The 57,671-nt window shown below is 60.8% G+C and carries 47 protein-coding genes and 2 pseudogenes (1 of these 49 running past the window's edge); 24 read left to right on the forward strand and 25 right to left on the reverse strand.

The window, feature by feature from the left end; translation table 11 throughout:
* Together LIX93_RS25830 and LIX93_RS25835 are read right to left on the reverse strand one after the other, a co-directional pair.
* On the reverse strand, positions 1–8,405 hold an 8,405-nt coding region (locus tag LIX93_RS25830), incomplete at its 3' end, for a filamentous hemagglutinin N-terminal domain-containing protein (RefSeq protein WP_226506893.1).
* Positions 8,406–8,426: 21 nt separating this feature from the next.
* A complete protein-coding gene (locus LIX93_RS25835; protein WP_226506894.1) occupies positions 8,427–10,139 on the reverse strand; it encodes a ShlB/FhaC/HecB family hemolysin secretion/activation protein in 1,713 nt (570 codons plus the stop codon).
* A 230-nt stretch (positions 10,140–10,369) separates the two neighbouring features.
* On the opposite strand from LIX93_RS25835, the gene LIX93_RS25840 reads away from it, so the two are divergent.
* Positions 10,370–11,326, forward strand: coding sequence for a WD40 repeat domain-containing protein (locus tag LIX93_RS25840; RefSeq protein ID WP_226506895.1), 957 nt, complete (start codon positions 10,370–10,372; stop codon positions 11,324–11,326).
* Between the two features lie 100 nt (positions 11,327–11,426).
* Here LIX93_RS25840 and LIX93_RS25845 read toward each other — a convergent pair whose 3' ends face one another.
* The 3 genes from LIX93_RS25845 to LIX93_RS25855 form a co-directional block, all read right to left on the reverse strand.
* Complete coding sequence (locus tag LIX93_RS25845; protein WP_226506896.1) at positions 11,427–12,836, reverse strand: NAD-dependent succinate-semialdehyde dehydrogenase; 1,410 nt, start codon at positions 12,834–12,836, stop codon at positions 11,427–11,429.
* 96 nt (positions 12,837–12,932) lie between these two features.
* Entirely contained in the window at positions 12,933–13,742 is an 810-nt protein-coding gene (locus LIX93_RS25850; RefSeq protein WP_226506897.1) for a helix-turn-helix transcriptional regulator, read from the reverse strand.
* Positions 13,743–13,833: 91 nt separating this feature from the next.
* Positions 13,834–14,352, reverse strand: a complete 519-nt coding sequence (locus tag LIX93_RS25855; RefSeq protein ID WP_346015243.1) for an Mpo1-like protein — start codon at positions 14,350–14,352, stop codon at positions 13,834–13,836.
* A 57-nt stretch (positions 14,353–14,409) separates the two neighbouring features.
* Here LIX93_RS25855 and LIX93_RS25860 point away from each other — a divergent pair, with 57 nt between their 5' ends.
* Positions 14,410–15,114 carry a Crp/Fnr family transcriptional regulator gene (locus tag LIX93_RS25860; protein ID WP_226506898.1) on the forward strand — a complete coding sequence of 235 codons (705 nt, stop codon included), beginning with the start codon at positions 14,410–14,412 and terminating at the stop codon, positions 15,112–15,114.
* Positions 15,115–15,178: 64 nt separating this feature from the next.
* Here LIX93_RS25860 and LIX93_RS25865 read toward each other — a convergent pair whose 3' ends face one another.
* The 3 genes from LIX93_RS25865 to LIX93_RS25875 all read right to left on the reverse strand — a co-directional run bounded on the left by LIX93_RS25865 (position 15,179) and on the right by LIX93_RS25875 (position 17,254).
* Positions 15,179–15,949 carry a molybdopterin-dependent oxidoreductase gene (locus LIX93_RS25865; protein WP_226506899.1) on the reverse strand — a complete coding sequence of 257 codons (771 nt, stop codon included), beginning with the start codon at positions 15,947–15,949 and terminating at the stop codon, positions 15,179–15,181.
* Complete coding sequence (locus tag LIX93_RS25870) at positions 15,942–16,565, reverse strand: cytochrome b/b6 domain-containing protein (RefSeq protein WP_226506900.1); 624 nt, start codon at positions 16,563–16,565, stop codon at positions 15,942–15,944. The genes LIX93_RS25865 and LIX93_RS25870 overlap by 8 nt, the downstream gene beginning before the upstream one ends.
* 83 nt (positions 16,566–16,648) lie before the next feature.
* Positions 16,649–17,254 carry a hypothetical protein gene (locus LIX93_RS25875; RefSeq protein WP_226507044.1) on the reverse strand — a complete coding sequence of 202 codons (606 nt, stop codon included), beginning with the start codon at positions 17,252–17,254 and terminating at the stop codon, positions 16,649–16,651.
* A gap of 224 nt (positions 17,255–17,478) precedes the next feature.
* On the opposite strand from LIX93_RS25875, the gene LIX93_RS25880 reads away from it, so the two are divergent.
* Together LIX93_RS25880 and LIX93_RS25885 are read left to right on the forward strand one after the other, a co-directional pair.
* Positions 17,479–18,174, forward strand: a complete 696-nt coding sequence (locus LIX93_RS25880) for a heavy metal response regulator transcription factor (RefSeq protein ID WP_226506901.1) — start codon at positions 17,479–17,481, stop codon at positions 18,172–18,174.
* Positions 18,147–19,541, forward strand: coding sequence for a heavy metal sensor histidine kinase (locus LIX93_RS25885; RefSeq protein ID WP_226506902.1), 1,395 nt, complete (start codon positions 18,147–18,149; stop codon positions 19,539–19,541). The genes LIX93_RS25880 and LIX93_RS25885 overlap by 28 nt, the downstream gene beginning before the upstream one ends.
* A 78-nt stretch (positions 19,542–19,619) precedes the next feature.
* Here the strand turns inward: LIX93_RS25885 and LIX93_RS25890 are convergent, their stop codons facing one another.
* The gene (locus LIX93_RS25890; RefSeq protein WP_226506903.1) at positions 19,620–20,933 is read right to left on the reverse strand and encodes a PAS domain-containing methyl-accepting chemotaxis protein; all 1,314 of its coding nucleotides are present in this window, start codon (positions 20,931–20,933) and stop codon (positions 19,620–19,622) included.
* A gap of 256 nt (positions 20,934–21,189) precedes the next feature.
* Here LIX93_RS25890 and LIX93_RS25895 point away from each other — a divergent pair, with 256 nt between their 5' ends.
* The 6 genes from LIX93_RS25895 (at position 21,190) to LIX93_RS25920 (ending at position 27,680) form a co-directional block, all read left to right on the forward strand.
* Entirely contained in the window at positions 21,190–22,833 is a 1,644-nt protein-coding gene (locus LIX93_RS25895; RefSeq protein WP_226506904.1) for a methyl-accepting chemotaxis protein, read from the forward strand.
* Positions 22,834–23,379: 546 nt separating this feature from the next.
* On the forward strand, positions 23,380–24,201 hold the full coding sequence (locus LIX93_RS25900) for an alpha/beta hydrolase (RefSeq protein WP_226506905.1): 822 nt from the start codon (positions 23,380–23,382) through the stop codon (positions 24,199–24,201).
* Positions 24,191–25,708, forward strand: coding sequence for an ATP-binding protein (locus tag LIX93_RS25905; RefSeq protein WP_226506906.1), 1,518 nt, complete (start codon positions 24,191–24,193; stop codon positions 25,706–25,708). Before LIX93_RS25900 ends, LIX93_RS25905 begins: the two co-directional genes overlap by 11 nt.
* 247 nt (positions 25,709–25,955) lie before the next feature.
* Positions 25,956–26,414: an Hsp20 family protein gene (locus LIX93_RS25910; RefSeq protein ID WP_226506907.1), complete on the forward strand. Its 459-nt coding sequence runs from the start codon at positions 25,956–25,958 to the stop codon at positions 26,412–26,414.
* Positions 26,415–26,676: 262 nt separating this feature from the next.
* A complete protein-coding gene (locus tag LIX93_RS25915; protein WP_226506908.1) occupies positions 26,677–27,012 on the forward strand; it encodes a hypothetical protein in 336 nt (111 codons plus the stop codon).
* A 458-nt stretch (positions 27,013–27,470) separates the two neighbouring features.
* Positions 27,471–27,680 (forward strand): DUF2945 domain-containing protein, encoded by a 210-nt coding sequence (locus LIX93_RS25920; protein ID WP_226506909.1) that lies wholly within the window; start codon positions 27,471–27,473, stop codon positions 27,678–27,680.
* A gap of 113 nt (positions 27,681–27,793) precedes the next feature.
* Here LIX93_RS25920 and LIX93_RS25925 read toward each other — a convergent pair whose 3' ends face one another.
* The 8 genes from LIX93_RS25925 to LIX93_RS25960 all read right to left on the reverse strand — a co-directional run bounded on the left by LIX93_RS25925 (position 27,794) and on the right by LIX93_RS25960 (position 35,024).
* A complete protein-coding gene (locus tag LIX93_RS25925) occupies positions 27,794–28,555 on the reverse strand; it encodes a 1,6-dihydroxycyclohexa-2,4-diene-1-carboxylate dehydrogenase (protein ID WP_226506910.1) in 762 nt (253 codons plus the stop codon).
* Positions 28,556–28,565: 10 nt separating this feature from the next.
* Positions 28,566–29,588 (reverse strand): benzoate 1,2-dioxygenase electron transfer component BenC, encoded by a 1,023-nt coding sequence (gene benC, locus LIX93_RS25930; RefSeq protein WP_226506911.1) that lies wholly within the window; start codon positions 29,586–29,588, stop codon positions 28,566–28,568.
* Between the two features lie 10 nt (positions 29,589–29,598).
* Complete coding sequence (benB, locus tag LIX93_RS25935; protein WP_226506912.1) at positions 29,599–30,087, reverse strand: benzoate 1,2-dioxygenase small subunit; 489 nt, start codon at positions 30,085–30,087, stop codon at positions 29,599–29,601.
* Positions 30,084–31,460: a Rieske 2Fe-2S domain-containing protein gene (locus LIX93_RS25940; RefSeq protein WP_226506913.1), complete on the reverse strand. Its 1,377-nt coding sequence runs from the start codon at positions 31,458–31,460 to the stop codon at positions 30,084–30,086. The genes benB and LIX93_RS25940 overlap by 4 nt, the downstream gene beginning before the upstream one ends.
* Before the next feature lie 85 nt (positions 31,461–31,545).
* Positions 31,546–32,514 carry an AraC family transcriptional regulator gene (locus LIX93_RS25945; protein WP_226506914.1) on the reverse strand — a complete coding sequence of 323 codons (969 nt, stop codon included), beginning with the start codon at positions 32,512–32,514 and terminating at the stop codon, positions 31,546–31,548.
* Between the two features lie 99 nt (positions 32,515–32,613).
* Positions 32,614–33,519 (reverse strand): catechol 1,2-dioxygenase, encoded by a 906-nt coding sequence (gene catA / locus LIX93_RS25950; RefSeq protein WP_226506915.1) that lies wholly within the window; start codon positions 33,517–33,519, stop codon positions 32,614–32,616.
* A gap of 64 nt (positions 33,520–33,583) precedes the next feature.
* Positions 33,584–33,874 carry a muconolactone Delta-isomerase gene (gene catC / locus LIX93_RS25955; protein ID WP_226506916.1) on the reverse strand — a complete coding sequence of 97 codons (291 nt, stop codon included), beginning with the start codon at positions 33,872–33,874 and terminating at the stop codon, positions 33,584–33,586.
* Between the two features lie 31 nt (positions 33,875–33,905).
* Positions 33,906–35,024, reverse strand: coding sequence for a muconate cycloisomerase family protein (locus LIX93_RS25960; protein WP_226506917.1), 1,119 nt, complete (start codon positions 35,022–35,024; stop codon positions 33,906–33,908).
* Between the two features lie 100 nt (positions 35,025–35,124).
* On the opposite strand from LIX93_RS25960, the gene LIX93_RS25965 reads away from it, so the two are divergent.
* Complete coding sequence (locus LIX93_RS25965) at positions 35,125–35,994, forward strand: LysR family transcriptional regulator (RefSeq protein WP_161460586.1); 870 nt, start codon at positions 35,125–35,127, stop codon at positions 35,992–35,994.
* Between the two features lie 201 nt (positions 35,995–36,195).
* Here the strand turns inward: LIX93_RS25965 and LIX93_RS25970 are convergent.
* The 7 genes and pseudogenes from LIX93_RS25970 to LIX93_RS26000 all read right to left on the reverse strand — a co-directional run.
* Positions 36,196–36,316 (reverse strand): annotated as a pseudogene (locus LIX93_RS25970) (DUF4113 domain-containing protein); the annotation flags it as partial.
* Positions 36,317–36,570: 254 nt separating this feature from the next.
* The gene (locus LIX93_RS25975) at positions 36,571–37,419 is read right to left on the reverse strand and encodes a LysR family transcriptional regulator (protein ID WP_226506918.1); all 849 of its coding nucleotides are present in this window, start codon (positions 37,417–37,419) and stop codon (positions 36,571–36,573) included.
* 98 nt (positions 37,420–37,517) lie between these two features.
* Positions 37,518–38,414, reverse strand: a complete 897-nt coding sequence (locus LIX93_RS25980; protein ID WP_226506919.1) for a LysR family transcriptional regulator — start codon at positions 38,412–38,414, stop codon at positions 37,518–37,520.
* Positions 38,415–38,554: 140 nt separating this feature from the next.
* Positions 38,555–40,024: an efflux transporter outer membrane subunit gene (locus tag LIX93_RS25985; protein ID WP_226506920.1), complete on the reverse strand. Its 1,470-nt coding sequence runs from the start codon at positions 40,022–40,024 to the stop codon at positions 38,555–38,557.
* Positions 40,021–41,085 carry an HlyD family secretion protein gene (locus tag LIX93_RS25990; protein ID WP_226506921.1) on the reverse strand — a complete coding sequence of 355 codons (1,065 nt, stop codon included), beginning with the start codon at positions 41,083–41,085 and terminating at the stop codon, positions 40,021–40,023. The genes LIX93_RS25985 and LIX93_RS25990 overlap by 4 nt, the downstream gene beginning before the upstream one ends.
* A 19-nt stretch (positions 41,086–41,104) precedes the next feature.
* Positions 41,105–42,619 (reverse strand): MFS transporter, encoded by a 1,515-nt coding sequence (locus LIX93_RS25995; protein ID WP_226507045.1) that lies wholly within the window; start codon positions 42,617–42,619, stop codon positions 41,105–41,107.
* A 262-nt stretch (positions 42,620–42,881) separates the two neighbouring features.
* Entirely contained in the window at positions 42,882–43,334 is a 453-nt protein-coding gene (locus LIX93_RS26000; RefSeq protein ID WP_226506922.1) for a MarR family transcriptional regulator, read from the reverse strand.
* 174 nt (positions 43,335–43,508) lie between these two features.
* Between LIX93_RS26000 and aceE the strand changes: the two are divergent.
* Positions 43,509–46,178 (forward strand): annotated as a pseudogene (aceE, locus tag LIX93_RS26005) (pyruvate dehydrogenase (acetyl-transferring), homodimeric type).
* A 335-nt stretch (positions 46,179–46,513) separates the two neighbouring features.
* Here aceE and LIX93_RS26010 read toward each other — a convergent pair.
* Complete coding sequence (locus tag LIX93_RS26010) at positions 46,514–47,407, reverse strand: LysR family transcriptional regulator (protein WP_226506923.1); 894 nt, start codon at positions 47,405–47,407, stop codon at positions 46,514–46,516.
* Between the two features lie 105 nt (positions 47,408–47,512).
* On the opposite strand from LIX93_RS26010, the gene LIX93_RS26015 reads away from it, so the two are divergent.
* The 12 genes from LIX93_RS26015 to LIX93_RS26070 all read left to right on the forward strand — a co-directional run.
* Positions 47,513–47,818 carry a putative quinol monooxygenase gene (locus LIX93_RS26015; RefSeq protein ID WP_226506924.1) on the forward strand — a complete coding sequence of 102 codons (306 nt, stop codon included), beginning with the start codon at positions 47,513–47,515 and terminating at the stop codon, positions 47,816–47,818.
* A gap of 51 nt (positions 47,819–47,869) precedes the next feature.
* Positions 47,870–48,514: a glutaredoxin 2 gene (gene grxB / locus LIX93_RS26020; protein WP_226506925.1), complete on the forward strand. Its 645-nt coding sequence runs from the start codon at positions 47,870–47,872 to the stop codon at positions 48,512–48,514.
* Positions 48,515–48,802: 288 nt separating this feature from the next.
* Positions 48,803–49,204, forward strand: a complete 402-nt coding sequence (locus tag LIX93_RS26025; protein ID WP_226506926.1) for a DoxX family protein — start codon at positions 48,803–48,805, stop codon at positions 49,202–49,204.
* 296 nt (positions 49,205–49,500) lie between these two features.
* The gene (locus LIX93_RS29765) at positions 49,501–49,698 is read left to right on the forward strand and encodes a heme-binding protein (RefSeq protein ID WP_346015244.1); all 198 of its coding nucleotides are present in this window, start codon (positions 49,501–49,503) and stop codon (positions 49,696–49,698) included.
* 95 nt (positions 49,699–49,793) lie between these two features.
* The gene (gene frmR / locus LIX93_RS26035; RefSeq protein ID WP_226506927.1) at positions 49,794–50,069 is read left to right on the forward strand and encodes a formaldehyde-responsive transcriptional repressor FrmR; all 276 of its coding nucleotides are present in this window, start codon (positions 49,794–49,796) and stop codon (positions 50,067–50,069) included.
* A gap of 65 nt (positions 50,070–50,134) precedes the next feature.
* On the forward strand, positions 50,135–51,244 hold the full coding sequence (locus tag LIX93_RS26040) for an S-(hydroxymethyl)glutathione dehydrogenase/class III alcohol dehydrogenase (RefSeq protein WP_226506928.1): 1,110 nt from the start codon (positions 50,135–50,137) through the stop codon (positions 51,242–51,244).
* A 67-nt stretch (positions 51,245–51,311) separates the two neighbouring features.
* Complete coding sequence (gfa, locus tag LIX93_RS26045) at positions 51,312–51,881, forward strand: S-(hydroxymethyl)glutathione synthase (RefSeq protein ID WP_226506929.1); 570 nt, start codon at positions 51,312–51,314, stop codon at positions 51,879–51,881.
* Positions 51,882–52,066: 185 nt separating this feature from the next.
* Positions 52,067–52,906 carry an S-formylglutathione hydrolase gene (gene fghA, locus LIX93_RS26050; protein WP_226506930.1) on the forward strand — a complete coding sequence of 280 codons (840 nt, stop codon included), beginning with the start codon at positions 52,067–52,069 and terminating at the stop codon, positions 52,904–52,906.
* 144 nt (positions 52,907–53,050) lie between these two features.
* Entirely contained in the window at positions 53,051–53,692 is a 642-nt protein-coding gene (locus LIX93_RS26055; RefSeq protein ID WP_226506931.1) for a TetR/AcrR family transcriptional regulator, read from the forward strand.
* 99 nt (positions 53,693–53,791) lie between these two features.
* Positions 53,792–55,297, forward strand: a complete 1,506-nt coding sequence (locus LIX93_RS26060; protein ID WP_226506932.1) for an efflux transporter outer membrane subunit — start codon at positions 53,792–53,794, stop codon at positions 55,295–55,297.
* A 5-nt stretch (positions 55,298–55,302) separates the two neighbouring features.
* Positions 55,303–56,475 carry an efflux RND transporter periplasmic adaptor subunit gene (locus LIX93_RS26065; RefSeq protein ID WP_226506933.1) on the forward strand — a complete coding sequence of 391 codons (1,173 nt, stop codon included), beginning with the start codon at positions 55,303–55,305 and terminating at the stop codon, positions 56,473–56,475.
* Positions 56,476–56,486: 11 nt separating this feature from the next.
* Positions 56,487–57,671, forward strand: partial view of an MFS transporter gene (locus tag LIX93_RS26070; protein WP_226506934.1) — the 5' portion only. It continues 336 nt past the right edge of the window; 1,185 of the gene's 1,521 nt are visible here — the first part of the coding sequence; its start codon is at positions 56,487–56,489; its stop codon lies off the right edge, out of view.

The following is a 57,671-nucleotide window of genomic DNA, read 5'->3' on the forward strand; positions in this document are numbered from 1 at the left end:
GCACCTGCTGCGCTCACCGTACCCATGCCAAGACCTGCCGGTCCCATGGCCAGAGTCATGGCAATGGCCAGAATGATTTCGGCGCCCGCACCCAAGCCGTGGGAGCTGTACTTGAAGGAGTCATGAACCTCCTTCACCTGCTGCCAGTTCACATCACCCCGCGCCTCGGCATCTTTCAGCCACGCCAGCTTCGGATCCGCCGCCACCATGGTGTCGATCACCTGGCTGACGGTCTGCTTGTCGATCTGCTTGACGTCGATATTCAAGCCGTTGACGGCTGTGATCACCGTCTTGCCACGAGCGACCATCTCGGTTTGTTGCAGGGTCTCGTCGGTGTTGCCTTTGCCTTTGGCACTGGTCCAGGCGAGGTTCGAACTGCTTTTGGTGTGGGTTTCCTGATCCAGGTCCTTGACGCCCTCGAAGGTGATGGCGCCGCCACTGGCAACGGTCAGGTCGTTGCCGCTGTTGAGCTTGGCGGCCTGGTACAGCTGGTCGCCGTTGCTGGCCAGGGTCAGGTTGCCGCCGGTGGTGACGCTGCTGCCGACGTTGGTGGTTTGAGTGACTTCGTCGTGCTGCAGTTTCTTGCTGCCGAAGCTGCCCTTTTTCTTCATGTCGTACAGCGAGTAGCTGCTGTCTTGCGCGGCAAGCATCTGCAGCTTGTCACCGGCGTAGAGATACGCGTCGGTGCCAGCGGTGACGTTGCTTGAGGTGAGGGTCAGGTCCTGGCCGGCGCCGACGGCGACGCTGCCACCCGCAGTGACCGTGCTCGCCACCTGGGTAACGTCATCGTTCTGCCACTTCTTGTGGCTGCTCGCGGTATAGCTGTGCGCCTCATTCGCCGCCGCCGACACACTGACGTTGTCCGTCGCCGACAACGCAACGTTTCCACCCGCCGCCAGTTGGCTCGCTGTCACCGCCAGATCCCGCCCGGCGGTGATACTCAGATCACCACCGGCCGTGACGCTGGCGCTGTCCTGCGTGGTAGTGGAGCGCGTGAACTTGCTGGTCCGTGTACTCGCATCGATCGCTTGTGCGGCGACGATATTGACGTCGCGCCCGGCCGTGATCGTGGTGCCGGTGCCGCTGCTGAGCACGCCGCCGGTGTTGTTGACGTCGCGCCCGGCATTGATGGTCAGGCTACCGGCCGCTTCGACGCGGGCGGCGCTGTCGACCAGGTCGGTGCGCTCGGTGGCCGAGCCCAGGGCGCTTTGGTGGGTGGTGATGCTGCGCTCGTTGCTGACATCGCCGTCGACGGCAGTCAGGCTCACATCGCGCCCGGCGATAATGCCGCCAGCGGTGTTGGTGAGGTTGTTGCCGGCCAGCAGGTCGAGGCGGCTGTCGGCCTGCACCACGCCGCTGTTGACCAGGTTGTTGCCGGCGATCGCCGAGAGGCTGCCGGTGGCTTTGAGGGTGCCGGCGTTGCTCAGGTCGCTGCCGGCAATCAGGTTGACGTCGGTGCCTTGTATCAGCGCGCCGTTGGCGGCCAGGCGGTTGTTGGCGTTGGCCAGGTAGAGCACGGGCACGAGGACGGTCTGGCCGTCGACCACTTCGCTCTGCATCCACACGATGTCATGGGTCAGGGCCGCGACTTGCTCGGAGGACAAGGCGGTGCCGACGCTGAGGTTCAGTTGCTGCTGGGCGGCGATGCCGTTGTCCATCAGGTATTTGAACTGCGCGGTATCGCTGGTCTGGCCGTCGATGAAGCGCGCGCCGGTGCGGGCGACGATGGCCTGGTCGACCAGGGTCTGTTCATAGAGACCGTCGCCCAGGCGCTTGGCGCTGGTGTCGGGATCGTAGCCCAGCGCGGCAAGCATGTAGTCCGAGCTCATGAACTGCTTGAGGTTGGTGAGCGCGGGGTTGGTTTCGATCAGGTATTTCTGCGGTTGCGACTGGGCGCTGGTGTCCGGTACCCCTTGCACGCGAGCGATGCTGGTGGTGCTGGCGCTTGGCGTCTGTGCACCGCTGATGGTGCTGGCGGTAGTGCCACTCACCGGCACCGCAGGCGCCTGGCCGGCGCTGGTGGCGGCCTGGTGTTGGCTGGTGGTCAGTTGGGTACCGCCCAGCGACCAGCTAGCAGTACTGCTGCTCGCGGTACTGCTGCCGGTGCCGCTGAGGCGGAACAGACCGTTCTGGCCGGTGGGCAGGGTGAAGCCTGGGAGCGATACCGGATCGACTGCCTTTTGGGCCAGGTCGGGCGGCAGTTGCTGGTTCAGCGACACGTGGGTCGCGAACGCGGAGCCTGCCGCATCGGTGTTGGTACGTGGTCCGGCGCCGACGTAGTCATAGCCTACGCGGGTGACACTGTTGTTGATCTGGTTGGCAGCGGTGATGTTGACACTGCCACCCGCCTGAATGACCGCCGCGTAGTCCTGGTTGCTCGACGCCAGTTGGGTGGTCTGCGCCAGGTACGTCAATTCCTTTTGGGTATCGTGAGCGATGAAGTCGCTGAGAGCGGCATCCAGGCCGCTCAAGTCGCTCGGGTCATAGCCGGCGCTGTCGATCCAATACTTTTGCGTAAATTGCGTGGCGTCATTGGCCCAGCCGGACCTGTGTTCGGACCGCTCGGTCTCGAAAACCCGGAAGTTTTGCGTATCGCCGGTGACGACGCCCTGGTTGGTCAGGCTATCGGCGCTGGCGTACAGATTCTGGCCAGCGCTGATGGTGCTGCTGGCGTTGTTCACTTGACCGCCAACGATGTTCAGATTGCCGCCTGCCGAAATCGACGAGGCAACGCTGCTGGCGGTGACCTCAAGCTTGTCGCGCTCGGTGATTTCGAACACGGCGTTCTGCTTGGAGCCGTCGCAATCGGCGGTGTTGTTATTCAGGTACTTGTAGCAACTGACTTGCACGATCTCGGCGGTGTATTTCCCTGCATCGTTGACCACCAGCACCGCGCGCTGATTGTCCAAAGCGCTGACATTCAAAGTCATGTCGCCGTCGCTCTGAATCGTGCCCGAGCTGTTCATCAGGCTGTCAGCCAGGCCGCCCTGCCCGTCGCGATCGAGGCTCAGCTTGCCGAGGCTGTAGATGTTGGCGTAGCTGTTGGTGAGTGAGGCGACGCGCAAGCTCATGTCGCCGCCACTGAAGATCAAGCCCTGGTTGTTGACCAGCGCGCCCGTGGTAACGATCAGCCCGGTGCCGCTGCCCAAAGTGCCTTCGTTGTCGACGCCCCCGGCGTTCACGGTCAGCGTCGCGCCCGCGGTCAAGCGACCGGCGGTGCTCAACTGCCCGGAGACATTGACGGTGGTGTTGGCGCCGCCTTCGATGCTGGCGGCGCTGGGCAGGTTGACCTGCGCCGCACTGAGGTGCAGATCGCCAACACTAGTGAGCCGGCCGTTGCCGCCATAGCTACCGTTCAGGGTCAGCCCCAGGCCGCCGTTGCTGGCCAGCAAGCCGTCGTTGCTCCAATTGCCACCTGTGCCGGTGATTTGGCGGCTGCCGAGCAGTTGACCGCTGGCTGTCTGATTGAGGGTGTTGACGTTGACGGTCAGGTCGCCGGCCTGGATGACGCTGCTGTTGGTCCAGTTGTCGGCATTGATGGTCAGGCTGCCGTTGGTAACCAGGCTGCCGCCGATATTGGCGAGGTTGGCGGGGGCGATGGCGAAGGTGCCGGTACCGACGTGCAACAGGCTGCCGTTGAGGTTGTTGAAGCTGCCAAGGTTGAGAGTCAGGTCCTGGTTGGCGGTCTCCAAAGTGCCGTTGCTGTTGTCTAGCAAGCCGCTGACGTTGAACAGGGTGGTGCCGCGGGTGCCCAGCGCGCGCAATTTGCCGTTGGCGTTGTTGATGCTGGCGGCGGCGACGCTCAGGGTGCCGGAACTTTCAATGATGCCGGTCTGGTTGTTCAGCGCACCACTAAGGCTCAGGTCGATCTGCTGGCCGCCGATCTGGCCGTCGGCAGCGCCGCTGTTGTCGAAGTCGTGGGCCGTGACCTGGACCTTGCCGCTGGCATAGAGACCGGCGTTCTGGTTGTTGAAGTCGCCGGTGCTGATGACCGCGTCGCCGCCTTGAGCGGCGATGCGCCCGCCATCGTTGTCGAGGCTGGCGCTGGTGAGGTTGAGGCGTTGCGCCTGGATATTGCCCTTCTTGCTGTTGTTGCTCAGGTCGTAGCCGTTTTTCAGCGCGCCTGTCAGCTGCGCGGTGAAGGCGCCCTGCTGGCTGGCCAAAGTGCCGCCACGGCTGTCGAGATTGGCGGCGTTGACGGTCAGGTCTCCCGCCTGGGCGAGCACGGTGCCGCTCTGGTTGTCGATGTCGCCGCTGACGGTGAGGTTCAAGGCCGTCTGGCTTTGCAAGGTGCCTTGGCTGTTGGCCAGGTTAGCGGCGTGCAGATTGACGTCGGCGGTCTGGCTGTAGATCAGGCCGTTGGCGTTGTTCTGTACGGCACCGGTGGCGGTGACATTCAGCGTGCCGTTGGCCGCCAGGGTACCGGCCTGGCTATTGTCGAAGCCGCCGGTGAGCAGGGTCAGCAAGGTTTGGCTGACCAGTTGGCCGTTGTGGTTGTCGACCTGAGTCGCGCCCTGGATCAGCAGGTCGGCACCGGTGGCGAGCTTGCCGCTGGTGTTGGTGAGCACGCCCAGCAGGTTGAGGGTGCCGCTGCCGTTGGTGGCCACGCTGCCACGGGTGTTGTCGAAGTCGGTACCGGTAAAGCCAAAGGCATTTTGCGCGTTGATGGTGCCCGCGGTGTTGCTCAGGCTCATGGCCTGTAGGGTCAGGCCCGCGCCGCTGTCGATCAGGCCACCTTGGCCGTTGTTCAGCAGGTTGGCGACACTGAGGCTCTGCCCGCCGCCGCTGGAGAGGATCCCGGCGCTGTTGTCGAGATTGGCGGCGTTGACGCTGAGCGCGCCTTGGCTGACCAGCGCACCGTTGGTGCCGTTGAGCAGGTCGCCCTGCACGCTGACTGTCACGTCGCCATAGCGGCTGGACACTGTGCCGCTGTTGCGGTTGTCGAGGCTGGCGGCGGTGACCATCACGCCCTGCCAACCAGAGACCAGGCCGCCGGGGTTGAGCAGGCTGTTGGCGGTCAGCGCCAGCAGGTTGTTGCTGATCAACTGGCCGTTGGTGTTGTCGACATTGCGCGCGCTCAGGGTGACGCTTTCGCTGCTGGAGAGCTCGCCCTTCTGGTTGTTGAGGTCGCGCAGGTGCTGGAGGGTCAGTTGGCCGGTGGTGGTGATCAGGCCGCTGGCGTTGTTCAGGTCGCCCGTCGCGGCACCGAAGTCTAGAGCGATGGCGCTGCCCAGCAGGTTGCCACCCGCGCTGTTGTCGATGGCAGCGGCATTGATGGCGAGGTTGCCAGCGGCATCGATCAGGCCCAGGTTGTGGTTGTCGAGCGCCCCACTGAGGGTGACGGCCAGATCGCCTTGGCTGCTCAGCGTACCGCCAGCGTTGTTGAGGCTGGCGGCTTGCACTTGCAGGGCCGCGGCCGCAATGGTGCCGTTGAGGTTGCTGAGAGCGTGGTTGACCGCGACGGTCAGCGCCTGGTTGGAAAGCAGTTTGCCGTTGTCGTTGACCAGGCTGTCGGCGTTCAGGTTGAACGCCTGGGCGCTGGAGATTTCACCGCCAGTGTTGTCCACCGCGGCAAGGTTCTTCAGCACCAGCACCGGTGCGGTGAGCAGGCCGCTCTGGTTGTTCAGGGTGCCATGGTTGAGGTCCAGGGTCAGGGCGCTGTTGCTGAACAGCTTGCCGCCCGGTTGATCCAGACCGGTGACGCTGGCGGTGAAGGCATTCTGGCTGGCGAGCTTGCCGCCATCACCGTTGCTGACTTGCCCAGCGCTCAGGGCCAGAGTGTCGCCGCCGCTGATGCTGCCGGCGTGATGGTTGTCGAGGGCACCGGTGTGGATCGACATCGCCGCACTGGCACTGACGGTACCGCTGTGGCTGTTGTCAAGGCTGGCGCTGTGCAGGTCGAGGCCGCCATCGGTGACCAGTTGGCCACCCTCGTTATCTATAGCGCCGAGAGTAGTCAGGCTCAGTTGCCCGGCACTGGACAGGCTGCCCAAGCGGTTGGCCAGGCTGCCAGCGCTGGCGGTCAGTAGCCCCTCGCTGCTCAGCAGGCCCTGGGTGTTGGTGAGGTCGCCGTTGAACGCCAGCAGCAGGTCGCCTTGGGTTTTGACCTGACCATTGCTGTTGTCGAGCGCCGTACCGTTCAGGCTGACCGAGGTGTGTCCCGACAACAGGCCCTGAGTGTTATTCAGCAGCCGTTGCACGGTAGACAGCAGCCGCTGCGAGGCCAGGACCTGGCCGCTGTGGGAGTTGTCGAGTTGGTTGCCACTGAGCAGGATGTCACTTTGGCTGGACAGCTCGCCGCCCTGGTTATTCACGCTGGCGACGCTGCTGCTCAGGGTGCCGGCCGAGCCCAGCCAGCCATTCTGGCTGTTGTCCAGGCTGTTGCCGGCCAAGGTCAAGGTGCTTTGTGCGGTGATCTCGCCGTTGTGGTTGGTCAGCGCGTCGACCTGGGTATGGATATCGCGCTGGCTGGCGATCTGACCGTTGCTGTTGTCCAGGCTGGCGCTGGCGATATCCAGCCCGTTGGCGGAAACCACCCCCGTCACGTTGCTCAGCGCCTGGGCGATGTACAGCGTCAATGCCTGATCGCTGATCAGCTTGCCGCCGGTGTTATCCAGGCTGCTGGCATTGAGGGCGAAGGCTTGATGGCTGGAGATTTCGCCATTGCGGTTGACCACATCGGCGAGGTTTTTCAGGACCAGCCCAGTGCTGGCGTTGATCAGGCCACCGCTATTGTCGAGGTGGCCGCCATTGAGGTCCAGGCTCAGGCTGCTGGCGCTGAACAGCTTGCCACCGTGTTGATCAAGCCCGCTGACGCTGGCGTCAAGAGCACCGTTACTGGCGATGCGGCCGGTGTTGATCACCTGGCCGGCGGTCAGGTCGAGCGTAGCGGTACTGGTCAGTTGGCCCTGAGTATTGTTCAGCGTGCCGGTGCTGAGCGTGGCAGCCCCGTCGGCGGTGATCACGCCGTTGCTGTTGTCCAGGCCGCTGCCGTGCACCGTCAGGGTGCCCCCGGTGGACAGCTCGCCGCTGCGGTTGTCGATGTGATCGACGTTGGCCGTCAACGCCTGGCCCGCGCTGATCAGCCCTGCCTGCCCGTTGTTCAGTTGCTGGCCGGTCAGGGTGAGATTGCCCTTGGCACTGAGGCCGTGGCCCTGGTTGTTGATCGCCTGCGTCACTTGCACCGTCAGGTCGCGGTTGGCGACCACACTGCCAGCGTTGGTCAGGTTCTGGGCGCTGATATGCAAATCCGCGCTGCCGTTACGGCTGTTGTCGGCATTGACCCCGGCTTCGATGATGCCGCTGTTGGTCAACTGGCCGCCGCTGCTCAGGCTGATGCTGTCGCGGGCGGCGAGGCTCTGGCTGTTGGTGATGTCGCCGGTGGTGCTCACGTCCAGGTGGCTGCCGGCATACACCGGGCCCTGGGTGGTCAAGCTCTGGGCGTTGACCGTGACTGCGCCGCTGGCGGCGGTCTGCGCGACACTGAGGTGGCCGTTGGCGTCCAGTTCGATGTCGCCGGCGCTGGCCGCCAGGTTGCCGACCAGGTTCACCCCGACCCCTTGCTCGGTGCCCACCAGTTTGATGGCACCGGCATACATGCCACCCAGCGCCGTTGAATCGATCGCCAGCGCAGGCTTGGCGCTGCCATCGTCGGCGCGGGCCGTGGCCTGCAATGTCGTGGCGTCGACATCGTTGCGGCCCGCGATCACGCTCAGCTGGTTGGCGTTGATCTGCGCGTTGATGTGCGCCGAGCGGGTAATGACCTCAAAGCCGTCGATGTTACCGACATTGATGCCTGCGCCTTCGATCGCCACGTCGCCGCCGTCCACCTGGTAGTGGTCGAGGCGCCCGCTGGCGTCGAGCACCGGTTTGCCGGTGGTCAGGGTGGCACGCGGCGTGTTGATGAAGCCGCAGCCATTGCAGGTGATGCCATAGGGATTGGCGACGATCACATGGGCGGCCTGGCCGGCCACTTCGGTGTAGCCATTGAGCTGGCTGCGGTTGGTGCCGGTCACCTCGTTGAGGATGGTGCTGGCGGCCTTGCCCTTGAGGTTGCCGTTACCGACGATGATGCCGCCCAGCTGAGTGCTTTGCGTGCTGGCGGTGGCGTTGTTGAGGATCACACCCTGAGTGCCGACGTTGTAGTCGCCGAACTGGTTGTGCGACAGGCCACTGGCATTGGGCGCGGCGATGTTGACGATGGGCACGCCATTGCCCGCCGCGCCCAGGGTGGTGCCCTGCCCGCTGACGGCGATGCCACCGGCCTGGGCCCACAACGGTTGCCAGAACAGCGCGTTGACCAACAGCACCGCCAGGCCGCGCTTGGGCATGCCCCAGAAGCGCTCGCGAGGCTGCAGAGCGGCCGAGGGTTGGCGAGCCAGAAAGGCCAGTTGGCGTACGTCCATGTCAGGGTCTCGCAAGCGTTTTTAAAGAAGGAATTCGAGGCGCACGTACACCGGGGCTTCGCCGTCGCCGAGCACCGCGGGGCGCTCCAGCGAATGGGCCAGGGTGACGCTGAGGTTCAGGTGCTGGCCGCGGGCGAACAGCTCGAGCGAATCGCTGGATACGCGGCCGTGTTCACTACCGGCGTGGGCTCCGTTGCTGATCACGCCCTGGTCGTAGCCGATGTCGCTGCCGTACTCGCTGAACACCGGCTGCAACCAGCCCCAGGCCACAGGGCGGCTCCAGCGCAGGTCGTTGCGCCAGTAGCCGCCGCTGTCACCGGAGAGGTTCTGGTCCTTGTAGCCGCGGATCGAAGACTCGCCGCCGAGGTTCATGCGCTGGGAACTGAACAGCACGTCTTCGCTATGCTGCCCGGTGGCCAGGCTAGTGAAGCTGAACGACTCGCCCCACAGCTTGAACGGTTGCAGGTAGCTGACCGTGGCGGTGTATTTGCGGTAGCGGGCGGTGGGGTCGGCCGGGCCTGGGTCATGGTCGCCCTGCGCATCCAGGGCGCCGATGCCTTGCTGCAGGCCCAGGTCCAGGTTGAGAAACGCGCCGCCGATGCGCCGACCGTGGTTGATGCCGTATTGCAGCTCGGTGATGCGGTTGCTGCTGCCCTCGAGACGGCTGCCCGCCACGTAGTTGTTGGTGACCAGGTGCGAGAGCCCCAGGCTCAGGGACGTCTTGCTCAGGGCATCGCGATAGATCACCCGCTCGGCCTTGAACTGATTCGTCGCACTGTCACCGCTTTGCTTGAAGTCGAACCCGTTCGCTTGCGCCAGCGAGCGATAGTCGCTCTGGTTGTAGCTGTAGGTGAAGTTCCACCACCCCAGCGGCACATTGTAGTTGAGGCCGGCGTTGTGGCTGTTGTGCGGATCGTCGGGGTGCGCGTCCTCCCCGCCGTTGAGGCTCAGTTGATCGGCGAGGCCCAGCGGGTTGTCCCACTCCAGCCGCGAACCCCATTGCTGGGCGCCCGTGCTCTTCTGCCCGTCGTTGCTGTGCGACACCGAGACCCGCCAGGGCTTCTGCGGCGCGTTGTTGACCTGCACATCGCTGCTGCCTGCGGTTTGGCCCGGCACCAGGGCCATTTGCGCCTGGTTGGAGGGCAAGCGGTTGAGCTGATCGACCAGTTGCTCGATTTCGCGCAGGTTGAGCACCTCGCCGGCATGGCCCGGGAAGCCCATGTTCAACTCGCGCTGTGAAAGGCCGCTGCCCTGGCCGGGCGCAAGACTTTGCAGGTGGCCTTCGATCACTTGCACCATCAGGTGGCCTTTGGACAAGTCCTGAGGTGGCAGATAGGCGCGGCTGGTCACCAGGCCCAGAGCGATGTAGCGGTCGGTGAGAGTCTTGAGCAGGTCGTTGAGCTGCGCCACTCCCAGGCACTGATGCAGAAATGGCGCCAGCAGACGCTCGCGATCGGTGGCCGTCAGGTGGTCGGCGCCTTGCAATTCAATGGTATCGATCTGGAAACAACGGCTGCTCGCGGGCGCCGCAGGGGCAGCCTGTTGCGGGCTGGGCGCGGGCAGGTTCTGCAGGTCATCAAGACGCTTGCGCTGCTCTTCGAGCAGGCGGTCCTGGCGGTCGCGGATCAAGTCCTGATCGCCCGGGCTAGGGCTCGTGGCAGCGCTTGCCAAAGGCATGGCAACGGCCAGGCACAACATGAAACCTAGCCTGGCGGCGGGCGTCCTTGACCACATGAAATCGCGTCCTTAAATACCGTTAAGCAATTCGTTACATTTGCTTACATTTCGAAAGGGCGCGATATTGATGTGCCATCATTCTGACGTCAAATTAAAGAAAACTCAGTGTTCATCGAACACCGCCCCTGCGCGCTCGGACTGTACGAATCCAGCGGAACTTAAGCCCCGCGAAGGCTCTCCACCCACACATCGAGAGCTTTTTTGACCTTGAGTACAGGAGCGCATCAATGAACCTCCACCACAGCCCCACACAGGAAATCATTGCCGTCGATAAGCAGGGCCAGCAGGTGCTGTTTCTCGACCCTGGGAATCTGGCAGTGCGCGCGGCCATCACCGGTTTGCCCGCTCGGCCCCACGAACTGCTGATCATCCAGCAGCAGCGCAAAGCCTACGTGCCCATCTATGGCGACGGCGTGCACGGTGACAACCCTCACCCGAACCACCAGGTCGCGGTGATCGATCTCGACAGCCGCAGCCTGACCGGGTTTATCGACACCCTGCCGTTTCTGTCGCCCCATACCGGGCGCCTGGGCCGCGATGGCAAGGTCTACCTGTGCTGTGAAAATAGCGCGACGGTCATCGTCATCGACCCCAGCCAGGACAAGGTAGTCGGGCACATCGAGGTCCCATCGAACAACGTGCACAGGCTGATCCCGCTGCCGCATGCCGATCAGGTATGGGCTGAAAGCGAGGAAGGCGGCCAGTTGTACGCCATCGACGTGCACGGCAACACCGGCCAGGTGGCGGCCACCCTGGCGATGCCCGGCCCGTTGAATGGCATCGATGCCTCGCCCCTGCGGCCCTGGGTGATCGCCTCGGACGCAGACCGGCCAGTGATCTACGCGGTCGATACCACGGAGCGCCGCGTGTTTCACTCGATCGAATTGCCCGGGCATCAGCGCCCTGGACAGGTGGTGCGCTTCAGTCCAGACGGCCGGCTGCTGGCGGTCATCGGCGACTTCGATCCGGTGGTGAGCTTTTTCGATGAACATCTGCAATGGCTGTTCAACGCTGAACTCGGTGACAAGCCGCTGGACGGTTGCTTCAGCCCCGCCCAGGACTACCTGCTGGTAGCCAATGAAAACGACGCTACCGTCAGCGTGATCGACATCGCCAAGCGCAAAACCCTCGGCCATGTACCGGTGGGTCAGGGGTGCGAAATTCTGGCGTACTTCGAGCGCTGAGCATGAACACTCGTGATCTCTGACACCAAAGCGGGGCGTACCGCGCTGAGCGGTACGCCCCGAGGCAGGCGTCAGACGCAGGCCGAACTCTCAATGGGCGTCAGACAATACTCTTGGCCCAGACAGCCTGCGCATTGGTGAACTCGCGCAATCCAAAGTGCGAGAGTTCACGCCCATAACCACTCTTCTTCACGCCCCCCACCGGTATACGCGCGTTGGTGGCCGGGTAGCCGTTGATGAATACCCCACCGGTTTCCAGGCGCCGGGCGATGCGTTGCGCGCGGCCCAGGTCTTGGGTCCAGAGGCTGCCGCCCAACCCGTAATCACTGGTATTAGCCAGGGCGATGGCGTGTTCCGCAGTGTCGGCCACAGTAATGGCCGCGACCGGCCCGAAGGTCTCTTCATCGAAGGCCGCCATGCCAGGCTGAACGTCACCCAGCACCGTCGGCGCATAGAAATTGCCCGGGCCTTCAAGCTTGTGCCCCCCCAGCAACAAGCTCGCACCGGCGGCCAGGGTGCGCTGCACTTGCCCATCGAGTTCATCGCGCAAATCGGCACGGGCCATCGGGCCAAGGTTGATAGCGCTGTCCAGCGGATCACCGACTGTCAGCTGGCTGACGGCAGCCACGAACTTGCGCGTGAATGCCTGCGCAATCGGTTGCTCGACAATGAAGCGCTTGGCCGCCAGGCACACCTGGCCGGCATTCTGGAACCGCGCTTCGACGGCTGCTTTCACCGCCAGGTCGATATTGGCGTCGGCCAGTACGATAAAGGCGTCGGAGCCACCGAGCTCCAGCAGGCTTTTCTTCAGAGCCCGTGCGGCGGTGCCGGCTACCGCAGCACCGGCGCGCATGCTGCCGGTCAGCGTCACGGCGGCGATGCGTGGGTCTTCGATGGTGCGGGCCACGGTATCGTTGTCAGCCACCAGATTGACGAACAAGCCCTTGGGGAAACCGGCCGCTTCATAGGCGTCCTGCAAGGCGTAAGCCGAGCCCATGACGTTGGGGGCGTGCTTGAGCATGAAGCCATTGCCGGACAGCATGATGGGCGCCGAGGCGCGAATCACCTGCCACAGCGGGAAGTTCCAGGGCATGACCGCCAGCACGGTACCGATCGGCAGGAAAGAAACATGCACCTGATCGTCCCCCTCAACCTTGACCGGCTCATCGGCCAGAATCGCCGGGCCATGCTCGGCCACCCACTCAAGGGTGGCGGCGCATTTCTCCACCTCTCCCCGCGCCGATAGCAGGGTCTTGCCCATTTCGGCGGTGATCAGCGTGGCCAGGGGTTGCGCGCGCTCTCGCAGGATAGCGGCCAGGCGCCGATAGGCCGCCACTCGTTCGTGCATCGGGGTGGCACGCCACAGGCGGAAGGCGGCGGCGTTCACATCGAGCAGTTGCTCGACTTCACTGGGCGTCTGAAACGAATACGTGGCGATCAGCTCACCGGTTGCCGGGTTACGCGACGTGGCCACGGGGGCATGGTTGGATGCTGCGTTCAAGTTGCTCATCGGTATCACCTCGTTGACGGTACGCCAGCCCTGTTTGCGCTGCGATGACCGCCACTTTAGGTACACCCGAGAATGCCAGGAAGGCGTGTTGTTATCCTATGACTGCGGGTCATAGGCAGTATGGCGAGGGATGTAGGTGACCAGCGACAGGTCCGGCCGCCCTTCCGGCGTAAGGGCCACATAGGTGAAATCGATGTAGCCACTGATGGGGTGCAGCAAACGCTTGCGCCCTTCTTCGAAGCCTTTGACGTCGGTGTCTTGCCACCATTCGCGAAACTCCGGACTCTGCGCCGACAGCTCTTCAACCAGGCTGTCGAACGGCGCTTTGTCCAAGGCCTGCGCCCGGGCCGCACGAAAGGCGCTGATCATGCCGCGGGCCATCTGCTCCCATTCCAGGATCACGGTCCGGTAAGGCGGATAGAGGAACAGCAGCCGCAGGGTGTTGCGCTCATGCGGTTGCAGCGAACCGTAGTCGACGAACAAGTCGGCGATCGCGTCGTTCCAGGCCAGGATGTCGAGTCGGGCATTGCGCACATAGGCCGGGATCGGATTAATGGCTTGCACCAGCATCTCCAGACCCGCGGTCACTCCACCGCCTGTCGCCGCGGTGGGCGCCTCCAGCGCGGACAGCGCATAAAGATGCGCGGATTCGACGCGGTCGAGCTTGAGCACGGTGGAGATGCGCCGCAGCGCATCGGGCGAAGGTTGAATATCACGCCCCTGTTCAAGCCAGGTGTACCAACTGACGCTGACCCCGGCCAGTACGGCCACTTCCTCGCGACGCAAGCCGGGCGTGCGCCGCGGCCCTTCAGGAAGGCCGAAGTCCTTTGGATCGAGACGGGCGCGTCGGCTGGTGAGAAACTTGCCGAACTCGCGGCGCTGCTCTACAGATGGCCTGTTTGCCATAAATCACTCTTGCGCGAAGTTTTCGTGCGGTGATCATAAGGCGCCAGCAGCGGCACGACTACCTGCATCCGTGACGGGATCGAGCGAAGTTTCAATCCGGGTGATTGATCCTGGTGCGCAACGTCCTCATCAATCCCAAGGCAAAAGCACACTCTGCGGCGATGAATAACGGCCCGATCAACAAACTCATGAGGTCATCCACAAAGGCCGGTTTGCGGCCTTCCCAAACATGACCGAGAAACTGCAGCCCCCAACCCAGAACAAAACTGCCCGCACCCAGCAGCAACCAGACCACCGTCGACTGCTGTGCCGCCAGGTGACCGAGCGCTGCGGCGCAGCAGAGGCTGATCGATAAGGCCAGCCCCAGCCTGACGTCCAGGCACAGGTAATAGACCGAGATGACGGATACCGCCAGCCATGCGATAGAAATACCGGCCGGGCCAACGGGCAGCATCGGCCTGGACAGCAGGATCGCCACGCCAAGCACGATCAGTGGGATACCAAAGAAATGGGTGACGACGTTACGCCGGTCCTGGTGATAGGCGCCGTATTTTGCCAAGTGTTGTTCTATGCGTCTCATGGAAGCCCCGGATAAGGTCGAGCGGTGCATCTATAATGGCGTGGCGCCGCGGGTACGAATGTCAGCCAACCGACACAAGGAAAAATAATGCCCCGCTTGTCGATGACAGACCACAGCCTTCTCGCCACCCTGCAACGCGGTGACTGGTTCGCCACACTCCCCGCTCCCTTGCAGCAACGGATCCTCGACGCTGGCGAACAGATCGACCTGACCGAGGGCGAACGCCTGTTCGCCAAGGGCGATGCGCCGGACGGGCTTTACTGTGTGCTGCAAGGCACTGTGCGCATCAGTACCGTCAACGAAGCGGGCCGAGAGATGATTGTCGCGCTCCTGGAGCCGCCCCATTGGTTCGGCGAAATCGCACTGTTTGATAATGAGCCTCGCACTCACGACGCCTGGGCGACTGCGGATACATGCCTGTTAAGGCTGGCGCAACGAAAGCTGGAGAACATGCTCGAACTCCACCCACAAGACTGGCTGTACTTTGGCAGGCTGCTGACGCGAAAACTACGGGCTGTCTTCAGCGCCATGGAAGACATGGCACTCACCCCGCCGACCGCTCGCCTGGCGCGAAGACTGGTCAATATGGCCGATGGATTCGGCACCCTGGCGGAGGGCAGCCAGCGCACCATCACGGTGTCTCAGGAAGCGCTGGGCTCGATGCTGTCTCTTTCGCGTCAGACCATCAATCAGTCTTTGAAAGAGTTGGAAGTGGCCGGGGGGATTCGGCGTATGCGGGGGGCGATCGTGATTGTTGAAATCGACAGGTTGATTGCCAAGGGCAGCGAGTGACGCCGCCAGACGCAAACTGCCATTTCCCTCCATACCGGGGCGCCCACGACAGGCCTTGGGTCATCTAGATCCCGCTGAACCAGTTATACCCCTGATCTTCCCAATACCCGCCCGGATAATCGTTGCTGACGAATATCTCGACGATATGCTTGGGGTTCTTGAAGCCCAGCTTGGTTGGCACTCTGACGCGCAAGGGGTAACCATACTCAGGCGGCAAGGCGACCTCGGCATAATCGAGTGCCAGCAATGTCTGGGGGTGCAAGGCCGTGGGCATGTCGAGGCTGGAGTAATAACGATCGGCGCATTTGAACCCGACGAACTTGGCGGTAGTGTCGGCGCCGATGTGTTCGAGGAAGGTCCGCAACGGCACCCCGCCCCACTGCCCGATCGCACTCCAGCCCTCAACACAGATCAGGCGGGTTATGTCCGTGCGTTGCGGCAACTTGCGCAGCCCTTCCAGGGTCCAGGGGGCCTTGTCGCGGACCATCCCCGATACCGCCAGGGAATAACTGCCCAAGTCGATATCCGGTATATCTTCCTCGCCGTAAAAGGCGTTGAACGGAAACGGCTGGGTCATCTGCGCCTTGGAGAACGTCGGCGCCAGCCGCTGGCCGCTGAACAGCCAGGCCTGAACGCGGTCGTTCCAGCGCGACATGGCCCACAGCACCTTGTCGACCTGATCGCCGTCCTGCAGATTGCAGCCGGTGAGCATGGCCATGGCGCCAACGGTCAGGCCGCCACGCAGAAAATGGCGGCGCTGAATGTTTTCCAACAGGATGCGCTGCGCGGGCTCCAGCTTGACTGGAGGGCCGCGGCGTTTTGGCGATTCAATCATGATCGGGTTTTCCGGTTTCCATTGGCCGTAGGCCGCCAGTGATCATCGGCAACAGGGTTTTGGGCACCAGGAGCACCAGCACCAGGTGCACGACCACGAACGCGCCGATCGCCGCCATGGCCGTGAAATGCACATAGCGCGCAACGTCGTATCCACCCAGCAGTGCCACCAGCTCTTGTAGCTGTATGGGTTTCCAGATGGCTAACCCCGACACCACAATCAGCACGCCCGCCGCCAGCACCAGCCAATACATCAACCGCTGCACCGCGTTGTACACGCCCTTTTGGTGAACGAGCCGAAAGCGCAATGCGTCAAGCAGATCGCGTTTGACCGCCTTGGCCGTCACCGGCAACAGATCGCGTTTGAGGTGTCGACTGGCCAGACCGTACAGCACATAGATCAGACCATTGGCGGCAAGCAGCCACATCACTGCAAAATGCCAGGCCAGTGCGCCTCCCAGCCAGCCACCGACCGTCAGTTGCGTCGGGAAGCGAAAGGCGAACAGCGGCGAGGCGTTGTAGATCGCCCAGCCGCTCATGAACATGCAGCACATGGCAAACGCGTTGATCCAATGCGTAAGGCGCACGGGCCAGGAGTGAATGCGACGCTTGGCCATCGAATGGCGCTCCTTTACCAGGCTTGGCGATACCCGATGCCAGCGGACTCGCTGGCGCAGGCACTCCTGACAGTTGTAGTCGATTACATCGGTGGTTGGAAACCATCTTTGCCGACGGCGACGCCACGTGCGCTTTTACCATCATCGGCAGGGAACACGACGATCTTGGCGCCCTTGACCAACTGCTCGACCTTGCCCTTCTCGACATAGGCGATCGGTACATCCTGTGGCACCACCAGTTGCTTCTCGCCACCCTCATATTTGACCGAAAGCGTACGGCCGTTGGTTTTCGCCAAAGTGCCCACGGTACCGTTGGTCATGGTGCCGGTGCTGCCATCGGCATTCTGCCAACCGTAGTGACCTTCACCGCTGCCCTTGAGGCTCGCTTCGAAGACGGTGACTTCCAGTGCCTTCAAGGTACCGTCCGACTGGGGAGTGGCTGCCGAACCGATAAAGCTGTCGGCCTTGATCGAATCGATATCCGCCTTGGATACCAGACGAATACCGGTTTTATCGGTCAAGCCAATGGTCTGGTGGGCGCCAGCTCGAGTGGTGAACGACAGCGTATTGTTTTCAACGCTGTCGACCGTGCCACGCATCGGCTTGACGACAGGCATGTCGGCAGCCGAGGCCATTACAGCGGCGCTCAACAACAGTGTGCCTAAGGTGCAGGACAGGGCAGTCTTGATCTTCATTGAGACGATTCCTTGCGATGGGTGTATAGCTATCCTCGACGAACAACCGGCCCCTCAGCATGACCGGCGAATGACATTTTTGTCATTCGCGCCGTCACTTCCGTCAATGACAGAAATGTAACCGACACGGTTGCAACCGTTGTTTAGACTGCGTTGCGCACGCATTGTGCGACACGCCTGTTAAAAGTCAGTCGAGAACGCCCGAGCGAGCCCAGACGATGCACATTCTGTTGATCGAAGATGACACTAAAACCGGTGAGTACCTGAAAAAAGGTCTCGGCGAATCCGGCTATAACGTCGACTGGGCCCAACACGGCGCCGATGGATTGCACCTCGCCCTGGAAAACCGTTACGACCTGCTGGTGCTCGACGTCATGCTGCCTGGCATCGACGGTTTCCAGATCATCGAAGTGCTGCGTGCCCGCCAGGACGTACCGGTGCTGTTCCTGACCGCGCGTGATCAGCTGCAGGATCGCATTCGCGGCCTTGAGCTGGGCGCCGACGACTACCTGGTCAAACCGTTTTCGTTCACCGAACTGCTGCTGCGCATCCGCACCATCCTGCGCCGCGGCGGGGTGCGCGAAGCCGACCGCTTTCAGCTCGCCGATCTTGAGCTGGATCTGCTGCGCCGACGGGTCACGCGTCAGCAGGAGGTCATTGCGCTGACCAACAAGGAGTTCGCCCTGCTGCATTTACTCTTGCGCCGCGAAGGCGACGTACTGTCGCGCACGCAGATCGCATCGGAGGTGTGGGACATGAACTTCGACAGCGACACCAATGTGGTAGACGTTGCCGTCAAGCGTCTGCGCAGCAAGGTCGACGCGCCTTATCCGATCAAGCTGATCCATACCGTGCGCGGGATTGGCTACGTCTGCGAGGTGCGGCCATGCGAACCCGACGCCAACCTTCCCTGACCCTGCGTTCGACCTTGGCGTTTTCGCTGGTAGCGATGCTCACCGTGGCGGGCGCTGGCGTCTATCTGTACGAGTCGATGAAAGCCTCGCTGCTGCAGCGCAGCGACCACGCGGTACTGGGGCGCCTGGATCACTTTCGCAAACTGCTGCACTACGACCTGACACTGGACAAGTTGCAGAGCAGCCCGCAGATATTCGAGAACATGCTCGACAGCGAAGACGATATTTTCATCATCGCCGAGCCCGGGCAGACGCCGGTGATCATGGTCAACCCGCTGCAGGCCGAGCTCCCGCCGTTGCCGGTGACTGCCGAAGGCATGCGGGCCGATGCCGCCAGCCTGCGCACCGGCATGGCCCCGTCGGGCGTACCGCTGCGGGCAGCGACCGTGCAAACGAGCTCCGGCGGGCGGGCGGTCAACCTCACGGCTGCGCACATCATGGTCAAGGAAATGAGCCTGCTGGCGGACTTTCGCCAGCGCATCTATCTGGCCGTGGCACTGGCGTTTCTGATCACCGCACTGCTCGGTTTCGTGCTGTTGCGCCGCGGCTTGCGGCCGCTGCGAGAAATGGCCGCGCATGCCGCCGACATCTCCCCCGAGCGCCTCGAGAGCCGCATGCGCAGCGAAAACACACCGGTGGAGCTGCAACAACTGAGCGATGCCTACAACGCCATGCTCGATCGTCTGGCCGACGGGTATCTACGGCTCACGCAATTTTCGGCAGACCTGGCCCACGAGATTCGCACGCCGGTGGGTTCGCTGATGGGGCACTGCCAGGTCGCGCTGCGTCAGGTGCGCAGCGCCGATGAGTATCAGGCGCTCCTCGCGTCGAATCTTGAAGAACTCGAACGTATCTCGCGGATTGTCGAGAGCATTCTTTTTCTGGCCCGTGCTGATGAGACCCAGGCCGTACTGCAACGCCAGCCTTTGTGCGTGCATGACGAAATGCAGCGCGTGGCGGAGTACTTTGAAGGGCTCGCCGAAGAACGGCAGATCCGTCTGCTGATCTCGGGGGACGCAACCCTCAGCGCAGACCCGCTGCTGCTGCGCCGGGCCCTGAGCAACCTGGTAGCGAACGCGATCAGGTACGCCGATCACGGCAGCGAGGTGCTGATCGGCGTCACCACGGCGCAGGCGCACTGCCGCATAGAGGTCGAAAATCAGGGCCCCGTGCTGAGTGACTCGGCCCTGAGCAAACTGTTCGACCGCTTCTATCGGGGCGATGCTTCGCGGCACCAGAGCTCGGATTCCAATGGCTTGGGATTGGCCATCGTGGCAGCGATCATGCAGCTGCACGGCGCAGAAGCGAGCGTGGTGCAGCCGCGCCCAGGGTATATCCGCTTTGCGTTGAGTTTTCCGATGGCGTGAGCGGCGCAAGTACCGCATTGCCGTTAAATCAATCGGGGTGAGCGCCCGGCGCACTCACCCGCCGATCTCGCTCCTGGATCACTGCAGCCGATTAGCAAATTGCCCCACGGCATCGACAACCTTCTTCGCGCCTTCGCGGATCTCGACAATCACTGCGCCCGCCTGATTGGCCAATATCAGGCCCTCTTGGGCCTGGCCTCTGCTGCTGGCGATGCTGTCAATGGCCGCCTCTACCAATTGCTGGTTTTGCTGCACCACCGTCACGATTTCATCCGTCGCCTTGCTCGTGCGGCTGGCCAGCTGCCTGACCTCATCGGCAACCACGGCAAAGCCCCGACCCTGTTCACCGGCACGCGCTGCTTCGATCGCCGCGTTCAACGCCAGCAGATTGGTCTGGCTGGCGATCCCACCGATGGTCTGTACCATCGTGCTGATCAATAGAGACTGCTTGCCCAACGCTTCGATACCAGCGGAGGCCGAGGCCATTTCCTGAGTGATCAGCTCCATGGTTTCCAGGGTTTTCTTCACCACTTGCGTGCCGTTCTGGGCGGTCGAATCGGTTTGCCGAGACACCTCATACGCGGTCGCAGCCGCCTCGTTGACCCGCGATTCGCGCTCCACCTGGTCAGTGACGACGGTCGCGAACTTCACGACCTTGTATAGCCTGTCCTGGGTGTCGCGCACCGGATTGTAGGTCGCTTCCAGCCACACATCGCGCCCATGGCTATCACGGCGCTTGAAACGGCCCGCCATCACTTCCCCAGCGTTGAGACGGCGCCAGAAAGCAGCATAATCGCTAGCGCTGGTATCGCCCGGTACACAGAACATCGAATGGTGCTTGCCGACGAGCTGGGCAAGGTTGTAGCCCATCGCTCCCATGAATTGCGGGTTGGCGCGCAGCACGTTGCCACCGAGGTCGAACTCGATGACCGCTGTCGAGCGCTGTAGCGCAGCAATCACATCCTCATTCTCCCGCGCTGTTTCGGTCGCCTGCGTCACGTCCATGCCCAGGCACAGGATGCTGGTGGCTTCGCCGTTGATGTCTTTGAGCGGTTGCCAGTGCGCCTGTATCCACGCCAACGAGCCGTCGGCCTTCAGGAAACGGTACTTGTCGGATACAGAGCTGCCGCTGCTTACCGCAGCGCGCAAATTGGCATAGCACGGCAAGGTCTTGACGTAATCCGGCACGAACGCCGACAACGGCTTGCCGGTAATCTGTTCCGCCTTAAGGCCCAGCAGCGCCGCAAAGCGTGCGTTGCAATGCACGATGTTGTAATTCCCGTCCACCGAGAACTTGATCATCTCGGCCTCAAGGCTTGCCTGGACCTGGCGCAGTATCAACAGCTCGGCATCCTTGAGCAGCAGTTCTTTCTTGAGGGTATTGTTGAACATAGCGCGCACCGGATGTCTTGGAGTTGCACTGGCTATCGGCTTGGTCGCCTGCTACATGAGCGCATAAATTAAATGGCCGATTTCAAATCACACAATTGTCCGCGCCATGTCGAACTTTCAGTGGTTTGTCAGAAGTTCCATTGTCCAAATCTATCGTGCGCCGCGAGTATTCCTATTGGGCAAAGCGTGCCGACGCAGCTAGGATCGCCGGAAGATGGCACCTAGCCATCATCCAGACACTCTGTGAGTCAAGTCCATGAAAGTCTCATCCTTATCGCTGGCCGGGCGAATTGCCCTGGGCTTCACCGCCGTGCTGTCGCTGCTGCTGGTGATCACTGCTATCGGAATACAACGGGTCAGCGTGATCGACGCCACACTCAAGGATGTGAGCGAAAACGCCACGCTCAAACAACGCTACGCCATCAACTTTCGCGGTAGTGTTCACAACCGGGCCATCGCTATCAGGGACGCAGTGCTGGTGACTGACGATGCTGATCTGATCAAGCACACGCGTGAAATAGACGAGTTGAAATCCGCCTATAAAGAGTCAGCACTGGCCATGGATTCGCTCTATTCAACGAGTCATACCTCGGCCGAAGAACGCACGCTGCTGGACGCGATCAAGGCCATCGAAACGGTGACGCTCAAATCTACCGATCAGGTGCTCGCTCTGCGAAAGAGCGGCCAGATAGAGGCCGCACAGCGCATGACGCTTGAGCAAACTTCGGCCAGCTACAGCGAATGGCTCAAGCGGGTCAATGCCCTGATCGACCACGAGGAGGCGTTGATCAAGTCGAACATCAGTGACGTGCAAGCGACCGCAGGGGCATTCGCGACGCTGATGCTGACCGCAACGGCCTTGGCGACCCTGTTGAGCATCGCCATCTCGATCCTGATCATCCGCTACGTGAGGTCTACTTTGGGCGCGGAACCCGCCGCCGTCGCCAACACGATCCAGCGACTGGCCGAGGGTGACTTGCATCAGGTCATCACCACCGCCTACCCCGACAGCGTGATGGGGGTATTGCAGCGTACGCTCGAACACCTGTCCGAGACCGTCATGGAGGTACGGCAAACGGCTCGCGATGTCACCTCTTCATCGGCCCTGCTCTCGTCGGCTTCGGCCGATAACAATCAGCACATGAACACGCAAGCGAACGAAACCCAGCAAATTGCCACCGCCATCACACAGATGGCTGCGACGGTCAGTGAAGTCTCTCGCTATGCCAGCCAGGCGTCACAGGCTACCCGTCAGGCCGATGTCGAGATTGAAGACAGCAGCCGCAAGGTCTGCGACGTCGCGAACACCCTGCAAGGCCTGGCTACCACACTGGCCGAGGCTACAGCGACCGTTACGCAGGTGTCGAAGGATGGCGAAAATATCGAGGCGGTGATCGACGTGATCAATTCCATCGCTGCGCAAACCAATCTCCTGGCCCTGAACGCAGCGATCGAAGCCGCTCGCGCGGGAGAACACGGACGAGGATTCGCGGTAGTCGCGGATGAAGTCAGGTCGCTGGCCAACCGCACCCAGCAATCGACGGTGGAGATCAGAGACATGATCACGCGCCTGCAGTCCGGCACCCAAAATGCAACTACCGTGATGCTGACCAGCTGCAACCTTGCCGGTGAGACGGTCGAGCAGGCCCTGGCCGCCACGCAAACGCTCAGTCAACTGCGTGTGCAAGTGGGCGCGATCAACGATATGAACAGCCACATCGCGGCGGCTTCGGTGCAACAAAGCGTGGTCGCGGAAGAAGTGTCAGCGAATATCACACGTATCCACAGCGCTACCCTTCAGTCCTCGGAAGGGTCCAAGAGTGTGGCGGCATCGAGCCATTCACTGTCTGACCTTGCCGATCGCCTCACCCAGAAAGTAGCGTTTTTCAAGGTGGGATGACGTCGAGTGATCAAATCGGCCCGGTTTGCTCAGCGGGTTGATTCGACGTTTCTGCTGGCTCCAGCGTCTCGCGGCAATACTCCACGAATACCTGCGCCAGCTTGGTCAATTCAGTCTGAAGCAGCCTGGCAGCACAGAGCCGCAGGGGGAATTACGCGCCAGCTATCACTTGCGTCATTCGCCATGAAGCGCTCGCTAATCCTCCAGCCGGATCACCGCGACGCCCGACTCGATAACGCCTTAGCAGATCCCCCAGCAGGTGCCGGGTCGACTGCTGAGCGGTAGCGATGCCCTAGGCTGGCAGGGACCGATTCAGCGTTGCTATCAACTGCGCGCCATCGATGGGTGGTACCGCCGGTGGATCACTTCGCGATCATGCTGCAGTCAGCGCGGTGGAACTCCAGCGACGCACTGACAGACACTGGGTGCACGAGCGGTATGCGGCGGAGGGTGAGTTTTACGCGCCTTGGGATTACGACGACAGAATTGTTGGATACACTGACCCAGCCAAGCGGGCTGGCCCCGCACTGAATCAGGAATCGCATGATGTCCGTCCAAGCCCGCAACAATGTGCATGTCTTTGGCCACGGGCCGATAACGCTGGTCTTCGCGCATGGCTTTGGCTGCGACCAGAACATGTGGCGGTACGTCGAGCCTGCTTTCAGGGAGGGCTGGCGCACGGTACTTTTCGATCTGGTGGGGTGTGGCAACTCTGATCTTGGCGCTTACGAAATCGACAAATACGCCACCATGGAGGGCTATGCCCAGGACATCATCGAGATCATCGATGAGTTCGGCGAGGGTACAGTGGTGTTCGTCGGGCATTCGGTCAGCGCGATGGCGGGTGTGGTCGCCGCCAATCTGCGCCCGGGCCTCATCCAGGCGCATGTGATGATCGGCCCCTCCCCTTGCTATATCAACGACGGTAGCTACCTTGGCGGCTTTACCCGGGAAGATATCGACGCCCTGCTGGAGACCCTCGAAAGCAACTACCTGGGTTGGTCGAGCGCTATGGCTCCAGCCATCATGGGAGCGCCGGAGCATCCCGAGCACGGCATCGAATTGACCAACAGCTTCTGCAACACCGACCCTGAAATCGCCAAGCGCTTCGCTCGAGTCACGTTTTTGTCCGACCTGCGCGACGAAGTGGCCAGGTTGAGCGAACCGGCGCTGGTCATCCAGTCTTCGGACGATTTCATCGCGCCTATGGAAGTTGGCGAGTATCTGCGCGACACCCTTGCGCAGGGGCATCTGGCGGTCGTACAGAACACCGGACACTGCCCGCACCTCAGCGCACCGGATGCCTGCATCGCGGCGATGAACGGCTTCCTCCAGCAGCATGTGGACACCCGCCCCGATGCCAGGTGACGACGCCTTCATTCCGGACGCAGAAACGCTCTATCGCCATGCCTCATGCGCGCTGTTGGTCACCAATCGAGCCGGGCTGATTCTCAAGGTCAATCAAACCTTCTGCACCTGGCTGGGCTACAACAGCGAAGCCTTGGTGAATAAGCGTCGGATACAGGAACTGCTGACCGTCGGCGGCAGAATGTTCCATCAGACCCACTGGGTCCCCCTGCTGGAAATGCAGCGGTCGGTGGCAGAGATTCAATTCGACTTCAAAGCCAGCAATGGCCGCCTTGTGCCGATGGTGGTGAACGCTAGCCGGCGCGAGCACGACGGGCATCTCTACGACGAAATTTCGGCCATCGTGATTGCCCAGCGGCACCTGTTCGAGCAGGAGCTCAAAGGCGCAAAACGCCAGGCCGAATCGGCCCTTGAAGAGCATCTGGTGCTGCAGCGGGAGTTATCGGTCGCCGATGCGCGGCTGCGTATCGCGCTGGAGTCCGCTCAGTTGTACGTGTGGGACGTTGATCTGCAGACCATGGAGCGCCGCTATGATCCCGGTGTGGCGCGATTGCTGGGCTTCAACTCGCCGCAGCCGATCACGGAGGCTGCCTACAACAGTTTCATCGATCCCGCCGACGTCGCGCAAGAACGACAGTTGTTTCAAGCAGCCATGGAATCACCCGGTCATACCTATCGCTGCGTATACCGCTTGAACGGCGTCGACGGCAGCCCGCGTACCGTGCTGGCCACCGGCCGCGGCGTGGCAGACGCCAATCAGGCGTTATTGCAGTTTGTCGGGGTGCTCCACGATATCACCGAGGTCAGCCTGCAACGGATGATGGCGGAAGACCGCGCGGTATTTGCCGAACAGATGATCGGCATCGTCAGTCACGATTTGCGTAATCCGTTGCAGATCATCTCGATGGCGACACAACGCATCGAGACCAGCCGACAACCGTCGGACCAGATCACCATGCTCGGTCACGTCCGCGAGGCCACGCACAGGGCTCAACGACTGATCAACGATCTGCTGGACTTCACCCAGGCTCGGATAGGACAGGGCCTGTCGATCAATCCCGCTGACGTTGTCGTCAAAGACGTACTGCAGATGGCGGTGGAGGCGCTGCGATTCGCCAATCCCGGAAGGCAGATCATTCTGGTCGTTGATGCAGCCCGGCACTTTCATCTGGATATCGACAGAATCACGCAGCTGCTGGGCAACCTGATTTCGAACGCCATGACCTATGGCGCCGCTGATACCCCGGTCACCGTCAATGCCCGTCTGGATGCCGCTGAACTGGTCATTAGCGTGCACAATCAGGGTGACCCTATACCCACCACCTTGATGCCGACATTGTTTACACCCATGACTCGCGGAACGGGCGTGGGCCAAGTGGTCAGAAGCGTCGGGCTAGGGCTTTACATCGTCAGCGAAATAGCCAAGGCGCATGGAGGCACGGTGGGCGTAACGTCCTGCAGCGGGGCAGGCACGACGTTTTCGGTGAGGTTACCCGCTCAGTTTTAGCCAGAGTCGAGCGTGGTCGGGCGTTGCGATGGAAGCCGGCACTTGTCGAGCTCGTTGCAGAGCGGTCTACCCGCCTGCACCCTGACACATTCAAAACCAGTCGGCCGTCGAAGCCCCAGTTTCACCGCCAAAAAAAATTTCGCCTGAGCTCTTGAAATCGTTTTTGGTCGATCCTAGATTTTTATTACGCGATGCCGAACACGGGTCGCGTTTTGAATCACTTGGAGAAAACTCAGGAGATTTCGCAATGGCTACTACTCTTTCGTTGGCACCACTGTTCCGTCAGTCCGTAGGCTTTGATCGTTTCAACGACCTGTTCGAGTCGGCGCTTCGTAGCGAGACCGGCAATGCCTATCCCCCTCACAATGTCGAGAAACATGGTGATGATGAATATCGCATTGTCATCGCCGCGGCTGGACTTGCTGAGCAGGACATCGACATTCAAGTCGAAAAAGGTGTTCTAACGGTTGCCGGCGGCAAACGTGAAAACGAGAAGGCAGTCACCTACCTTCATCAGGGCATTGCCCAGCGGGCATTTCGGTTGTCATTCCGCTTGGCGGATCACATCGAAGTCCGAGGCGCGGCGCTGAACAATGGCTTGCTGAGCATCGAGTTGCTCCGCACCGTTCCAGAGGAGGCAAAGCCACGACGCATTGCTATTGGTGGCTCTGACAAGCCCGATCTCAAAGCTGTCGCAGGGCAGTAAACCCATGGGGCGCTCTTCGGAGCGCCCTTTCCAGATTCACTCGACTGTTTTCGTTGCATCCCGTTGGCCGTCGGGCCGCGGGTGCAATTTCCCATAGCCTGTTGCCAGGCCTGACTGTACGCATGTCTGGATATCGCTGCGAACCCTGCAGATGCTTTACAACAGTCTCGAATGCCACGCACCGCTTTCTTTCTGCTGATCAGCCGCTAACGGTGCTGATAGAATGCCATCAGCCTCAAACGCCAACTTTCCGAGACATCACATGAATCCAGAATTAACTGAAGAAGAGATGCGCCGTGCCCTCTTCGGCCATGCAGAAGTCTGCGCTCCGATAATCATCGCCCCACCCCTGAAGGAGCCCGTCGCGGATATCGTTATTGCGCCGACGGCTAAACCCCAGGTTAAGAAGAAAGCATCCAAAGCATTCACACCCAGATTGAAAGTCACCTTGCGGGTAGGAAATGAATTTGAAGGTGAGACGTTTGAACTGATTCATGAGGCCGACACGCTGAGCACCATCCTCGCAGAACAAGAGGCCACGAAGGCGGCACGAAAAAAATACAAATATGTGGAGTTGGTGTCGGTTAAATCGATGTAGCGCACCTGGCTACATCCACGGCCATTTTAATTCTACCGCCCATCTTCTACCCCTCACCGCCACCCGCCTTAAACTGTTCATACAGCCTATAGCGCTACCTTCGAGTGCCGTTAGCGAGAAAGCCCGAGCATTAAAGGGCCATTTCAGGCCCGCAAAATACGCTCGATACGCTCACGCGCGCCCCCGGTAAGCCGCTTGATGCCCAACAAGCACGCAACCTCCAGCGCTGGATCGGCAGCATCGATGATCGCCGCCGCCATTCGCAGCTCCTCAGCGGCAACGTCTTCGATAGCGCGAGCGGAGCGGCTGGCGGAGGTCACTCTGGTGATGTCGAAATATGAAACCAAACATTCAAGTTGCGCATCACACGCTTAGTGGCGATGCCGAGCGGCATGAGCTGTGAGCTATGAGTTATCCCCTACACCCCGACACCCATTCGCATTCTTGAGAGAAAGATTATGGCCAACACCTTTAAGGTCGGTGACGCTGTCCGGTGGAATTCAGAGGCGGGCGAAATTCACGGGAAGGTGACCAAGGTTCATGAACAAGATGTGGACTTCATGGGCAAGCACCGCCCGGCGTCCAAGGACGAGCCACAATACGAGGTGCAAAGCGACAAGACCGGTCATTTTGCGATGCACCATGGAAGTGCTTTGCATCGAGGCTGACATCTCATGCTGGATGGGCCAGCGCGAAGTGGATTTTGGCAACCCTGCCATTGGTATTCATGCGCTCGTGAATTTAGGGTTGGTATGAGCAAACCTGAGGACCGACTGCCGGATCAGCCCAAATCTCCGCCCCCTACCGGCAGCGTGACGCCGGTGATGTAGGAAGCCTCATCGCTGGCCAGAAACAGAATGGCGCTCGCTTGTTCGTTGATCGTGCCGTAGCGCTTCATCAAGCTGCTGTCGACGGTCTGGTCGACAATCTGCTGGTACCACCGTTGTTCGTCGGCGCTGGGCGCTTGGGTGTTGCGGGGGATGCGTCGTGGTGGCGCCTCGGTGCCACCCGGGGCCGTGGCATTGACTCGGATGCCTCGTTCGGCGGTCTCGAACGCCAGGCAGGCGGTCAGGGCGTTCACCCCACCCTTGGCAGCGCCGTAAGGCACCCGGTTCACCCCGCGAGTCGCGACAGAAGAAACGTTGACGATCGCTCCGCTACCCTGCTCGATCATGTAGGGCAGTACGGCGTGGCAACACCACAGTGTCGGGAACAATGACCGACGCACCTCAGCCTCGATTTCTTCGCTGCGGTAGTGCTCGAAAGGCTTGGCCCAGATGGTGCCGCCAACGTTGTTGATCAGAACATCGATACGCCCGAATCGACCATGGGCAGCGCCCATGACCTCGCCGCATTCGGTGCTCTGCTCGAGGTCGGCGGTGAGCGTCAACACTCGCTCGCTGCTGAGCTCGTGCACCAGCTCGGAGCGGTCCAATGCCACCACCCAGGCGCCCTCCTCCAGCAGGCGCTCGACCACGCGAAGACCTATGCCCTGTGCAGCGCCGGTGACCACCGCGACTTTGTCTGTAAAACGTAAGCTCATATCAACCTCCTTATGCGGCATCACCGGTCACGACGGCGTTCGGGGTGAATTTCTCGTAATGAAAACTGGCGGGGGTCACGCCCTGCTCGGTGAAATACTTGCGCACGGCATCGACCATCGGTGGCGGGCCGCACAGGTACACATCGACATCGCCGTCATTCAGGGCGCCCGAAGACATGTGCTGGGTGACATAGCCTTGGCGCGAATGGGCTGTGGCCGGGTCGGCAACACAGGTCACGAAGCTGAAGTTGTGCAAGCGATCCGAGAAGCCCTTCAAGGCGTCGACCATCACCAGATCCTGATCGCGTGTGACGCCATAGATCAGGCAGATCTGCTGGGTCTCGCCTTTTTCAGCGAGCACTTCGAGCATGGCCAGAAAAGGCGCCAGACCGGTGCCGCCCGCTAGGAACAGCAGAGGCCGAGTGACCGCGCGCAGGTAAAAACTGCCCAGTGGGCCGGTCATGCTGACCTGTTCGCCGACGCTGGCACCGGTCAGCCAGCTGCTCATGAGGCCCCCGGGCACCTGTTTGACCAGGAAGCTGGCCTGGGTGTCACCGGGGCGGCTGCTGAACGAATACGAGCGCGTCTGCTGGCCCCCAGGCACGGCAATATTGACGTACTGGCCCGGCAGAAAAACAGGCGCCTGGTCGAGGGTGAAACTGACCTCCACAGCGGCGTCGGCATGGGTAACGATGCTCGACACCGTCGCGCCGAAATGCGTGGTCCCCGTCTTGCAGGCACTGGAAGGTACCGGCACGCTGAGCACGCAATCGGACTGCACCACCATCTGGCAAGTGAGGACCTGACGCTGCTCGGCTTCATCCTCGGCCAGGGCATCTTCGATGTAGTCGTCGCCCAGGTCGTATTCGCCCGTTTCGCAGTGGCACTTGCAGGTGCCGCATACGCCATCGGAGCAGTCCATGGGCAGATTGATACGCTGGCGATAGGCGGCATCCAGCACCTTTTCGCCCGGCTTGCAGTCGATGAATCGGGTGACCCCATCCTCGAAGTTCAAGGCAATCGAATACGTCATGGCTTTGCCCTCAGATGTGGTAAATGTCGATGACTTGATGGATGTAGTCGTTCTTGAGCACGATCTTCTTGCGCGTGATCAGCGGCTGTTCGCCGCTGACGTCCAGGCGATAGAACGAGGTGCCGAAATACGAATCCGTGGTCTTGTAGCGATGGCTGAGGGTGTGCCAATTGAAGCGCAGCTCGACGGTGGCGCCGTCGTCGCTCAGCACTTCGAGGTTGGCGATCAAGTGTGCAGTGCGTGGCTCTGGCGTACTGGCACTGGAGCGCTCTGTCTTGATGCGGAACACTCGGTCTTCCAGGCCATCGCGGTTGGGGTAGTAGATCAGCGAGATTTCCCGGTGCGGGTCTTCGGTGAGGCTGTCCTGGTCGTCCCAGGCCGGCATCCAGAACTCCACGTCCGGGGAATAGCATTGCAGCCACTCATCCCACTGACGGTCGTCCAGCAACCGCGCCTCGCGATAGAGAAAGTCCAGCAGCAGGTCACGGGAGGTACTCATGGCTGAACCTCCTTGTCAGTGGCGATCACGCCAGCATGGTCGGACTCCAGCGCGGTCAGCAGGCGTGATGCCCAGAATGCATGCTGGCGCACGAACAGGCCCTCGTCCTCGGTCTTCACGCCACTGAGCTGTGGACGCATGCCCATGGCCTTGGCATTGTCGTCCGGGCCTTCTACCCACTGCTTCGCGCCACGGCTCAGATCGTTCCACAACGTGGTGGCACCCTGGTAGCCGGTCTGACAGGCGCGGAACTCTTCCAGATCGTCCGGCGTCCCCATGCCGCTGACGTTGAAGAAGTCCTCGTACTGCCGAATGCGGGTGGCGCGCTCCTTGTCGCTTTCGCCTTTTGGCGCCATGCAGTAGATGGTCACCTCGGTCTTGTCCACGGCAATCGGTCTTACCACGCGGATCTGCGTGGAAAACTGGTCCATGAGATAGACGTTGGGGTACAGGCACAGGTTGCGGGTCTGGTCGACGATGAAGTCCGCGCGCTCTTGCCCAAGGCGCTCGGCCAGGGCTTCACGGTGGGCATGCACCGGACGTACCTCGGGATTGAGCAAGCGGGTCCACAGCAGAATATGCCCGTGTTCGAAGGCGTACACCCCGCCCAGGCTCTTCGACCAGCCATTGGCATCGACGGTGCGGGTACCCTCGGCCTCGTAGTTGCGCCGACCCATGGTCGCCGAATAGTTCCAGTGCACGGAACTGACGTGGTAGCCGTCGGCACCGTTCTCGATCTGTAGCTTCCAGTTGCCGTCGTAGATATAAGACGAACTGCCACGCAACACTTCCAAGCCTTCGGGCGCTTGGTCGACCATCTGGTCGATGATCGTGCGGGTTTCACCCAGGTAGTCGCTCAGCTCGGGCGCCGCCTCGCTCAGGCTGCCGAACAGAAACCCACGATAGTTTTCGAAGCGACCAAGCCGGCGCAGGTCATGGGAGCCGTCGCAGTCGAAGCTGTCAGGGTAGGCCCCGGTCTTGGCATCCTTGACCTTGAGCAGCTTGCCGGCATTGCTGAACGTCCAGCCATGGAACGGGCAGGTGAACGAACCCTTGTTGCCTTGCTTGCGTCGGCAAAGCATGGCACCGCGGTGGGCGCAGGCGTTGACCAGACCGTGCAGCTGGCCTTGCTTGTCCCGGGTCACCACCACCGGCTGACGGCCGATGTAGGTAGTGAAGTAGTCGTTGATGTCTGGTACCTGGCTTTCGTGCGCCAGGTACACCCAGCCGCTTTCGAAGATGTGTTTCATCTCCAGGTCGAACAGCTGCTGATCGGTGAAGATGTCTCGGCGGCAGCGGAAAACGCCAGTGGCAGGATCTTCCTGGACAGATTCACGGATCTGTCGAGCAAGAGCGTCGATATTCTGATTCATGGGCTGGGCCCTCCGTTGTTCTTGTATCAGGCACTTTCACCTTAAATGCCTCGCCTTCCTGGCGATATCCAGCCACTGCACATCGCTATCCGTTTACCGCAAGGCCCTCTTGGCAGCGACGTGTGGTCTGCGACGGCAGTTCACCGAAGCGCTTGCGATAGGCTTCGGAGAAACGCCCCAGGTGCAGGAAGCCATGATCCAGCGCAACCTCTGTGACGCTGCGGGCAGCGGGCGACTGCAGCAACTCGTGGACCCGCTCCAGTCTGCGCTGGCGCACGTAATCGCGCGGCGACACGCCCACCTGCCTTTCGAACAGCAAGTACAGCGAGCGCTCGCTCACCCGTGCAACAGCCATCAGCTGTTCGATACTGATCTCTTTGCGCAGGTGTGCATCGATGAACTGCCTCACCGCCTCGAACCCCTGGCCTTGGGATTGCGCCGGTATTTGTCGGGCTACGTTACTGGCGAGCATGCCCAGCAGCTTGCTGGCCACAAGGCGTTCATAAAGCACCTGGACCTCAGGCGCTGCCGCGCTTTCTGCCTCCTGACAGATCAATCCCAGCAGTTGTACGAAACACTCAAGGGTACTGAGGTCATGACGCGAGGCGGCGAAGCGTATGCCGTTGCTGGGCAGGACCCATTTCTGCTCCACACAAGCACTCTCCAGGAGGCCTACGGGCACCTTGATGATGAATTTTTCGCAATCCGCCGAGTAGGTCAGGTCGACGGGGTCATCGGGATTGATCAGCAGGATCTCGCCGGGGGTGTAAATTTGTTCTCTATCGCGGGCGAAGGAACGACAGTGGCCGCGCAACAGGATTTGCAGGTGATAGATCGATTCCAGGGCCGGGGACAGCACCTGCACTCGCGCGCCGTAACTGATACGGCACAGGTCCAGGCTGGAAAAAGTCCGATGGCTGATGCTCGCCCGCGGTTGGCCTTTGGGGGGCATGCGAATCTCATGGCTGCCCACATGCTGGTTCACGTATTCGGACACCGCGTAGGCATCCGCCTGGTTGAAGATGCAGCTGCGTTCACTCAACAGGGTGGTCATGGTGTGCGCCTCTCTTGTTTTTTTATAAGCAGGCTCGGGGTGACGACAAAAGCTCCCGCCGCATTGCGGTCGGGAGCTCAATACTTCAGCGTTTCGTCATCAGGCTTCCAGCGCCCTCACCCGCTCGCGCTTGTCCTGCTCCCTGGGCTCTTCGGTAGGCTGCAGCACGAAGTCGAAGTCGATCTCGGCATACCGATCACCGCCGTCTTCCTTGAACACGATGTCGGCAATCAGCTCGTCACGTGTGGCATAGGCGAAATCGTCGTGCAGGTACTTGTCGCCCGCCAGGTTGATCTGGGTAGTCAGGTGTCGATAGCCGGGTCCGGAGATGAAAAAATGAATGTGCGCCGGGCGCTGACCGTGGCGGCCGAGCTGATCCAGCAGTGCCTGGGTCGGGCCATCCGGAGCGCAGCCGTAACCGGAGGGCACGATGCTCTGAAAGCTGTACCGTCCCTGGTCGTCGGTCTGAATGCGGCGGCGCAGGTTGAACTCGGACTGCGAGGGGTCGAAGTAGGAATAGGTACCTGCCGTATTGGCATGCCACACATCGACGATGGCATCGGCCACGGGCTCGCCCGCCACATTGCGCACCTGGCCTTTCATGTACAGCAATGTGCCGTGATCCTGGCCATCGTCGAGCCGCGCTTCGTATTGCGACAGCGGCGCGCCGGCCACATACAGCGGGCCCTCGATAGTGCGTGGAGTGCCGCCCACATGGCCGGCCTGCTCGTCTTCAGCATCCATCAGCAGGTCCAGGTAGTGCTCCAGGCCAAGGCCAGCCACCAGCAACCCGGCTTCCTGACGAGCACCCAGCTCATTCAGGTAGTTCACGGCTTTCCAGAACTCCTCGGACGTGACCTGAAGGTCTTCGATGATCTTGATGCTGTCGGTCAGCACGCGATGGATCACGGTCTTCATGCGGGCACTGCCGGCGGTCTTGTCAAAGCCGGCGGCGCCTTCGAAGAATTTCTGCACTTCGGCGGTATGGGAAATACGAACGGTCATGGCGGTTCCTCATCTTTATTCTTGTGGAAACAAACGTCATTCTTGTGCAGACATCAGGCAGTTTTCAGCGATCGTCGGCGTGGATCGACGAGGGGTGTCTGCACATGGCCATGACTTCGATGTCCATGTAGGGATACAGCGGCAGTTGCATCAGCGTGTCATGCAAGGCTTGGTTATCGGGCACATCAAAGATGCTGACGTTGGCGTACAGGCCGGCGATACGCCAGAGGTGTCGCCAGGTGCCCTCGTGCTGCAGGCGCTGGGCCAGTTCCTTTTCGTCGGCCTTGAGCCTTGCTGCTTGATCGGCTGGCATGTCGGCAGGAAGTTTGACGGTCATGCGTACATGAAAAAGCATGGCAGGTTCCTCAGTTGAACAAATGATGCGTTTATCGACGGGCGAACCGGGCGAGGCGTGCTTCGTCCAGTTCCAGACCCAGGCCAGGCAGGCGCGGGATCAACAGCTGGAAGTCACGGTACACCGGTGGCTGGACCAGAATATCCTCGGTCAACAGCAGCGGGCCGAACAATTCGGTGTGCCACTCAAGTTTGTCCAGAGTCGCGAAGGCATGGGCCGCAGCCAGTGTGCCGATGCTGCCTTCGAGCATGGTACCGCCGTACAGCCCGATGCCCGCTGCCTGGGCGATGGCGGCCGTACGCAATACGGCACGAGGACCACCGGTTTTGGCAATCTTCAGGGCAAAGATAGGCGCCGCGCCCATCTGTGCCAAGGCAAAGCTGTCTTCGACAGACTCGATGGCCTCGTCGGCCATCAGCGGGATCGGGCTGTGGGCGCTGAGGCGTGCCATGCCGGCACGGTCGTGGCGCGACAGAGGTTGTTCGATCAACTCGACGCCGGCATCGGCCAGCCGACGGCAGGCATTGATTGCCACTGCTTCGCTCCACGCCTGGTTGATGTCCACCCGGACGCTGGCCCGGTCCCCCAGGGCGCGCTTGATAGCCGCGACATGGGCAATGTCGCGGGCCGGCTCGCCTGCACCGATCTTCAGTTTGAAATGGCGATGGCGACGCAGATCGAGCATGCGCTCGGCTTCCTCGATGTCCTTATCAGTGTCACCGCTGGCCAGCGTCCAGGCGACTTCGACGCCGTCGCGCACTCGACCACCCAGCACCTCGGCCACGGGCAGGCCCAGGCGCTTGCCCAAGGCATCGAGCAAGGCGGTTTCCACCGCGCTACGAGCAAAGGTATTGCCACGGATGGCTCGGTCGACGCGCTGCATGGCAGCGTTGAGGTTGCTGGCATCCTGGCCGATCAGCAGAGGCGCAAACCAGGTATCGAGGTTGGTCTTGATGCTTTCCGGACTTTCTCCGGCGTAAGCCAGGCCACCGATGGTGGTGGCTTCGCCGATCCCGACGATGCCGTCGCTGCAGCGAATGCGCAGAATCACCAGCGTCTGCCCGTGCATGGTATGCATGGCCAGCTTGTGCGGGCGAATGGTAGGCAGATCGACGATCTGGATATCGAAATGTTCGATAGTGGCGGTCATGATGTCCGTCCTGTTTATGTTTGTTCTTGCCCCCAGATTGACGCGGGACGACCCGCCGGTCCAATATTGAATAGGTCTCGTTGAATACCCAGGAGGTATTGTGGAGCTTCGCCATCTGCGTTACTTCCGGGTTGTCGCGCAAACCCTCAACTTCACACGTGCGGCGCAGCAGCTGAACATTGCTCAACCGCCTTTGAGTCGGCAGATCCAGCAACTGGAAGACGAGCTGGGCGTCCACCTGCTGGAACGGTCGCGCCCGCTGCGGCTGACCGAAGCGGGTCGATACTTCCAGGAAAAGACCGGCTTGCTGCTCGAGCAACTGGAGCGTGTCAGTACCGACACGCGCAGAATCGGCACAGGTCACAAGCGTTGGTTGGGTATCGGCTTTGCACCGTCGACACTTTACGGCGCCCTCCCCGACCTGATACGCCGGCTGCGCAGCTACGGCGACATCGAACTGGGCCTGTCGGAGCTCATCACCCTTCAGCAACTGGAAGCCCTAAAAAGCGGGCGTATCGATATCGGCTTCGGCCGTTTGCTGTTCGATGATCCGGCGATCACTCAGAAAGTGCTGCGTGAAGACCCACTGGTGGCGGCGCTTCCGGCGGGGCACCCCTTGCTCGACGAGCCGGTCACTTTGCAGCAATTAAGCGCAGAGCCGTTCATTCTGTACCCCGGCAACCCGCGGCCCAGCTATGCCGATCACGTGTTGGGAGTGTTTGCCCAGCGTGGCTTGAAAATCCACGTCGCTCAGATGGCCAACGAGTTGCAGACAGCAATTGGCTTGGTGGCCGCCGGGGTGGGCATCACATTGGTGCCTGCCTCGGTGCAGCGGCTGCACCGGGATGACATCGGCTATGTGGCACTGCTTGATAGCAGCGTGACGTCGCCGATCGTCGTCAGCTACCGTACCGGCGACGTCTCGGATACTTTGCAACGTTGCCTGGAGACCCTTGCGCCGCATCGCTGACCGAGCAGCGGTACGCTTCCGGGCTACTGAAGAGCATCTCCGTTAGTGGCTGCTGCTAAGGAGATTCTGAAAAAGGCTTCCTAGTATCCGTTGATGGCGATGCTGCGGGTTCATCTCATGCAGAACTGGTCTGGTCACGGTGATCCGGCGATGGAAGAGGCGCTGCGCCGGGGGGCGATGATCGCAGGACGCCTTCGAACTTCAATGACAGTAAACCATCCAGAGCTGATCCACCCGCGTTGTAACGCTTTGGCTCATCATCTCCCCAGTCCGGATCCAGGGGCACACTCGCCAGCCTCACAGTGCCGCGTCCTCATCGCCCTTCTCCGTCGCCACCGGCTGGGAAGCGGCATGCACTCCGCCACAAAACTTAACTTTTGCTTATCACTGAAATAGCAGCGACCCACTCGATCTCGCGGGGGGCTGGCTTTAATACTGATGCTTCTCTGATTAGCACGGAAGTATCCTCATGTCCCGCATCTCCCTCGCCCTGAGTTACCTCGTCAGTTTTTTGCTATGTGCCGTAGCTCTTTCAGGGCTGGCAATAGTATTGGCCGCCCTTTTCAAACGGCTGTTCTAGCCCCTGTGACTCATCGCAGCCACGAGGGTCTCGATCAAGTGGCGTACTTGGGCGTCGCGATGAGTGGTATAGAGCGCGACGTCGCGGATCGGCAATTCCGGCAGGCCGAAACGCTTGGTGACATCCTCGCAGCACGCCGGGGCCATGCGCCCGACCATGGCGCCAATGCCGATGCCCGCCGCTACCGCAGCGCCTATCGCTAGAATGCCCGAGCCCACGAAAGCCTCGCGCCAGGGTCGGTCATGGGCCTGCAACGCGCTTGAAACCATACTACGCATTCCGCACGGCGCTGGCTGAATGGCAAGCGGCAGCGGCGCATCAGGCGCGACCTGCAAGGTAGGCACCGCCATCCAGGTGAAGTGCTCGGCGCCAATCACCTCGCCATCCTGGCGGCGATTGTCGTGGCGCAGGACCAGCGCGACGTCCAACTTGCCTTGCTCATAACCGTCGAGCAGCTCACGGGAGGTCCCCAGGCTGAAGGCCACCACCACTTCCGGGTCGGCGGCCATCAGGCGTTGTAGCCAGTAGGACAGGTCGGTGCCAACGATATGGTGGCTGACGCCGATGCGCAGGGTGCGCTTGGGCGTGTCGAAGCAACCCATGGCTTCGTTGTAACTGTCCAGCAGGCGCTGGGCATTGGCATGGAAAGCCTGGCCATGCGCCGATAAGGTCACCCGTCGTGGGGTACGGTCCAGCAAGGCACGACCGAGGGCATCTTCAAGCCGCTTGATCTTCAAGCTGATGGCGGCCTGGGTGGTACCCATAGTATCGGCCACCCGGGTGAAACTCCTGAACTGCGCTACCAGAAGAAAGGCGCGTATAGCGTCCATGTCGGGCGATTTCATCGACAAGCACCGTTATAGATTGTCATCGGAATATACCCAATGACCGCTGATGCCGGAAGCAGCACCAGCAAGTGACCTGACTACCGTGAAGTCCGATCTCAATCGGCAGTCATGACCTTCAGAGTGCGGCGTAACCAACGGTGCGCCTCATCGTGCTCCAGACGCGGGTGCCATGCCTGAACGATCATGACGCTGGTGGTAGGGATCGGCAGGGTGAACGTCCGCAGATTCAAACCAAGATGGCTGATCTTTTCCAGCATCGGAACCGGCACTGGCAACAGAAGATCGGAGTCAGCGACTGCAAACAAGGCTGCGTGAAAGGTTGGAACGATATAACTGACACGCCGAGTCAGGGACAGCTCGGCCAAAGCGACATCGATAGGGCCTTGCGAACGACCACGCCGCGAAACGCTTATATGATCGAACGAGGCAAAGCGTTCAGGGGTAATGTCCTCGTCGAATATCGGATGATGAGTGCGAGCGATGCCTACGAAGGGGCAGCTGAAGAGGTTCTGCACTTTGATGTCCGCGCCGAATTTTCGCGACGAACCGATCACCAGATCAATGCTGCCAGCATTGAGGGGGTCCACCTCCAGATCGCTTTCAGCGACAAAACGCAAAACCGAATTCGGCGCCTGCTCTTTCAGTATCGCCACGAGCTTTACGCCATAAGCGCCGACGAATACATCATTGGCGCGAATACTGAAAGTTCGGCTCATGGTCCTCAAGTCGAAACCCTGGCTTTGCACGAAGAAGCCCTGGGCGAGCTCCACGATACCGCGGACCTGCTCCTGTATCTGCAGGGCCTTGGGCGTCGGCATCATTCCCCGCTGCGAGCGTACGAGAATAGGATCTTCCATGACCTCGCGAATACGCGCGAGCGTTCGGCTCATGGCCGGTGCGCTCAAGTTCATCCGCCGTGCCGCCCCTGCAACGGAACACTCTTCGATGAGGCAATGGAGGGAGACAAGCAGATTGAGGTCAGGTGTTTTCATCGCTCAAGAATATCCAAAACCGCAAGGCGTACAAGTTAATTGCCCGCACATGGGCAGATTTCCACACTGCGCCAGACGCACACCGCAATCCACCCTGTGGCCGCACGTCCACCTGCCCCAATGGCTGCTGGGTAGTATCATCACCGTTGTCTGCCGTCCCCGGCGAGGGCCGCCTGAGCCGGCTGTTGCCACCCACCACCCAAGGCTTGATACAGCGTGACCAGCGTGAGCGACACGTCGGCGGTGCTATGCACCAAGGCAGCCTGGTTTGCCAACAAGGCGTTCTGCACCGTCAATACGTTGAGAAAATCCACCGATCCTTGGGCGTATTGCTGCTGGGCACTGGCGAGTGCCCGCTGGCTCTCGGTGACCGCCAGCTCAAGACTCTGGTGCCGTCGCTGGTCAGCCTGATAACCGCTCAAGGCGTTGTCCACCTCATGCCAGGCCGCCAACACCGTGCGCTGGTAGGCAATCCCGGCTTCGCGTTGGGCGCTTTCGCGCAATTGCAACTGGCCTCGCAGTCGGCCACCCTCGAAGATAGGCACGCTCAGGCTTGGGCCAAAGGCGAAGGTGTGCGAGCCCCAACTGCCCAGGTTGGAGAGCTGCATGGCCTGAAAGCCCGCATTGCCCGACAGACTGATGCGCGGATAGAAGTCGGCCTTGGCAATGCCGATTGCCGCTGTGGCAGCGTGCAAGTCGGCCTCGGCGCGACGAATGTCCGGGCGTCGCTGGGCCAATTCGCTGGGTAGCCCTACAGGGACATTGGCGGGGCCTGCCGGGATGGCTTTGCTCGGCGACAGCTCAGCACTCAATGCCCCCGGCTGGCGCCCGACCAGAAAGCTGAGAGCGTTGATCAGCACGCTACGCTGCTGTTCCAGTGCCGGCACACGCGCCTCGATCGAGGCGCGTAACGCGGCTGCCTGGGCCACCTCCAGATCGGTCGCCACGCCTTGCGCCAATCGCGCCCGGGTGAGGTCCAGGCTATGGCGGGCGATATCGAGGTTCTTCCGGGTTACCTCGAGGCTGCTCTGGGTGCCGCGCAGCTCGATGTAGTCCCGCGCGACCTGGGCCATGATCGACACCATCGCCGCATGCTGTTCCTCGACGCTGACCTGCACCTTGGCGTCCGCCGCTTCCACCGAGCGCCGCACGCGCCCCCACAGGTCGGCTTCCCAGGCGAGATTCAGGCCGGTGTTCCAGACGTTGTAATTGTCCTTGCCGTTGTTCCCGGAGATATCCGACAGGCCACGTTCGGAGCCCCGCGCACGGCTGTAGTCGCCCGTGGCATCGATACTCGGCAGGCGGTCTGCGCTCACGGTGGCGCGTGCGGCGAGGCTTTGCTCGACATGGCTGGCGGCGACGCGCAAATCCAGGTTATTGGCCTGAGCCTCGGCCAGCAATGCCGTCAGTTGAGGGTCGCCGAAACTGCGCCACCATTGGCTGTCGACGTCGCCAGGCACCGCGCGACTGCGGGTGGTCGAGGCATCTGGTTGTTGCCAATGCGCGCCCAGCGGTGTGCTCGGCGCATGGAAGTCCGGCCCGAGCGTGCAACCGTCGAGGCCTAGCACAGCGCATGCACTGGCCAACTGGGTGATCAGCTTCGCCTTCATCGCTGGGTCACCTCGGGGTTAGTGGAGTGGGTGTCGATCTGTGCTTCGACCGACATGCCAACGCGCAACCGCGCGGTCATGGGCTGCTGGTCATCGAGCACGATCTTCACCGGAATCCGCTGGACGACCTTGGTGAAATTGCCGGTGGCGTTGTCGGGCGCCACCGCTGCGAAGGTGACGCCCGTCGCCGGCGCGATGCTCTGCACATGCCCCTTGAAAACATGCCCGGGGAAGGTATCCACGGACACGCTGGCGGTCTGGCCGGGCAGCACATCGGTCAGTTGGCTTTCCTGGAAGTTGGCGACGATATAGGCCTGGGCGATCGGCACCACGGCCATCAGGTTGTCCCCTGGCTTCACGTAGGCCCCAACGCGCACGCTGCGGCGGCCCACGGTGCCGTCGAACGGGGCCACCAGCGTGGTATAGGAAAGGCTCAGGCTAGCGCGCTTTTGCATCGCCTCGGCGTGCAGCACTTCGGCCAACGCGGCGCTATGTTGCGCCTCCAGCACATCCAGTTGCCTGGTGGCGGCATTGACGGCCGCACGGTGTTCGGCTTTCAGCGCCTCGGCCGTCTGCAAGCGGCTCCTGGCCTGCTGGAAGTTCTGCAGCGTACCAGCCCCCTGCCCCGCGAGGTTCTGATAACGCAGCAACTCATGCTGGGCGAATTCGACCAGAGACACATCGCCGTCCACGACTGCCTTGGCCTGTTCGATCAGCGCCTGCTGACGTACCCGTGCGGCGTCGGCGTTCTGCGCGTTGGCATGGGCGGTGGCGATGGCGGCGTTGGCGGCGGCGAGGTCCGCTTCATAGTCCTTGGCATCGATGCGTGCCAATACCTGCCCGGCCTTGACCTGCTGGTTGTCCTCCACCAGCACCTCGCCGATGAAGCCGGACACCTTGGGCGCCACCAAAGTGAAGTCGGCAGTGACGAAGGCATCGTTGGTGCTTTGCACCGCACTCTGGCCGAACACGAAGCGCCACACCGCGCCGGCCAGCACCACCGCCAGCAGCACGGTGACGACCATCCATAACAACTTTTTCGAAGCGATTGCTTGGCTCATTTTTCAACTTCCTGAGAGTTCAAGAGGCGGCGCGCGGCGGGAAAATGCGCGTCGGCAAGATGGGAATCAGCGCGATCAGCAGCACGGCGACGGCGCCCAGGCAGAGGTACAGGTCGGATGAGGTCAACACCACGGCCTGCTCGTGCAGACGCTGCGCCATGTGCTGCGGGGCAATGCCTGCGGTCACCGATGGATTGCTGCCATAGCGATCAACCAGCATCGTCGAATGAAAATGCAGCCGGTGCAGCGTCACGGTTTCCAACGCGCTGCTGGCGGCCACGGCGGCAAAGCCTTTGACGGTGTTGAACCACGCCGACGCAAAGGGGCCGTCGGCGGGTTGCAAGCCACCCGTGGAGAGCATCAGCAAGGGCACGACCGCCATCGGCTGGGCGAAAATCATGATCATCTGTATCAGGTAGAAGTCTTCGCGATGCCACGCCTGGGTGACATGGGAACCGATCAGGCACGCCAGCGCCAGCAGCCCCAGGCCCACCGCCAGGACAAGCCGGCAATCGACGACACGGTTGTTCAACAACGCGACTACCAGCGGCAGAGCGAGCAACTGGGGCACTGCCACCCACAGCAGCACTGGTGTGGTCTGCAACGGACGATAGCCCTGCACCTCGGCGAGAAAATTGGCCGGCACGATGATCACACCGAGCAACACGAACAGCACGCCACCGAGGGTGATCAGGGCGTGGGTGAGGTTGCGATTGCGCAGCATCTGGATGTTGAAGAAGGGTATCGGGGCTGACCACTCGTTGACCAAGAACAACACGAACAACGTCACGCCACCGCCGATCAACAGACGTATGAGTTGATCGTTGAACCAATCCAAGCGCTCACCCTGTTCCAACCCCAGGACGATCATGATCAACGCCGGCATGCCCAACAGCACACCCCGCCAATTGAACTGCTTGAGCCGTTCCAGCTTCAGGGGGTCGCGGGGCAGGCCCCAGGCGATGCACGCCATGGCGATCAGCGATGCCGGGATGATTTGCCAGAACGCATACTGCCAACCCAGGTACTCGACGCACCAGGCCGCCAGCGGCAGCCCGAAGCTCGGGCCGAAGGTGGCAGTGAGTGCATAGCCGCCCAGGCCGTAAAGCTTGATACCGGGCGGCAAGAAACGCAGCGCCGCCGACATCAACATCGGCGGCAACGCGCCACCGGCGAAGCCCTGGAAAACACGCAGCACCAGCAGCGCTTCGTAGTTGGGTGCGAAGGGGCTGAGCAGACCCAGCAGCGTGAATACGCCCATCGCCAATAGCGTGAAGCGGCGCAACGTGAAAGTGGCGGCGCACCAGGGGGCGAACGCCATGGCCGTCACCGAAGTCGCCGCGTAGGTCGCCAGCAACCAAGTGCTCTGGTCGTAGCTCAAGCCCATGGCGCCGCGAATATCCGGCATGGCGAACTTGGTCACGTTTTCGTTGAAGCCCGACACCAGGACGGCCAGCAGAATACCGATCAACCCCGTGGCGATGCGCACGCCAAAAGGCGCGGCGCCAGGCTTGGCGGGAGCACTGGCCGGCACGCCGCGTGCAGCTGAGGTTAACGGGCTGGCCACCGAGTTCACGAGACCACACCCGCTGATGGAACGGTTGGTGCTATCAACGAAGCCATGTTCATTGCTCCTGACGATGAAGGAGCAAGGATCTTATGCAGTGACGCGAGGGCTCAGAAGTGACATTTTGCTACGTCTGAGTTAACCGAAACGCAATCGGGAGAGGTCTGTTCGAGCGACGGCCATTACGCGCCGCTACGGCCGAGCAGGCAGTTGCCCAGGCCTGCCGGCGTCACTGACCTTCAGCGCTCGCGTTCGCCGCCAAGCGCGCCTGCTCCAGCGCCGCAGCGAATGCAGGCTGGCCCGCTGCGTCGAAATGGCTGAGGAACAACTCCTGCACGGCGCCTTCGTACACCTTCCACATGCGCTTGCGCAGGGTCTTGCCCTTGCTGGTGATACAGGCAATCGCGCCCCGGCCATCGGCCTCCGTGCGGCGCCGTTCGACCAGGCCCTCTGCCTCAAGGCGGTCCACCAGGCGCGTGAGGTTGTAGCGCTCGATCACCATCACATCGGCCAGCTCATGCATACGCCGCATGCCCTTGGGGCCGCTTTCGATGCCCCACAGAGCGTCATACCAGGCATAGGCAGGCAAGCCTTCGGCCGCCAGGCGGCGCTCGATTTCGCGAATCAGCGAACGGTGGGCGCGGACGAAGTTGAACCAGAGGTCGGATGCTGCCTGAGCCATGGGCTCTCCTGAAACGCCGGGGGATTTTAGTTGCAATTGTACGCTAGCAAGGGATAGATTCAGTACATAGTTGCATTTGCAATCAAAAATAATCCACAGCCCTCGTTGGCTGGCATCACGCCCTTCAGGGACCCGCCCGTAGGGTTCCCGCCAACGCTGCCCAAGGAGATTGCCATGCACGAGCAATCGACGCTTCAGGACAAGGACCCGCAAGAGACCCGCGAATGGCTCGACTCGATGGAATCGGTCATCGACGTCGAAGGCCGCCCCCGCGCGCACTATCTGATCGACCAGCTACTGGACTTCGATGTCGCCCGCCACGGCGACTTCCACGGCCGGGTCACCACCCCCTACGTCAACAGCATCGCCCCCGAACGCGAACTGCCCTACCCCGGCGACCTCGGTATCGAGCGCCGCATCAATGCCTTCATCCGCTGGAACGCCCTGACCATGGTCTTGCGCGCCGGCAAGCATTCCGGCGTCGGCGGCCACATCGCCAGCTACGCGTCGGCGGCAGTGCTCTATGACGTCGGGTTCGATCATTTCTTCCGTGGCCGCACTGACACCTTCGCCGGCGACCTGGTGTATATCCAGGGCCACAGCTCACCGGGCATTTATGGCCGGGCCTTCCTCGAAGGCCGTCTCAGCGAGGCACAGTTGGACAACTTTCGCCGAGAAACCGACCGCGACGGTATTTCTTCCTACCCTCACCCGCGCTTGATGGGCGATTTCTGGCAATTCCCCACCGTGTCCATGGGACTTGGCCCGATCACCGCCGCCTACCAGGCGCGCTTCATGCGCTACCTGGAAAACCGCCAGCTCAAGGAACATCAGGGCCGCAAGGTCTGGGCCTTTCTGGGCGACGGAGAAATGGACCAGCCCGAATCCCTCGCGGCCATCTCGCTGGCCGGGCGTGAGAAGCTCGACAACCTGATCTTCGTGGTTAATTGCAACCTGCAGCGTCTCGACGGCCCGGTGCGCGGCAACGCCAAGGTCATCCAGGAGTTCGAGAGCCTGTACCGCGCCGCCGGCTGGAACGTGATCAAGGTAATCTGGGGCAGCGGCTGGGACCGGCTGCTGGCCCAGGACCGCAGCGGGCTGCTGCGCCAGCGCATGATGGAATGCGTCGACGGCGACTACCAGAACTATAAATCCCAGAACGGCGCCTATGTGCGCGAGCATTTCTTTGGCCGTTACCCACAGCTGCTGGAGCTGGTCGCCGACATGAGCGACGACGACATCTGGAAGCTGTCCCGTGGCGGCCACGACCCGCTCAAGGTCTACAACGCCTACGCGGCCGCCATGCGCCACAGCGGCGCACCCACGGTGATCCTCGCAAAGACCGTGAAGGGCTTTGGCATGGGCGAGGCGGGTGAAGGCCAGAACATCAACCATCAGCAGAAGAAGATGGGCATCGACGCCCTGCGCGCCTTCCGCGACCGCTTCGAGCTCAACCTCAGCGACGCGCAACTGGCCGAACTGCCCTATCTCAAGCCCGACGCCGACAGCCAGGAAACCCGCTACCTGCAAGCCGCGCGCGCCAAGCTGGGCGGCTATGTGCCGGCGCGTCACGCCGAGGTCCCACCACTGGCCATACCACCGCTCGCCGCCTTGGCGGCCCAGCTCAAGGGCACCGGCGAACGCGAAATCTCCACCACCATGGCCTTCGTGCGCATCCTCAGCACGCTGCTCAAGGACAGGCAGATCGGCAAGCTGGTAGTGCCCATCGTGCCCGATGAGTCGCGCACCTTCGGCATGGAAAGCCTGTTCCGGCAGATCGGCATCCACTCCCACGTGGGCCAGCTCTACACCCCGCAAGACGCTGGGCAGCTCAGCTATTACCGGGAGAGCAAGGACGGCCAGATCATGCAGGAGGGCCTTAACGAATCCGGTGCCATGTCATCCTGGATCGCGGCCAGCACCGCGTACGCCAACCACGGCGTGATGACTATCCCGTTTTACATCTACTACTCGATGTTCGGCTTCCAGCGCATCGGCGACCTCGCCTAGGCCGCCGGCGATGCCCGTGCCCGCGGCTTCTTGCTGGGCGCCACGTCGGGGCGCACCACGCTGATGGGCGAAGGCCTGCAGCATGACGACGGCCACAGCCACGTACTGGCCTCGACCATTCCCTGCTGCGTCGCCTACGATCCGACCTTTTCATTCGAACTGGCGGTGATTATCCAGGAAGGCATGCGGCGCATGTACGTCGAGAATGAAGACATCTATTACTACATCACCTTGCTCAACGAGAACTACCCGCACCCGGAGATGCCCGAGGGCGTCAGCGCGGGTATTCTCAAGGGGCTGTATTCGTTATCGAGTACCGAGGTGAACCAGGGCGTGCCCCATGTGCAGTTGATGGGGTGCGGTTCGATATTGCGCGAGGTGATCGCGGCGGGTGACATCCTTGCCCGTGACTATGGGGTCAGCAGTGACATCTGGAGCGCCACCAGCCTGACCGAACTGCGCCGTGAGGGCCAAGCCGTGGAACGCTGGAACCTACTGAACCCAGACTCAGTGCCCCGCACTTGCCATGTCGAAGATTGCCTGGCCGACCGCCACGGACCGGTGGTAGTCGCCAGCGACTATATGAAGATCTTCGCCGATCAGATCAGGCCTTTCGTACATGGCCGCCGGTTCGTGGCGCTTGGCACCGATGGTTTCGGTCAGTCGGATACCCGGGAGGCACTGCGCCGACATTTTGAAGTGGACCGCCAGTTTATCGTGCTCGCCGCGTTGAAGGCATTGGCCGACGACGGCGCCATAGCGCGAAGGGTCGTCTCGAAAGCCTTGACGGAAATGGGCATAGACCCTGCCAAGACCGACCCAGCAAGCGTCTGATGACGCCAGATGCTATTTCGCCTTTATCTCAGGGCATTCAGGTCAATGGGAGAGAGCGTTTTTAACCTACATAGCGACCATCCGGCCCTAAAATTTTATAGCGCTAAACTGGTCGTATTTGATGCCGTATCGGGTCCGTGATGATCCTATCAAATCCTGGGTGGCAACCCTGCGCGGCCTCAGCCAGCCAATGCTTTCGGCCCAACTCGATAAAATGCTGCAAATTGGGCCAGGCCGCGCATTGGTCCGGTTGAGACGCAAAATGATCATCCCGCTGGAAATGGTATACGCCGATTTTTTCTCGCCTCTGCCAGTCGTATACTTTTAAGCGGCGGCTATGGCCCCGGGCAGCATGCGTCTACCAACCAAGGAATACGTCGACGACAGTATTCCAGATAGGTGCGGACAACGGCAGAAGGATGGCGGTGCGCAGGATAGAGAAGATTCAGGGAAAACTCAGGCAATGGATAGTCAGACAGCAACTGCACAAGTTGTCCCCTTCGGATGGGCTCCTTGACAATGAAGGGGGGCAGTTCGGTGATGACTTCGCCTGACATCGCGCTGTGCAGCAGGTGCATGCTGTCATTCGTTGAAAGCACTGCATTAGGCTCCATCGATAAGTCTGGGAATCGCCAAGTCGAGGTCGTATTTGTACCAAGGCTCCATGTTGCGCAAGGAAATCTGCTCAGATCCTGCGGACTGTTCGGCCTGCCATTCGACTCGAGAAATAGTGGGCTGGCGACCAAGACATGCCGATAATCGAGCAGATGCCTGGCGATCAACGACTCGTGTTCTACCCTGCCGACGCGAAGTGCCACGTCTATGCCGTCCTCGACGGGGTGAACGCGGCGCTCCGTCGAAAGCAGATGCACGCGGATGTCGGGATGGTCCTTCTGAAAGTCTGAAATCAACTGCCACCAAGGCGAGAACGAAGGCGGCACTGACAAGCGCAGCTTGCCTTTGATGTGAACCTGGTCGCTGACGAGCGCGTCTCGCCCTTCTTGCAAGAGATCCAACCCCCGGCTTGCGTGCTCAAAAAGGCGCGCGCCGGCTTCGGTCAGCTTTACGCCCCGGGCTGAACGTTCCAGCAATTCCACTTTGAGTTCCTGCTCAAGTGCACGAATTCTGCGGCTTATAGTTGGCAGCGGCACTCCCAACCGCTCCGCGCCTGCGGTCATACTTCCAGCCTGGACGATTGTTACCAGCATCTGCACCGCATTGAGATCCATCGATCGTCCTCTCATTTATGAAAGCCATGGTCTCATCTGTGGCCATTCTCTTTCAAACCTGTGGCACCTAAAGTGGCGCCTCTTTTATGAATAGGGAAAGCCCAAGTGTCTTTATCCACGTTCGTCGTTATTGCCAAAATCGCCCTGCAGCCTGGCGCACTTGCCGCCTTCCTGCCAGTGGCTGCAGCAGATGCAAGGGATGCGTTGGCTACGGAAGCGGGATGTATGGCGTTCAATGTTCTGGTGCCAGAAGATGATGAGACCTACGTGGTTTTTCATGAAATCTATCGCGACCGGGCCGCATTCGATCTTCACCTCACCCAGCCTCACTTTCACACCTTCGAGCGCGACGCTGAACATCTGATGATCGGCAAGCCGCAGATCACTTTCCTTAGCGCTTACTCAAGCTGAGGCCAGCAGCATGCTCGCCCGTCGCGCTTAATTTTTTGGAACTCAGACACCATGAAGCTCTTCGTTTACGATCACTGCCCCTTCTGCGTGAAGGCCCGCATGATTTTCGGACTCAAGCAAACAGCCGTCGAACTCGTCATCCTCATGAACGATGATGAGGCCACGCCCATCCGCATGATTGGCAAAAAAATGGCGCCGATCCTTCAAGACGCTGATCAGTATCTGGCCGAGAGCATGGATATCGTTGCCCATATCGATGGTCGGTCCGGCGCGAAGATCTTGTCCGGCTCAAATAATCCAGCCTTGGCGCAGTGGAACAAAGACGTGACCAGCCCGCTTTATTCGCTGGCAATCCCACGTTGGGCCGTCTCGGATTTCGAGGAGTTTTCTACCCCCGCCGCGCGTGACTACTTCACCCGGAACAAGGAGCGCATGCTCGGCAGCTTCGAAGGCCATCTGGCCGCCAGCCCCGATTATATCGCGTCGCTGAACCAGCAATTGCTGGCGCTCGAACCACTGATCCAGTCCCCGGACGCGGTGAATGGCGAGCTGTCAGAAGACGACATCCATCTGTTCGCCACTTTGCGTAGTATGTCGATCGTGCGAGGCATCGTGTATCCGCCTGCTGTCGAGGCTTATCGAGTTCGCATGGCCGAACGCAGTGGGATCGACCTCCACGACCCAATAGCGATCTAAGCGGCCCAAATCCAGCACCAGAAGGCCTGGGGGTCGTAGCAACGCTAGACCGAAACCATAGAGAGGGGCTGCAATCATCGATTGCAGCCCCTCTTTGCGTTTCGGCCGGCTTGACGTCCGTTGTCGGGCAGCGCCCGGCAGTCCAACCACGCAGTCATTGCCAAATGGATAATTGTTCCATTTTTCGGAACTATTAATCGCGCCTGCTCTTATTTATCTCTAAAAAAGGATCTATATCATAGCCCTATCACAACGCAACTCTCCTATTGAACAGAAGGAAACGACACCATGATCGACTCACGCACTGCCCCCTATGCTGCACTCGTCATGCGCCTGGCGCTCGGCATCATGTTCATTGCCCACGGCCTGACAAAGGTCCTGGTATTCACCCCCGCTGGCACCGTCGGCTTCTTCGAATCCATCGGGTTCCCAGGCTTCCTCGCCTATCCAGTCATGGCATTCGAAGTGGTGGGCGGTCTGATGTTGGTCTTGGGCGTTTACGCTCGCTGGGTAGCCTTGATTGCGGTCGTACAGCTCTTCGTCGCATCAACCGTACACTTCGGTAATGGCTGGAGCTTCACCAACGCCAATGGTGGTTGGGAGTATCCGATCTACCTTTGTGTGACTGCGCTGGTTGTCGCACTGCTTGGCGATGGGCCCTTTGCTCTGAAGTCTGCAAGCAAAGGGTAGGTCTGGAGGGGCCGTTACCGATCGCTTGAAAGCCTTCCGTACATTTCTACCCGGTTGACCGCTGCGCTCCCCTTTCTTCAACCGGGTTTTTTCCATGAGCGAATTCACATGGCCTCTAACAAACTCTGGCCAATACTGGCGCTGTCCTGGGTCTGCTGCCATTCAGCGTTCGCGCAAACTCGGCCTGCAACCAAACCGATCATCACATTGGCATCTGCCAAAGCGGCAGCGTCGTCAAGCACAACGCAGGCCCCTGCAAGACGCGCGCCCTTCGTCACCAGTGCCGTAGACGACAAATGGAAGGTGGAGTGCCGGTCCTGATCGACGGAAAACTCGTCGGCGCCGTTGGCGTCGCCGGTGGGCTGTCACCCGAGGACGGCACATTCGCAGAAAAAACCGCTGCGATGATGGGTAAGCACTGGGTCCTGCACTGGCGAATTCAAGCTACCAGCAGCACAGGATTGCGCCGTTCATGTCGTGATGTGGCGGCTTGACGCATCACTGCCGCTATACTCCCCTCCAGTACATATATATACTCCCTACCAGTACCCGCATAGCCATCTTGTCAGGATTGACTAGGATTATCTCGATGCCACATTCACCCGAAGAGAAAAAACGCGTCTTGGCCAGAGTCCGACGAGTTCGGGGGCAACTGGATGCGCTTGAATCAGCCCTGCAGGCGGGAGCCGAATGCGGTCCGGTGCTGCAGCAGATCGCCGCCATGCGGGGCGCTGTGAACGGACTGATGGCCGGCGTACTGGAAAGCCACCTGAGGGAAGAGTTCACCGCTTTAGTCAATACATCAGACGCCCAGCGATCTTCGATCGATGAGGTGATTTCTCTGGTGCGCACCTACCTGAAATAGCCGCCACGGCCACATGCCGATGACGGTGGCACTCTCAATGAGCACTACCCTTTGGAGAAAACCCTATGAAATCTCGTGCAGCAGTTGCCTTTGAAGCAGGTAAGCCGCTTCAAATTGTTGAGATCGACGTAGCACCCCCTCGTGCAGGTGAAGTGCTGATCAAAATTACCGATACCGGCGTTTGCCACACGGACGCCTTCACCCTGTCCGGTGATGATCCTGAAGGCCTGTTCCCTGTCGTACTCGGTCATGAAGGCGCCGGCATCGTGATTGAAGTCGGCGAAGGCGTTACCAGCCTCAAGCCTGGCGATCACGTCATCCCGCTGTACACCGCAGAGTGCGGCGAATGCCTGTTCTGCAAGTCGGGTAAAACCAACCTGTGTACCGCCGTGCGCGCTACCCAAGGTAAAGGCGTCATGCCCGATGGCACCAGCCGCTTCTCTTACAATGGCCAGCCGCTGTACCACTACATGGGCTGCTCGACCTTCAGCGAATACACCGTGGTCGCCGAGGTTTCGGTGGCCAAGATCAATCCGGATGCCAATCCTGAACACGTGTGCCTGTTGGGCTGTGGCGTGACCACCGGCATTGGCGCAGTGCATAACACCGCTAAAGTCCAGCCGGGCGATACCGTCGCCATTTTCGGTCTGGGCGGCATCGGCCTGGCAGCCATTCAAGGCGCTCGTCAAGCCAAAGCCGGTCGCATCATTGCCATCGACACCAACCCTTCCAAGTTCGACCTGGCTCGCCAGTTCGGTGCCACCGACTGCATCAATCCGAAAGATCATGAGCAGCCGATTCAGCAAGTGATCATCGAAATGACCGGCTGGGGCGTCGATCACTCCTTCGAGTGCATTGGTAACGTTCACGTAATGCGCGCTGCGCTCGAGTGCGCCCACCGTGGCTGGGGCCAATCCATCGTCATCGGCGTCGCCGGTGCCGGTCAGGAAATCTCCACTCGCCCATTCCAGCTGGTAACCGGTCGTACCTGGAAAGGGTCGGCGTTCGGTGGCGTCAAAGGGCGCACCCAGTTGCCGAAAATGGTTGAAGACTCGATGAAAGGCGAAATCGAACTTGCGCCATTCGTGACCCACACCATGCCGCTGGAGCGCATCAACGAAGCGTTCGACCTGATGCACGAAGGCAAATCCATCCGCACTGTCATCAAATACTGACAGGTTGCCCGGGGCGCGAGCCCCGGGGAGCTTTTCGTATCAACCCTGAGCAATTCTGGAGATACAAATGAGCAATGTAAAACTGCATCCTTCACTGGACGCCGGTATCAAGCCAGCCGCAGCTGATTTCGCGGGCGGCACCTTGCAGTGCTTGTGCGCAACCAACAAGGTTGAAGTCAAGATTGACGCGCAGACCCTGCACAACCACGCCTGCGGTTGCAGCAAATGCTGGAAGCCTGAAGGCGCCAAATTCGCGGTAATCGCCGTAGTGCCACGTGACAAGGTCAGCGTGACTGCCAACGCAGCCAAACTGGCTATCGTCGATGACAGCGCCACCATCCAGCGTCATGCTTGCAAAGACTGCGGCGCGCACCTGTACGGTCGTATCGAAAACACTGGCCACGCATTCCACGGCCTGGACTTCGTACACACCGAACTGTCGCCACAAACCGGTTGGGCTGCTCCAGGCTTCGCGGCATTCGTGTCGTCGGTCATCGAAACCGGTACTCCACCGGCCGAAATGGACGGTATCCGTGCTCGCTTCAACGAGATCGGCCTGCCAACCTATGACTGCTTGTCTCCAGCACTGATGGATGCTCTGGCAACTCACACCGCCAAGCAGAACGGCGTGCTCTGAGCGAGCTGAAATTGCCTTAGTGCGTAGCAACAAACCCGATAGCACTTAGTGTTATCAGGCGTACCCGTTCGCCCTTGATAAAGCCACCGAGCGGGTACACCGTTTTTTCTTGATCATTTCAAACTTTATTAGTGGCGTGACTGTACCCAATAGACCAAGAACTTCCCCCTACACCGGAGTCCACAATGAGCCTTGAAATCATCTCGTCCCAGAAGAGCTTCGGCGGCTGGCATAAACGCTACAAACATCGATCTGAAGTCCTCGACTGCGACATGGTTTTTGCCGTGTATCTGCCCCCGGCCGAACAAACCGACAAGCTGCCGGTCGTGTATTGGCTAAGTGGCTTGACCTGTACCGATGAGAACTTCATGCAAAAAGCGGGGATTCAACGCATCGCCGCCGAGCTGGGGCTTATCATCGTTGCACCTGATACCAGTCCCCGTGGCCCGCAGGTGCCCGGTGACCCTGACGGCGCTTGGGACTTCGGTCTGGGTGCGGGGTTCTACCTCAATGCCACCGAGGCACCATACGCCAAGAATTACCGGATGTATGACTACGTCGTGGATGAGCTGCCAGCGTTGATAGAGGCGAATTTCCCAGCGAGTGACGTGCGCAGTATCAGTGGGCACTCCATGGGTGGGCACGGGGCTTTGGTGTGCGCCCTGCGCAACCCTGGGCGTTATCGCTCGGTATCGGCGTTCTCACCTATTTCGCATCCGATGAAATGCCCGTGGGGTGAAAAAGCTTTTTCGCGCTACTTGGGTAATGACCGCAGCAAATGGCGGGAATGGGATGCGACGGTATTGATTGAAACCGCCAGCGAACGGCTGCCGCTTTTGATCGACCAGGGCGAGAGTGACGATTTTCTCGAAACGCAACTCATGCCTGGCGCGCTGAAACAGGCGGCAGAGAAAGCTGCGCAGCCCATCACGCTGCGCTTGCAGCCGGGGTACGACCACAGCTATTACTTCATCGCAACGTTCATTGAAGAGCACCTGCGCCATCACGCCCAGGCATTGGCATAGTCGGCAGCCCTGACTTCCGTCCGTCGCGCAATACCGTACTCAATTACCCCATGACGATGAAATAGTCTTTTGCAGGTTTTGCATTGAACAAGGTGAAAAGCGTCGGTATAAATACTGACAGTTTCTATTAGCCACCCTCACCCGATGCTGACCACTGTGAAATCGACCTCAGATACGCCCAAACCCGTCAAATCTCGCAGCCGGTCGTCAATCGGCGCGATTCGCAGCCCGCAAAGTACCGAAGCGATTCTTGATGCTGCTGCGGCGATTCTCGAGGAGCGGGGCTATCGCGCCTTCACGATGGACGCACTGGTCGAGCGTGCGGGGTCGAGCAAGCCGACCATCTATCGCTGGTGGCGCAGTAAGGGCGCACTGCTGCGGGATGTCTATGAACGCACCGCCCTGACGTTCGTGGCTTCCCCTGACACCGGAGAGCTGCACAGTGATCTGGTGACACACCTGCGGTCGTTGTGGATATGGTGGCGCTCGTCCAGTGCGGGAGAAACCCTGCGTAGCTATTTCACCGAAATCCAGCTTGATCCGGCAGCCATCCAAGAGTTGCGCGAGGAGTTCATGCCCCGCCGCGAACGGACACTGCGCAAGATTTTTGCCAGGGCCGTCGAGCGCGGTGAGATCCATGCGCAAGCCGATACGGGTGTGGCGGTGTCGATGCTGACCGGCATGTCGTGGCTGCATCTGATGGCTGGAAACCTGGACAACCTGCAGTTCATCGATGATGCGGTGGGCATCCTGGTCAATGGGTTGCGGGCTCAAACACCCCGGTAAATTTTTTTACCTCTAACGACACTGTCAGTGTTTATTAACAGCGACGGAGCCTGATGCCCGTCGCGCCTCTCAAAACAGCGAAGAGCAGGGCTTGTGCTGATGAAAACATTCAATCTGAAGGGCGCGCCGTCTCTGCCCTTCTATTGCCGATACCGTGGCCAACTTTCAATTGCCCTGGTACTGACTGCCTTGGGTGGTTGTGGCTTCAGTGGGCTGAAACCGCAATCGCGGCTTGTTGATCCCACCGGCGTCGAGCAGACGATGGCCGACAGCACAGTGCCTCTTTCGCCAGCGGCCTGGCCCACTACCGACTGGTGGCGCGGATTCAAGGATGCACAACTCGATAGCCTGGTAAATGAGGCGCTGGCCGACAGTCCCTCACTGCGCGCCGCTGCCGCTCGCGTGCATCAGGCGGGTGCTTTCGAGGCCATTGAAGCTGCCACGCTGCTGCCTACCGCGGACGCGAAGATGAGCACCGAACGTGAACACTTCAGCGCCAACGGCACCACGCCAGCGCCGGTCAAGGGTACGTGGCAAAACATTGATCAAGCGACGTTCAACGTCGGCTACGAGCTGGATTTCTGGGGTAAGAACCGATCCGCCGTCGAAGCCGCAGTAGGCCGTCGCCATGCCTTGGAAGTAGACGAGCACGCCGCCGCGCTGATGCTGTCTGCCTCGATCGTTCAAGCCTACATCGCGTTGCACAATACCTATCAGCAGCTGGACGTCGCCCAGGCGTTACTCAACCAACAGCAGCAAATCGAGAAGCTGACCCAGCAACGATTCGCCGCCGAGTTGGGTACCCAGATCGACATCAAGCAATCCCAGGCATCGCTCCCTGCCAGCCGCGCAGCCATCGCCGCGCTCAAGGAGTCTATCGAGCTGGATCAAAACAAGCTGGCAGCGTTGCTGGGCAAAGGCCCTGACCGCGGACGCAGCATCGCTCGGCCCCGGTTGCAGGCGAGCGACACTTTAACGTTGCCGACCCACATCGCCGCGGAGCTGATCGGCCACCGTCCTGACGTCGTCGCGCAACGCTGGCGAGTGGAAGCCAGCGGCCATGAAATCGACGTGGCCAAGGCGCGCTTCTACCCCAACGTCAACCTGACATCGTTCATCGGCATGCAGAGCCTGGCCTTCGATACGTTCAACGATCGCAGCAGCCGCATCGTCGGTTTTTCGCCGGCCATCAGTCTGCCGATCTTCGAGGGTGGCCGCCTGCGCGGCAACCTCGATGCGCAGGACGCCGCTTACGACATGGCGGTGGAGAACTACAACCAGACCGTGGTCGATGCACTGCGTGATATCGCCGATCAGTTGGCCTCGCTGCGCTGGCTCAAGGAGCGCCTGAGCGAACAGAACGAAGCGGTGGCGACGGCTCAGGCGGCTTCGGACCTGGTCAACAAACGCTACGGCGCCGGGCTCGCGACCTATCTGCAAGTACTGGCCACGCAGAACGCGACCCTGGCCGAGCAGCGTCGATTGGTCGACCTGCAATCGCGTGGCCTGTCGCTGCAGGCCAATCTGAGTCGAGCGCTGGGCGGTGGCTATCGCCCTGAGATCGCGACACCGACCAACGTCTCCCCTACCCTTGCTGACAAATGACCGCCATGACGACACCACCCACACCCGCTGCATCCCCTTCACGGCGCTGGCTGCTGTTAGTCCTGGCGATCGGCGTTCTCGTCGCGGCACTGGCCATCTGGTACGTCGCCGGCCTTGATTCGGTCTGGACCGATGATGCCTACGTCAATGGCAACGTGGTGCAAGTGACCTCGCAGATCACCGGCACGGTGACCGCTATCGGCGGCGACGATACCGATCACGTCGATGCCAACGCACCGTTGGTGACCCTCAACGCGGTCGACGCCGAGATTCAGTACGAGCGCGCCAAGTCCAATCTTGCCCGCGCGGTGAGATTGGCGCGGACCGAGTATTACCAGGTCCAGCAGCTCGAGGCCGAGGTCGAACAGCGCCACAATGATGTCAGCAAGGCTCGCGAAGACGTGCGTCGGCGCAGCCAGCTGGCCTCCAGCGGCGCGGTATCGCGTGAGGAGATCAGTCATGCCGAAGACATTCTCAAGAATGCCACAGCCGGCCTCGATGGATCGCGACACGCCTTGGCTGTGCGCTTGGCGATGGTCGATGGGACTACCTTGCGTACCCATCCCGACGTGCTGGTCGCGGCGAGCAATCTGCGCGACGCCTATATCGCACTGCACCGCACGCAAATCTATTCGCCGGTCTCGGGGCTGATCACCAAACGCAACGTCCAGGTCGGGCAGCGGATCAACCCAGGCGTGGCGCTGATGTCGGTGGTGCCGATCGAGCAGATCTGGGTAAACGCCAACTTCAAGGAATCGCAGATTGAAAACCTTCGTATTGGCCAAGCGGTGCAGCTGCGCGCCGATGCCTACAGCCGCAGTGTCGTGTTTCACGGCACCATCGTTGGCCTGGATGCCGGTACGGGTAGCGCCTTTTCGTTGATGCCGGCGCAGAACGCCACCGGTAACTGGATCAAGGTCACTCAGCGGGTGCCCGTGCGGATCCAGCTGGACCCAAGCGAAATCGCTGCCAACCCACTACGCCTGGGCCTGTCCATGCGGGTATCGGTCGATACCACGGATCGCAGTGGCAGCCTGCTCAACCGTAAAGCGCCGACCGAGCCGAGCTACAGCACCCACATTTTCGAAAACGAGCTCAAGGATGCCAACGCAGTAGTCGAACAGGTCATCGCTGGCAACGAAGGCAGCGGGCCGGCCGCCGTCAGCCTCAACCAGTGACGGGGTCGCTCATGTACCGCAAGAATGCCGCCCTGCTCACCACCGTAGGCGTGTTGGTGGCACTGGAATACCTGCAAGCTGGAATGATCGCCTTTGCTTCGGCCCCTATCCGCGGCGAAATCGATGCCAGCCCGGAAGAGTTCACGCTTGTCGCTGCGTTGTATGCCTGTATCGCCGTGGTAGTGATCTCCAAACAACGCTGGCTGACCGAGCGCTTGGGCTGGCGCAACTACATGCTCGGTTCGATCAGCATCAACGTGCTCGGCGCATTTGTCTGCGCGGTCAGCAGTGATCTGAGCACCTTCACTGCAGGGCGGGTGATCATGGCCTTGGGCGGTGCCGCGTTCATGACTTCGGCACGCGTGATGGTCAACATGCTACCGCCGGGGCCAGGCCGATTCGTGGGGGTCAAGGTGTTTGCCACCGGGCTGGCCATTGGTACCGCGTCGGCACCTTTCCTGTCCTCTCTGGTAGTGGTCGAAGACACTTGGCACGGAATCTTCTGGATCTTGATCGCAGGCGCTCTGATCGCTGCGGCGTTGTGTTGCCGATTTCTGACCAACACGCCGGTGCCGCTTGAAGATCGAACGACTTCCAGCCCCGCGAATGTACTGCTGCTGGCGGTGAGCAGTTTCTTCCTGCTGTATGTGCTGCAGCGCTCCTACTATGACTTCTACAACGAGACATTCATTCTGGCCGCGTTCGCGCTCCTGGCGGCCTTGGGCATTTATATCTTTTTCCATGCCGAACACCAGAAGGCTGAACCGCTGCTCAATGTCCGCGGCCTTATTCAAGCCCGCTACCTGCAAGGCGTGGCATTGTTCTGTTTCACCTACATAGTGCTCGGTAGCAACAACTATATCTTGCCGTACTTTCTGCAATCCGCCCTTGGCTACTCGTGGGACACCATCGGTACCTTTCAGGCATTCGGACTCGCAGGCGCTTTGCTGACCTGGTTGGTGATGGCGTTAGTGATCCCGCGGTATCCAGGGCCCAAGAAGTTCTTCGTGGCCGGTTTCGGGGGGCTGATGGGTTTCGGTTGGCTGCTGTCTTCCATCACGCCCGAAGCCAATATGTGGTCCAACATTCTGCCAGCGCTGATACTTAACGGCTGCTTCGTGATGTTGGTACTCGCCACGGCGGCGATGCAGACCTTTCGCGACGTCAGCCATCACGACACTCTGTTCACCCACGCT

Origin of the sequence: Pseudomonas sp. MWU16-30317, assembly GCF_020515695.1 — a bacterium.
Taxonomy (GTDB): domain Bacteria; phylum Pseudomonadota; class Gammaproteobacteria; order Pseudomonadales; family Pseudomonadaceae; genus Aquipseudomonas.

Bases quoted from the DNA above. Each gene is read 5' to 3' on its own strand.
- fghA (WP_226506930.1), top strand. From the start codon at position 52,067: ATGAGCCTTGAAATCATCTCGTCCCAGAAGAGCTTCGGCGGCTGGCAT.
- LIX93_RS25975 (WP_226506918.1), bottom strand. From the start codon at position 37,419: ATGAAATCGCCCGACATGGACGCTATACGCGCCTTTCTTCTGGTAGCG.
- LIX93_RS25850 (WP_226506897.1), bottom strand. From the start codon at position 13,742: ATGGCAAACAGGCCATCTGTAGAGCAGCGCCGCGAGTTCGGCAAGTTT.
- LIX93_RS25880 (WP_226506901.1), top strand. From the start codon at position 17,479: ATGCACATTCTGTTGATCGAAGATGACACTAAAACCGGTGAGTACCTG.
- LIX93_RS29765 (WP_346015244.1), top strand. From the start codon at position 49,501: ATGGAAGGTGGAGTGCCGGTCCTGATCGACGGAAAACTCGTCGGCGCC.
- LIX93_RS25980 (WP_226506919.1), bottom strand. From the start codon at position 38,414: ATGAAAACACCTGACCTCAATCTGCTTGTCTCCCTCCATTGCCTCATC.
- LIX93_RS25940 (WP_226506913.1), bottom strand. From the start codon at position 31,460: ATGAATCAGAATATCGACGCTCTTGCTCGACAGATCCGTGAATCTGTC.
- LIX93_RS25895 (WP_226506904.1), top strand. From the start codon at position 21,190: ATGAAAGTCTCATCCTTATCGCTGGCCGGGCGAATTGCCCTGGGCTTC.
- LIX93_RS25945 (WP_226506914.1), bottom strand. From the start codon at position 32,514: ATGACCACCCTGTTGAGTGAACGCAGCTGCATCTTCAACCAGGCGGAT.
- LIX93_RS26060 (WP_226506932.1), top strand. From the start codon at position 53,792: ATGAAAACATTCAATCTGAAGGGCGCGCCGTCTCTGCCCTTCTATTGC.
- LIX93_RS25860 (WP_226506898.1), top strand. From the start codon at position 14,410: ATGCCCCGCTTGTCGATGACAGACCACAGCCTTCTCGCCACCCTGCAA.
- LIX93_RS25920 (WP_226506909.1), top strand. From the start codon at position 27,471: ATGGCCAACACCTTTAAGGTCGGTGACGCTGTCCGGTGGAATTCAGAG.
- catC (WP_226506916.1), bottom strand. From the start codon at position 33,874: ATGCTTTTTCATGTACGCATGACCGTCAAACTTCCTGCCGACATGCCA.
- catA (WP_226506915.1), bottom strand. From the start codon at position 33,519: ATGACCGTTCGTATTTCCCATACCGCCGAAGTGCAGAAATTCTTCGAA.
- gfa (WP_226506929.1), top strand. From the start codon at position 51,312: ATGAGCAATGTAAAACTGCATCCTTCACTGGACGCCGGTATCAAGCCA.
- LIX93_RS25870 (WP_226506900.1), bottom strand. From the start codon at position 16,565: ATGGCCAAGCGTCGCATTCACTCCTGGCCCGTGCGCCTTACGCATTGG.
- LIX93_RS25905 (WP_226506906.1), top strand. From the start codon at position 24,191: ATGCCAGGTGACGACGCCTTCATTCCGGACGCAGAAACGCTCTATCGC.
- LIX93_RS25915 (WP_226506908.1), top strand. From the start codon at position 26,677: ATGAATCCAGAATTAACTGAAGAAGAGATGCGCCGTGCCCTCTTCGGC.
- LIX93_RS25925 (WP_226506910.1), bottom strand. From the start codon at position 28,555: ATGAGCTTACGTTTTACAGACAAAGTCGCGGTGGTCACCGGCGCTGCA.
- frmR (WP_226506927.1), top strand. From the start codon at position 49,794: ATGCCACATTCACCCGAAGAGAAAAAACGCGTCTTGGCCAGAGTCCGA.
- LIX93_RS25960 (WP_226506917.1), bottom strand. From the start codon at position 35,024: ATGACCGCCACTATCGAACATTTCGATATCCAGATCGTCGATCTGCCT.
- LIX93_RS25840 (WP_226506895.1), top strand. From the start codon at position 10,370: ATGAACCTCCACCACAGCCCCACACAGGAAATCATTGCCGTCGATAAG.
- LIX93_RS25985 (WP_226506920.1), bottom strand. From the start codon at position 40,024: ATGAAGGCGAAGCTGATCACCCAGTTGGCCAGTGCATGCGCTGTGCTA.
- LIX93_RS25855 (WP_346015243.1), bottom strand. From the start codon at position 14,352: ATGCACCGCTCGACCTTATCCGGGGCTTCCATGAGACGCATAGAACAA.
- LIX93_RS25890 (WP_226506903.1), bottom strand. From the start codon at position 20,933: ATGTTCAACAATACCCTCAAGAAAGAACTGCTGCTCAAGGATGCCGAG.
- LIX93_RS25865 (WP_226506899.1), bottom strand. From the start codon at position 15,949: ATGATTGAATCGCCAAAACGCCGCGGCCCTCCAGTCAAGCTGGAGCCC.
- benC (WP_226506911.1), bottom strand. From the start codon at position 29,588: ATGACGTATTCGATTGCCTTGAACTTCGAGGATGGGGTCACCCGATTC.
- LIX93_RS25900 (WP_226506905.1), top strand. From the start codon at position 23,380: ATGTCCGTCCAAGCCCGCAACAATGTGCATGTCTTTGGCCACGGGCCG.
- LIX93_RS26025 (WP_226506926.1), top strand. From the start codon at position 48,803: ATGATCGACTCACGCACTGCCCCCTATGCTGCACTCGTCATGCGCCTG.
- LIX93_RS26010 (WP_226506923.1), bottom strand. From the start codon at position 47,407: ATGGATCTCAATGCGGTGCAGATGCTGGTAACAATCGTCCAGGCTGGA.
- LIX93_RS25910 (WP_226506907.1), top strand. From the start codon at position 25,956: ATGGCTACTACTCTTTCGTTGGCACCACTGTTCCGTCAGTCCGTAGGC.
- LIX93_RS26040 (WP_226506928.1), top strand. From the start codon at position 50,135: ATGAAATCTCGTGCAGCAGTTGCCTTTGAAGCAGGTAAGCCGCTTCAA.
- grxB (WP_226506925.1), top strand. From the start codon at position 47,870: ATGAAGCTCTTCGTTTACGATCACTGCCCCTTCTGCGTGAAGGCCCGC.
- LIX93_RS25885 (WP_226506902.1), top strand. From the start codon at position 18,147: ATGCGAACCCGACGCCAACCTTCCCTGACCCTGCGTTCGACCTTGGCG.
- LIX93_RS26000 (WP_226506922.1), bottom strand. From the start codon at position 43,334: ATGGCTCAGGCAGCATCCGACCTCTGGTTCAACTTCGTCCGCGCCCAC.
- LIX93_RS25845 (WP_226506896.1), bottom strand. From the start codon at position 12,836: ATGAGCAACTTGAACGCAGCATCCAACCATGCCCCCGTGGCCACGTCG.
- LIX93_RS25990 (WP_226506921.1), bottom strand. From the start codon at position 41,085: ATGAGCCAAGCAATCGCTTCGAAAAAGTTGTTATGGATGGTCGTCACC.
- LIX93_RS26065 (WP_226506933.1), top strand. From the start codon at position 55,303: ATGACGACACCACCCACACCCGCTGCATCCCCTTCACGGCGCTGGCTG.
- LIX93_RS25835 (WP_226506894.1), bottom strand. From the start codon at position 10,139: ATGTGGTCAAGGACGCCCGCCGCCAGGCTAGGTTTCATGTTGTGCCTG.
- benB (WP_226506912.1), bottom strand. From the start codon at position 30,087: ATGAGTACCTCCCGTGACCTGCTGCTGGACTTTCTCTATCGCGAGGCG.
- LIX93_RS26055 (WP_226506931.1), top strand. From the start codon at position 53,051: ATGCTGACCACTGTGAAATCGACCTCAGATACGCCCAAACCCGTCAAA.